The organism is Rhodospirillales bacterium (assembly GCA_028824295.1).
GTDB lineage: Bacteria > Pseudomonadota > Alphaproteobacteria > TMED109 > TMED109 > VXPW01.
This window is the reverse complement of sequence record JAPPED010000003.1, coordinates 1-57,671: the sequence shown is the minus strand read 5'-3', so window position 1 is coordinate 57,671 and position 57,671 is coordinate 1. Positions and strand designations below refer to the sequence as shown.

Genomic DNA, 57,671 nt, shown 5'->3' with positions numbered 1-57,671 from the left:
TTTCTACGGGGTGATGGCCGTAGTCATCGACGACGACCACACCGCGCGCTTCGCCTACCCGGGTATACCGCCGACGCACCCCGCCAAAATTGCGGATGCCGTTGCGGATGCCATCGGGAGCGACACCAATTGTGCGCCCCACTGCAACCGCCCCCAAGGCATTCTGAACGCTGTGTCGACCCGGCATGGAGAGCCACATTCCCTCGATGCGACTGGGGCCACTGCCGCGGTTTCCGAAAGCCTCTGATCGCAGCAGCACGTCAAACTGCATGCCGCCAACGTCGGCGCGGACATTGGTAGCCCGCACATCTGCATGTTCGGAGAAACCGTAGGTCACGATCCGGCGATCCGTCACCGCCGCGGCGAGTCTGCGGACCTCCGGATGATCCACGCAAAGCACGGCCACCCCGTAGAACGGCACCTGTTTGACGAAGTCTCGGAAGGCGTCTCGAAGCGCTTCAAACGTTCCGTAATGGTCGAGATGTTCACGGTCGATGTTGGTGACCACGGCCACGGTCGCCGGCAAGCGGGCAATCGAGCCGTCCGACTCGTCGGCCTCCACGACTGTCCAGGCACCGGTGCCCAACCGGGCGTTCGTTCCGTGGGCGTTGACGACTCCCCCGTTGACAAATGTCGGGTCCAGTCCAGCCTCATGAAGAACTGCCGCCACAAGCGAGGTGGTCGTCGTCTTGCCGTGCGTGCCGCCGATGGCCACGGAGGGCCGAAAGCGCATGAGTTCGGCAAGCATCTCGGCGCGGCCGACAACCGGGATGCGGGCCGACCTCGCCGCCTGCACTTCAGGGTTGTCATCCGGCAGCGCGGACGACACCACCACGACCGACGCGTCACCCAGATTGCGGGCGTGATGCCCAACGTTGATTTCGATGCCGAGCTCGCGCAGCCGGCTGACGTTGCTGTTTTCCGCCAGATCGCTGCCGCGCACCCGGTGGCCCAGATTGTGCATCACCTCCGCGATACCGCTCATGCCGATGCCGCCGATTCCGACAAAATGCACCGCGCCGAGAGGTAGTGGAAAGCCGCTCACCGGTTCGCTCCCGGCGCGGCGCCCTCAACGAGATCGGCGAGCCTTTCCGCGGCCCCAGAGGGCACGACGCACTGCGTGCTGGCGGCTGCCCCTGCCAAACGAGCGGGGTCGGCCAGCAAGCGTGTCACCAGGCCTGCCAGGGCAGGGGCGCCGTCAGCCTCGTCCACGATCCACGCTGCCCCGGTCGCGGCAGCGGCTCGCGCATTGGCTTCCTGGTGCCCGTCGATCGATGACGGCAGGGGGATGTAGATGGCGGGGCGACCCGCCACCGAATTTTCGGTCACCGTGGCCGCCCCTGCGCGTCCAACGACCAGGTGCGCCTGACGCAGGGCCCCTGCCATGTCGTCGATAAACGGCACCACCGTCGCCTGGATGCCGGCATCGCGGTAGGCGGTGCTGACCGCGTCAACCGTCTCCCTCCGCGCCTGCTGCAGGACTCGGAAACGGCCGCGGGTCGCGGCGGCGGCGGCCGCCAACGCCGCCGGCACGACAACACCCATGGCACGCGCGCCCTGACTCCCACCGGTCACCACGAGCCGCACCTCGCTGCCCTGACCAGGAGGCTCATAGTCGGTCGCACCGAGGCGTTCGAACTCGGGACGCACCGGCAAACCAACTTGCTTCGGCTGCAACCCGCGCGGAATCCGCGCAACGCTGCGAAACGTCGTCGCGAGGGTATGCGCCGTTGACGCCAGGAGTCGATTGGCCCGGCCCAGCACCGCATTGGCTTCATGCAGGATCAACGGGACCTGCCGGACCCGCGCCGCCAAGCCAGCCGGGACCGACGCGTAGCCGCCAAATCCCACGACGACGGCTGGCCGCCGGCGACGGAAGAGGCTGACGGCGCGAACGGCACCTAGCCCCAGGACTGGCACGGCGACGACCTGCGGCCAAAGCCCCCGCCCCGCAATGCCGGCGGCAGGCAGCACCGTGCACGGAACATCTTCGGTGTGCCTGATGTGATGAGCGCCGCGCCGGTCGGTCACCAGATGGGCCAGCCAGCCCCGTTCCAGCAGCACCTCAGCCAATGCGGTGGCCGGAAACAGATGACCTCCGGTACCGCCGGCAGCGAGCATGGCCACGCGACTCATCGGTGCCAGCCCATGGGCACGACCCGCCGCCGCGTCAGCGCCAGCATCAGACCCATCGAAATCCCGACCGCAAGCAGCGACGAGCCGCCCGTGGAGATGAAGGGCATGGTCACGCCGGTGGTCGGAGCCAGGTTCAGGGTCACCGCCACGTGGATCAGCGCCTGGAGGACGAACTGCAGCAGGAGACCACCGGCGGCCAGCATCGCGAACAGGTCCTGACTCCCGCGAAGCCGGCTGAACCCCCGGAACGTGATTCCAGCGACCAGGGCCAGTACAGCGAAGCAGGCCGCTACGCCAAACTCCTCGGCGATGACCGGAAAGATGAAATCGGTGTGTGCGTCCGGAATGCTCGCCTTGATCGTTCCTTCGCCCGGTCCCTGCCCGAGAAAGCCGCCTCGACCGTAGGCTTCCAGTCCCTTGGCGACCTGGTACCCGGCTTCCCCTTCCGGATTCAGGAATTGGTCGATGCGCATTTCCACGTGCGGCAGGGTCGTGTAGGCAATTCGGATGAAGCCAGCCCCCACGACGGCCACCAGCAGCATCAGCCGAAGGCGCAGACCTGCAAGGAACAGCTGGCCGCACCAGGCGATTCCGAAAATGATCGTCATGCCAAAGTCCGGCTGGGCGACCAGCAGCGCCCACAGGGCAAACAGCAGGCCGAGCGGTAGGAGCAGGTAGGACGGTCGCGAGCGAACCAACACCCCGAACGACGCATTGCGCCCCCGCGCCAGCAACCATCCCGTCACGACGGCGAAGAAGGGTTTGGCCAGTTCGGAGGCTTGCAGGGACAGGCCGCCGACTTGGAGCCATCGCTTGGCCCCATTGACAGGCTCGCCGAAGATGAGCGTCAGCACCATCAGCACCATCACGACGGCCAGCCCGCCGGCGGCAAAGCGAAACACCCCCACGGGCGACAGAAACGACAGGGCTACCATGACCGCAAGGGTCGGAACCAGCACACGCACGTGCCAGCTGAAGAAATGGAGTTCGTCCAGACCCCGGTGGATGGCGACCAGGTGGGTTGCCGTCATCACGGCCAAAACCCCGACACAAGCCAGCCCCACGAGCAACGCGAGGTTGATGCGATCAACGCTGCCCGCCCAACGGACGAACCAACCGCGCACTATCTCGCTCCCGGAAATCATGGCTCGGACCTTGCAAGCGCCTCGACCACATCGCGGAAAGCTTCCCCGCGCGCCTCGAAATCAACAAACTGGTCGTAGCTTGCACACGCCGGTGACAGGAGCACCGGCTGCGGCGGCATCCCACACCGAGCCTTCGCGAAGGCGGATGTCACGGCCGCGTCCAAGTGCTCGAACCGAAAGACCGGGACCCGGGCGGCAAATGCGGCTTCGAAGACCGGCCCGTCTTCGCCAAAGAAAAATCCGGCATCGACCCGGTGTGCCAGCTGAAGCAGCGGGTCGAGCTCTTCATTTTTCCCCCGGCCCCCGGCCACCCAGCAGACCTGCTCGAAGCAGGCCAGCGCCGCTGCCGCCGCCGCTACATTGGTCGCCTTGCTGTCATTGATGAAGGAGACGCCGGCGACCGACGCCAGCTGCTCCATTCGGTGCGGCAGGCCCCGAAAATTCGCCAAGGCGGGCATCAGGTCGTCAGGCCCGGCTCCGACCGACCTCGCGGCCGCCCACGCGGCAACCGCGTTCTGCCAGTTGTGCTTGCCGGCGACCCGGAGCAGCGATTCCATGGATCCGATGGCGCGGTGGCCACCGTCGAGATCCTCGTGCAACACGCCATCCTCAACCCAGACACCGCCTTTGCAGCGCTGGTGCGCAGAAACAGCGACGACCCGTGGCGCATCGGGACGGTCGGCCAGCCGGTTTCGTATGCGCAGGCCATCCGCATCGTCAATGCAGACGACAGCGATGTCGTCAGGACGCTGCGTTTGAAAGATCTTTTCCTTTGCCGCCACGTAGGCGTGCCGGGTCCCGTGCCAGTCCAGGTGATCGGTCCCGAGGTTCAACAGCAGCGCGACGTCCGGCCGAAATTCTCGACAGCGGGCCAATTGGAACGAGGACAGCTCGAGGACATACACTCCGTCGGCCAGGCGCGGCAGATCGAGCACGGGTGTCCCGAGGTTGCCACCCGCGGCACAGGTACGACCGGCTGCGCGCAGCAGGTGGTCGATCATGCCCACCACGCTGGATTTCCCGTTGGTACCCGTGACCCCGATTGTCAGCGTCGGTGCGTCCGGATCCCGTGCCAGTCGAATCGAAAACTCATCGATGTCACCGCACACCGGAATCCCCGCAGCCGCCGCCGCTCTCAGTTGCGGGTGCGTGGGCATGACACCTGGACTGGCCACGATTCGGGCGAGGGGTGGCGCCAGTTCCCTTACGGCAAATCCCGATGCGGCGGCGGCGGAACGGCCGGCCGCGCGGTCGTCCCACACCACGACTGCCTGGCCCGAGGCCATGAGGGCGCGCGCCGTGCTGGCCCCCGTGCGGCCGAATCCCAGAATGCCGGTGGGCGGTTCCGCCATTGCCATCACCGCAGCTTCAGCGTGGCCAGTCCGGCAAGCGCACAGATCGCAGCAATGATCCAGAAACGCACTACCACCGTGGCCTCCGGCCACCCTTTCTGCTCGAAGTGATGGTGGAGCGGGGCCATTCGGAAGATGCGCCGTCCGGTCAGCCGGAATGACAGCACCTGCAGAATGACCGAGACGGTCTCCGCCACGAACAGCCCGCCGATGACGGCGAGGACGATTTCGTGGCGGGTGATGAGCGCAATCGCGGCCAGCATCCCGCCGGTTGCCAGCGACCCGGTGTCGCCCATGAAAATGCGCGCCGGGTGCGCGTTGTACCAGAGGAAACCAAGGCCTGAGCCAATCAAGGCGCCGCAGAGTACTGCGAGTTCACCCGCGCCCGGCACGTAGTGGATCTGCAGATAGTCCGCAAAGAACGCGTTGCCGATCAGCCACGCAATCAGGCCGAAGGCACCGGCAGCGATCATGATGGGCACGATGGCCAATCCGTCCAGGCCGTCGGTCAGGTTTACGGCGTTGGACGTCCCCACCGAGACAAAGACGGCCAGCGCAATCCAAGCCAGTCCCAGGTTGGGAAGGAAGTCCTTGACGAACGGAACGGCCAAGCGGCCGGCGAGCCAGTCCGGGGCCAGCCAGAAGATGGCCAGGGCTGTCGGCAGGGCGACCGCGATCTGCAACAGGAACTTGACTGAAGACGAAATGCCTCCGGTCAGGCGGCGTCGAACCTTCCGGATATCGTCGAACAGGCCGATCAGGCCGAAACCCATACCGGAAAGGATCACCGTCCAGATGTACGGATTGGCGGGATCCGCCCAGATGATCGTTGCGCCGAGTCCTGCGATCAGGATGAGGAGGCCACCCATCGTGGGCGTTCCCTGCTTGGTCAACCAGTGCCGGTCGGGGCCGTCGTCGCGGATTGGCTGACCGCCCCCCTGCATGGCTCCGAGCCGTCGTATCAGCATCGGGCCGATGCAGAACGCGATCAGCATCGCGGTCACCATGGCGCCGCCTGTTCTAAAGGTGAGGTACCTGAACAGGTTGAGCGGGCCGAAGGACTCGGCGAGCGGAACCAGGAAATGGAACAGCATCAGTGCGCCTTCGACCCGGTGACCCGCGCCACCACGGTCTCGAGTGCGTTTGCCCGACTGCCCTTGACAAGCAGAACGTCCCCTGCGCGCAGTTCGGAAGCAGCCCGCTCGGCCGCCGTCTCGGCATCGACCAGCAGGTCGACGGCGGCATTGTCAGGAAGCTTTCGATGCAATGCCGCCATCTCGGGCCCGACGCACCACACCCGGTCCACGCCCTCGAGCGCAGGTGCGAGAGCCGCGTGGAGCTCTGCGGATGCCCGGCCCAACTCTTTCATTTCACCGAGGACGGCCAGCCGTCGGCCAGCCGCCGGCGTGCTGCGCAGTGCAGCCAGGGCGGCACACATAGAGGCAGGATTGGCGTTGTAGCTGTCGTCGATCACCCAGGCTTCCCCGTCCACGAGGCGGACGGCGTGCCGACGCCCGCGGCCGGCGAGCGGTTCGACCGTTTCCATGTGAGAACCGGACTCGGCAGGCGACACGCCCAGGAGCTTCGCCACGCAACCGGCGGCCACGGCATTCAACGCCCAATGGGCACCCGACAGCCGGAGCCGGCAGCGATGAACCTCCCCGGCAAACACCCAGCGGAACGTTGAGCCAGTGTCCGTCGGGGTCACTTCAAGCAGGCGCGCGTCGGCATCCTCACCTGTGCCGAAGGTGACAATGCGTGCCGCTCCGCTGGCCCGCGCCGCCCGAAGCAGCACTTCCGACCCCTGGGAGGCGGCAGGGATCAAGGCAATTCCACCTTGCTTGAGCCCCTCGAAGATCTCCGCCTTGGCCTCAGCAATCCGGTCCAGGCTTCCGAAGTGCTCGAGATGTGCGGGTGCGATGCGCGTCACCAGGGCGACATCCGGACGCACGAGGTCGACGAGCGAAGCGATTTCGCGCGCGCGGTTCATGCCGAGCTCGAATACAGCCGCCGAAGTGGCGGCCGGCATCCGCGCCAGACTCAACGGGACGCCGATCGCGTTGTTATGGCTCGATGCGCTGGCATGCACCGACCCCAACGGGGCCAGTGCGGCGCGGATCAGCTCCTTGGTACCGGTCTTGCCGACGCTCCCAGTGACCGCCACCACCTTTGATTCGGTCCGCTGGCGCGCCGCGCGACCCAAGGCCTGCAGCGCCTCCAGGGGATCGTCGACCTCAAGGTAACGGTCGTCGCGGACATCCTGCGGCCGCACGAGGGCGGCAGCCGCTCCGGCAGCAAACGCGGCATCAAGAAACGCGTGGCCATCGGTGTTGCGTCCCGGCAGGGCGACGAAGAGGTCGCCGACCGCCAGCTGACGGGTGTCGATCGACACGCCGTATGCACGCCATGATCCGTCGGTCCGGCCGCTGGTGGCGACGGCAGCTGCATCCGCTGCCCACAGCGCGGTCAAGCTCCACCTCGCCCGAGCAAACGCCGCACGACTGCGCGGTCGTCGAAGGGAGTCGCAACGCCACGCACGGTCTGAGTGGTCTCGTGCCCCTTCCCGGCAACCAAGAGTGCATCGCCGTCCCGAAGCGACCCGAGGACACCGCCGATGGCCTCGAACCGGTCGCCGACCTCGGCCGCGTCAGGCGCCCCCTGCAGCACCTCGGCACGAATCGTCGCTGGATCTTCGGATCGCGGGTTATCGTCCGTCACGGTTACGTGGTCCGCGTGCCGGGCAGCGACCTCGCCCATCAACCGGCGTTTACCCGAGTCGCGATCCCCGCCACAACCGAAGACGACGTGCAGCACGCCGCGCACGTGGGGCCGCAGGGCGTCGAGGGCAGCGGCCAGAGCGTCGGGGGTATGCGCGTAATCGACGAACACCGAGACTCCGCCCTTGGTCCCGATGCGTTCGAGCCGACCCGCTGGCGCGGTCATGGACGACAATCCGTTAACGGCATCATCCACGGGCACGTCAGACTCGACGGCTGCCACTACGGCAGCCAACGCGTTCTCGGCCTGGAACTGACCGAGCGGGCCAAACGGCACGATCCGTTCTCCACGCGGGGTCAGCAGTTGCAGGACCTGACCCTGGACGTCGGGTGTCACTGCCTTGAGTTGCCAGTCGGCTTCTTCCCCCCGCCCAAAGGTCACCACGTTGAGAGCACGACGCTCGGCGGCGGCGAGGGTGTCCTGGTCAACACTCGCCAAGTTGAAGATTGCGGTGCCGCCCGGAGTCACCAATTCGGCGAAGAGCCGCCGCTTCGCCGCCCGGTACGCGTGCTCGGTACCGTGGTAGTCGAGGTGGTCACGGCCGACAGTAGTCAGAATCCCCGTCGCAATGCGCACCCCGTCCAGTCGGTGCTGATCAAGGCCATGGGACGAGGCCTCGAGCACTGCGTGATTGAAGCCGGCCTCCGACAGTGATGCCAGTTCAGCGTGGAGCGTCACCGGGTCCGGGGTCGTCAGGTTCAATGCCGCCGAGGCGAGATCAGTGCCGGAACCCGCGCTGACGCCAAGCGTCCCGATCTCGGCAGCTTGCAATCCGGCCCCTCGCCACAGTTCCGCGAGGAAATGCGCCGTCGAAGTCTTCCCGTTCGTCCCGGTGACAGCGACCACCATTTCGGGTTGTGCGCCATAGAAAGCTGCAGCCATTCGGGCGAGACGGCGGCGCGGCACCACATCGGCGACTGCCGTGATTCCGAGCGCTTTGGCCCGGGAAGCTGCGGCCGGTGGGACCAGCGCGGCGGCAGCCCCACGATGCACAGCTTCCTCCAGAAATTCGATGCCGTCGATCTGGCCACCTGGAAGAGCGGCAAACAGGTACCCTGCGTGGAGTGACCGAGAATCTGAGCTGAGCCCGCGGATAACAGGGTCAGGCATACCCTCGGGAAGCGGCCGCCCCGTCCGAGCCGCAAGTTCGGCAAGCCGCATGCTCACCGCCTCTTAGCGTAAAGCCACCTGTGTGACCGCATCCCGCGCCGGCGGTTCCACCGGCACGGGCGGCACACCAAGAAGCGGCGCTACGCCGGCCACCACCGAACCCGCAAGCGGGGCCACGTTCCAGCCTGCGGTGGCAAAACCGTGGGTGCCCGGAGCTGCCTTGGGCTCGTCCAGCAGCACCACGACGACGTACCGCGGGGCACTCATGGGAAACGCCGCCACAAACGAGTTTGTCCGGGCGCCACGCCGGTACCTTCCGTCCACCACCTTCTGCGCGGTTCCGGTCTTGCCGCCGATTTCGTAGTTCCCGACGTCGGACAATCCGGCAGTTCCGTGCAACACGACCTGGCGCAGCAGCATGCGCATCTGCCGAACCGTCGACGGACGAAACGCCGCAGTGGAGGGTTCATGTGACCCTGACCGCAGCAGTCGAGGAACACGGTACTGTCCGTCTCCGACGACCGCCGCGACTGCGGCCGCCAGATGCATGGGTGACACCGCAATGCCGTGCCCGTACGACACAGTCGCGCGCTGGACCTTTCCCCAAGCATCGGGTAGGCGCGGATGCGAAGTCCGCAGCCCCGATCCATCAATGTCGCTCAGGAGCCCCAAGCGTCCCAGATAGTCCCAATGCTGCTCCTCGCCCAATGCTTCGGCAACCCGCACCATCCCGATGTTCGACGAATGCACGAATACTTCGGACAGCCGGAGCCAACGTTCCTCCGGGTGATAGTCGTTGATGGTGTAGCGGCCAATCTTGATCGGCTCGGTAGCATCAAAATTCGAGTTGACGCTTGCCTTGCCGGCATCCAGCGCCGCGGCAACCGTGAACGTCTTGAAAGTCGACCCCATCTCGAAGACGCCTTGCGTCCCGAGATCCAGCATTCCCGAATCGTCCACGTTTCGCACATCATTCGGGTCGAAATCCGGGAGCGAGACCTGGGCGAGGACATCGCCAGAATCAATTTCGAGCACCACTCCCGCCGCCGCCACCGCCTGGAATTTTTCCATCGCGGCCTGCAGGCGGTTTCGCAGGACATTCTGAACCCCGACGTCGAGCGTCAGTTGAAGCGGGCCTTTCCGAATGGATCGGTCACCGACGCGCTCGATGCCGGCCTGGGGATCACCGTCAATGTTGACATAGCCGACCACGTGGGATGTCAGCCGACCCTGCGGATAGACGCGACGCCTTTCCTCTTGGATGTACAGGCCGGGCGAACCGATGCGCATGGCAGCTTCGGCTCGCGAAGGAGGCGCGTGGCGCCGAATCCACAGGAACTGGCGGTTGCGACGCTTGTCAGCCGCCAACCGTCGCGCCAAGTCAGCCTGATCGAGTTCGGGAAACACCGCCGTTAGTTCCTCGGCAAGGGCAGCAGGGTCTCTGACGTCAGAAGGATTGACCCAGATCGACGGGACCAAGACCGTGGTGGCCAGCATCGTTCCGTGCCGGTCAAAGACCTCGCCCCGGAATGGAGCTTCCTCTGCTGGGTGCAGCGTCCCGGCATCGGTCTCGCCGGACAGCGCAACCTCACCGAGGCGGAGGCCAACGACGACGAAGGCAATCGCAATCATCGTCATGCCGGCGCGCAGCCGTTCTCCCGTTCGCTCCGAGCGGCTTCGTCCGCTCTGCCAGAGGCTGACGACGGGTTCGCGACGGTACTTTCGCCAGCGCCGGCTCACTGCCCTGTCCTCCCGGGCGATACGCCCTGCGACATCACCTCGACGAGTCGAGCCGGCGGGCTGATTGAAATCGGTCGGAGATCAAGATGACGTTGGGCCAAATCGGCCAGCTGCTCCGGCTGGTTCAGACGTGACCATTCCATGGCCAAACGATCCATCCCGGCACGGAGTTCTTCCTCTTTGGCATGTAGGGCTTCGAGCTGGGCCTCCCCGGCTCGAAGCTGATGGCGAAGCCAGATGGTGCTGCCGCCGAGCACCATGACCGAGACCATCGACAAGCACAGCCAGAAGCCCATCAGCCGGCCTACTCGGAGGGCCCACACCAGCATCAGGCAACTGCCGTGAGGACCGGAGCCGCGGTCCTGACCGCGGTCCGCAGCCGCGCCGACCTGGCCCGCGGATTGCGATGCAGTTCCGCCTGGCTTGGCCGAATCGCGCGCGTCCGCGACAACCGGAATGTCGGCTCGAACGGCGTACCGGCGGGAGGACTGTGACGGTGCGCTCGGGGAGCGCGGTTCGACCGTTCCACCATGAAGCGTTTGACCAGCCGATCCTCCAGCGAGTGAAATGCGACCACCGCCAAGATGGCGCCTTCGATCAGTAGCTGCTCCGCACTGTGCAGTGCCGCACGCAGTTCACCGAGTTCATCGTTGACGGCGATTCGGAGGGCCTGAAAGGTGCGCGTCGCAGGGTCGATCGTTTCCTGCCGGCCCGGAACCGCCGAGCGCACCACGTCCGCCAGCTCGACCGTGCGGGCAAACGGCCGGTCGGCCACGATCGCGCGCGCGATCCGGCGGGAGTGGCGTTCTTCGCCAAACGTCCGCAGAATCTCGGCAAGCGCCGGTTCGTCCATTGCGTTGACGATGTCGGCGGCCGTCTGCCCGCAACCGCCCATTCGCATGTCGAGCGGCCCGTCCCGTCGAAACGAGAACCCGCGCTCGGCATCGTCAAGCTGCGGAGACGATACGCCCAAGTCGAAGATGATCCCGCCGTTAACATGCTCCACGTCGAGCGAGGCCAGAACCTGATCCACGCCTCCGAAACACGCCTGCACAAACTGGAACCTGCTGGCGAACTGCTCCGCCAGCGAGGCGGCGGCCGGCTGCGCGGCCGGATCGCGGTCGATGGCGATCACGCGGCAGTCTGCCGTCTCAAGCAGCGCCCTCGCCACGCCGCCGCGGCCGAATGTGGCGTCAACGTAGAGCGCGTCGTCGACCGGTTGCAGCTGCGTGACGATCTCTGCAAGGAGAACCGGCACGTGGGCCATGGTTGGGATGCCATGTTGGAGGGAGGAAAGGCGAGTGCCCACGTGCCGGCGTTTCTAGAGCCCGGACCTGGAGTTGTGGTCGGCAGCTTCGGCTTCGGCCGACGCCTCGGCCAAGAACGGTCCGACCTGGTCCGGGTGGAGGATGTAGAACCGGTCGCCTGCGCCCATCAGGACGGCCGTCGGCGACCGCACGGTGTAGCTGCGTGTCTTGGTGCTGCCCTCGTCCGAATCGTCAAGGGCCAGATCGGCCGCAATCAGCGCTTCGGCGGGCAACTGAACACGGCCTTCGGGATCAATCAGCTGCGCGGTATATGCGTGGAAGTGGTGGAGTCCCAGCAATCCGCGCTGCCGCTGGGAAAGCTCGGTGCGGTCAGCCTGCTCGGAGTTGCGACGGCGCAGGTCCGACTGCATCACACATTCGATGGCGCAGGCCGCGTCACCGCTCGCCGTCGACGCGACGAACAGATGGGGAGACTCTTCCGACCGGAACTCCGAGCGCCAACGCGCCGGAATACTGATCCGCCCCTTCTTGTCAATCCGGTGCGTAAACGTGCCGGCGAAGAAGGCGCGGTTACCCACCTCCTGCATCGCTCGACCCTCCACACGACGACCCAGCAGCGCTGTCCACCCCATATGGGTGAACATGGGATTTTACGCCTATTCGTGGGCCACGTCAACGATAATCAACGATTCGACAAGTGCTTAGATGATCCTCTTTTGTTCTATGATAGCCCGCTGGAGCGTGGAATCGTGGCAGGTTCTCCCGAGGAACGAGTGGGGCCAGACAGCCTGTAAGCCGGGTTCTGTCAAGGATGACCATTCATCTGGGGCATGCGTTACCGCGCGCCTCACGCGACCGGCCCGGACGGAGGCGGAAACACCATCGGCCCGATCACGGGCCACGCCGTCCCTATTCGGTCTTGCTCCCGGTGGGGTTTACCGTGCCGTCTCCGTCGCCGAAGACGCGGTGCGCTCTTACCGCACCGTTTCACCCTTGCCGCCGCGAGTTCGCGCCGGCGGTTTGTTTTCTGCGGCACTATCCCTGGAGTCGCCTCCGCCGGGCGTTACCCGGCACCGTGTTTCCGTGGAGCCCGGACTTTCCTCCCCCGGAAACCCCGGGAGCAGTCATCCAGCCGTCTGGCCTCGGGATTCAATGGGATCGGGTGGGCCAGGTCAAGGCCCTCCGGCGCAGTTGGCCGGACAGTGGCTTCGCGACCGCGGCTGCGCGAACTGCGCTAGCGGGTTATCTGGGCGACCGCCTGAATCAGCGCACGCGTCTCGGAATCCGCGTATCCGTCCACCGTGCCGGGTCGGAACCGCCGCTGGAAGGCAGCCACGACAGCCTCCGTCTGAGCACCAAACACCCCGTTGGTTTCGATCCCGTATCCGATGGCCCGGAGATTCTCCTGGAGTTCCGAGACGCTCTCGCGCAGGCTAATGGAATCCAAGCCGAATTCGGTCCGACTTTCCTCGTCGCCGATGAAGTCCTCGGCGTCATCCATCACACCGAGCCCGCCGTCCGGATACTCCGACACCTCGTCCGGCCAGATGCTGAAGCCGGCTCGCGCCAGTCGTTCCCACGGAAACAACTCACCCGGGTCCTGCTTGCGTTCCGGCGCCACATCCGAATGTCCGATGAGGTCGCAGGGACGCAGTCCGTGGCATTTGAACGTGTCGGCCAGCAGGTCCTCCAACGCTTCGACCTGCAGGTCCGGGAACGGCCGATAGCCGTGATCGTGCCCAGGGTTCACCAGTTCGATCCCGATCGAGACCGCGTTCACATCGTGCCAGTGGTGCCAGGATCCCAGGCCGGCGTGCCAGGCGCGGCGCTCCTCGGGAACCAAGCGGTAGATGGTTCCGTCCTCGTCGATCATCCAGTGGGCGCTGACGCCGGAGCCCAACTGGGTGAGTTCGCGCAGGGCGGCATCGGCTGTTTCCATTCCCGTGAAATGAACCACCACGAGCTCAATGTCGGCGCTAGCCGGGCGGGCGTTGTAATTCGGAGACAGGACCTCTCGAATCGCGCGGTTCATTGGCGCGGCCGACTCTTCATGATCGCTTCGTAGGCGCTATTGATGGCGGCGAGTCGTTCGGTTGCGTGCTCAATCAGCTCGTCTGGCAATCCCTTGGACACCAGATGGTCGGGATGGAACTTTCGGACCAGGCTCCGGTGCGCTGTCTTGATCTCATCATCGGACGCCGTCGGCGCGATTCCCAGCACCTCGTAGTTCGAAGCATCGGTGGCAGCCTGCGTCCCGTTCCCGGCCGTCCCCTGATGCCGTGCCCGAACCGATGCCACCTCCGAATCGCTGAAGCCGAAGATGCGGCCGATTTCTCGAATGATCCGATCTTCGTTCGGATGAAACACGCCGTCGGCAGCAGCAATCGTGAACAGGCAGTCCAGAATCTGGGCGCACCGTTCGTCCCGTGACCCAAGGATCGCGGCCAACTGCTGGGCGTACTGCTCGAAACCGTCGGTCGACTGCCTAGCCTCGTTGTAAATCGCCGCCACTCTCGCTTCATCTTGCGACGGGAAATGAAAAACACGGCGAAACGCGCGTATTTCATCGGGCGTCACGCGTCCGTCGGCCTTGGCAACCTTCGCGGACAGCCCGATCAATCCGACGGAGAAGGCAACCTGAGCCTCCGCCTGGTTCCCCATCACCCCGGCGTCAGGACCTGCCAGCGTCCGCCGTTCGCTCTCCCGGAAGCGGTCGAACAAGTGCCCGCCGCCCGCTCCGATGAGAGCGCCGATCGGCCCCCCGATCGCGAAACCCAGAGTCCCGCCGAGCAACGTACCTAGAAATGCCATCGAATCATGTCGCGGGAGCCCTTTGGCGGCCACACCCTGAGGGCAGGAGTTGTCCGCTCCGGATGCGCTGGCATTCTATTGTCGGCGCATGTGTTGACAAACTAGGAGCCGTCGGCGCCTCGCCACAGACCCTATTGTTTGGCAGGTTGCGGGGCCATCAATGCGAACTTCGACACCGCCACCAACTGCAGGGACCGGTCGCGACCCGGATCTTGCCTCGGATCCGCGAATCGGGCGTCTCGTGCCGCCGTGGCTGTGCAGGGGCATCTCCGCCAGCCCCTAGCCGATATCATTAAAGGCAGGCCGTCGCTCGGCCGTCGATCTTGAGCTTCTAGGTCCGGTGTAGGGCGGCAAGGACCCGCGCACGTTCGGATATCTTCGACCTTTGTCTGCGGGCCCTGCCCGCACATGGCTTGCTGCATGACATGAGCACTTCCCACGGTTGGCAGTTCTGGATTGACCGTGGCGGCACGTTCACCGACGTGGTGGCACGCGCCCCGAACGGCGCACTGACGGCGAGGAAGCTGCTTTCCAACAATCCCGGACACTACCGGGACGCGGCCGTGGCTGGTATTCGCGCCGTGCTCAGCCTCGGTCCAGATGCGCCCATCCCCGGCCGCTCGGTCAGCTCCGTTCGCATGGGGACCACGGTAGCGACAAACGCGCTCCTAGAGCGCAAGGGTCAACCCGTAGTGTTGTGCGTCACGCGCGGCTTCGGCGACGCCCTGCAGATCGGCACCCAGGCGCGGCCCGACATCTTCGCCCGCCGCATCGAGCGACCAAAATTGCCCTATGCCAGGGTGATCGAAATCGACGAGCGCATCAGTGCGAGTGGAGAAGTACTGGTGCCGCTCGATGCCGTCTCAGCCGAACGGATGCTGCGGCGGGCCTCCGGTGACGGCTTCCAGTCGATCGCCATCGTTCTGATGCACGGGTATCGCTATACCGGGCACGAACGCATGCTCGCCGACATCGCCCACCGGGCCGGGTTCTCACAGGTGTCAGTTTCGCACGAAACCGTCCCGCTCATGAAGCTCGTGAGCCGAGGCGGGACAACCGTGGCAGACGCCTACCTATCGCCGGTCCTCGATCGCTACATCCGCGAACTCCAGCGTGAACTCGACGGAATTCCGCTGGCCTTCATGCAGTCCAACGGCGGACTGGCCTCGGCGGCACGTTTCCGGGGAAAGGACGCCATCCTTTCCGGTCCCGCAGGCGGCGTGGTCGGCGCGGCGCGGACAGCGCAGGCTGCAGACTTCACGCGGATCATCGGGTTCGACATGGGCGGCACGTCCACCGACGTCAGCTATTTCGGCGGCAGCCTCGAGCGGGTTGAAGAGGCGGAAGTCGCAGGCTTGCACTTGGCAACGCCGTCACTCCGGATTCAGACCGTTGCCGCCGGCGGCGGGTCGATCCTCCATTTCGACGGGGCGCGGTACACGGTTGGACCCGACAGCGCAGGCGCAGAGCCTGGCCCAGCCTGCTACCGGAACGGCGGTCCGCTCACCATCACGGATGCAAACCTGCTGCTGGGCCGGGTTCAAGCTGCTCACTTTCCGCACGTGTTTGGGCCCGATGCCGACCTGCCACTCGACGCCGCGGTCACCCGCCAGGCCTTCGAGGAACTGGCCATCAAGGTCGGAACCACGGCAGAAAGCGTGGCCGAAGGTTTCCTTGAGGTGGCGGTGGCAAACATGTCCGCCGCTATCAAGAAGATCTCCGTTCAGCGCGGCTACGACGTCACCACCTGCGCCCTGGCCGGTTTCGGTGCGGCCGCTGGACAGCTTGCCTGCCGCGTCGCCGAAAACCTCGGCATGGAAGCGATCCTATTGCACCCGCTCGCGGGCGTGCTGTCAGCATATGGCATGGGGCTGGCCAACCTGTCCGCAATTCGCCAGCAGCCGGTCGGGCGCCAGCTCGACGACGATGATCCGGAGCCGGCAGCGGCCGAGCTGAAGGCTGCCAGCAGCGCCGCCGCCAACGAGATTTCCTCAGACGACCCGGCGGCGGAGGTCGAATTGACCCGGCGCCTTCGGGTTCGGTACGAAGGAACGAATACGGCACTCCAAGTCCCTGCCGGCACGAGCGCTCGGGTTCGGCAGGACTTCGAAACGCACCATCGGCGACTGTTCGGCTTCCTGCACGAAGGCCGGGCCCTCCATATCGAAGCGGCCGAGGTTGAAGCTTCCACCCGGACCAGCCCCCTTCCGGTCTCACGACTGGCCGCCGAGGACACACCGCCAGAACCGATCGAGCGCGTTGTCCTGCATGACCGCGGCACTCGCCGGCGGGTACCGCTGTACCGCCGTTCCGACTTGGGCGCCGGTGGCTCGCTAAGCGGCCCGGCGATCATTGTCGAACCGACGGCCACGACCGTTGTCGACGCCGGCTGGCGGGCGCGGGTGCTGCCCGACGGGCAGCTGCTGCTGGAGCGTGGGTCACCCCAACAGCGGCGCCGTGGGGAAACGACCGACGTCGACCCCGTGCTGCTCGAAGTGTTCAACGGACTGTTCATGTCCGCCGCGGAGCAAATGGGGTCGGTTCTGCGCAATACCGCGCACTCGGTCAACATCAAGGAGCGGCTCGACTTCTCGTGCGCGGTCTTCGATCGATCCGGTGCACTGGTAGCGAACGCGCCGCACATCCCGGTGCATTTGGGTTCAATGGGCGAAGCGGTTGTCGCAGTCCGCGACGCCTGCGCCGGTGCACTGCGCCCTGGGGACGCCTTCCTGCACAACGCGCCGTACCGTGGCGGCACGCACCTGCCTGACTTGACAGTGGTAACGCCGGTCTTCGACCGCGCTGGCGACCACATCCTGTTCTTTGTCGCCAGCCGGGCGCACCACGCTGACATCGGCGGCATCACGCCAGGCTCCATGCCGGCGAACAGTACGAACGTTTGCGAAGAGGGCATCCTGTTCGATGCGCTGCCAATTCTCTCCCAAGGCCGTCTGTTGGAAGAAGGGCTGCGCCGGCACCTCGGGGCGGGACGCTGGCCGGCCCGCAATCCCGACCAGAATCTCGCCGACCTGTCCGCTCAGCTGGCTGCCAGCGAGCGCGGGATCCAGGAATTGCACGCCATGATCGAGGAGTTTGGCCTGGCGACGGTGCACGCCTACATGGGGCACGTCCAGCGGCACGCCGAGGAACAGGTCCGGCGCCTGTTGACTCGACTGCAGCCCGGGGCGGCCGAGGTACAGCTCGATGACGGGGCCGTCATTCGCGTTCAGATCACCGTGAATCGTGAACAGCGCACGGCGCTCATCGACTTTGCCGGGACGTCGCCGCAGCTTGCCAACAACTTCAATGCACCGAGCGCGGTTGCCCGCTCAGCCGTCCTGTACGTGCTGCGCGTCCTGATCGAGCGACAGATTCCGCTCAACCACGGCTGCCTTGTTCCCGTGGAAATCCGTATTCCGGATCGATCGCTGCTCGCTCCGTCCCATCCCGCCGCCGTCGCTGCCGGCAACGTGGAAACCAGTCAGGCCATTGTCGACGTCCTGTTTGCGGCGCTGGGCGTGCAGGCACACAGCTACGGCACTGTCAGCAACTTCACGTTCGGCACGCAGGCATTCGGGTACTATGAGACGATCTGCGGAGGCGGAGGCGCCGGGCCCGATCATCGCGGTGCCGACGCCGTTCATTGCCACATGACGAACACCCGCCTGACCGACCCCGAGGTGCTCGAGAACCGGTTCCCGGTGCAACTCGAATCGTTCGCGGTCCGGCGGGGCAGCGGTGGCAGCGGGTGCTACCGAGGCGGGGACGGCACTGTCCGACGAATTCGCTTTCTGGCCCCCATGACGGCCGGGATCCTGTCCAATCGACGGCGGGTGCCCCCGCGCGGTCTGGCCGGTGGCGGCGATGGTGCACTCGGTATCAATTCGCTGTTGCGGAGCGATGGTACGGTCGAACGACTGCCTGGCAGCGCTTCCCGCGAAGTACACCCGGGCGACGTCATGGTGATCGAGACCCCGGGCGGAGGCGGTTTCGGTCGTGCGTGAGACGCCGAGGCGCCGGCTGCGGTATGTGCGGATGGTGGGCGCCTTCCTGGTTGGCATCGGGAGTTCCTTTCCGGCGTCCGCCGGCGCGCCGGCGGACCCGCTCGAGCCGCTGAACCGGGCGATCTTCGAGGTCAACCGCGAACTTGACCACTACGTGCTCCGGCCGACGACCGTGGTCTACCGGTTCGCGGTCCCAAATGCGGCGCGACGAGGCATCGGCCAGTTCTTGGACAACCTGCTGGAACCTGTCTACGCGCTGAATGCGCTTCTCCAAGGGGACGCCGCCGGCCTCGAGGTTGCGATCTCGCGGTTTCTGCTCAACACCTTCGTTGGCCTCGGCGGGCTGATCGACGTCGCGGCGGAGGCCGGAATCCATGGCGACTCGCACGGCTTCGGCCAAACGCTGGCCCACTGGGGCGTCGAGCCCGGACCGTATCTCGTGCTACCCCTGTTGGGCCCATCGACGGTGCGGGAGCTGGCGGGCACGGGTCTCGACGCATTTTCGACGCCGCACTACTACCTGGTTCGGACCTCGGGGATGAGCGCCACGTTCCAGGCCGCGGAAACCGGCTTGCGGGCGGTGACGTTTCGCGACCGGCACTTCGAGCAGGTCGACGCCGGATTCGCGGGATCACTCGACGCCTATGCGTCCGCACGGAGTGTGTACCTGCAAGTGCTTCGTGCCCGCAGCGGCACGGACGAAGACTTGACGGGCGAGTCGGAGCTGGACTTCGACGCATTCGAGGAGTAGTGCGCGGCGACACGGCGCTACCGTCATGCCGTCGTGGCAATCGCTGTCGCCGCGACGGACGCGGAAGTGGCCAGCTGAACGGCGCGCCCGGCGCCTGACAACGTCTCACTGGGCACGGCGGTCCCGGCATCGGTGATCCAATGCCGGCTGAGCGGCGGCGCCTGTTCGGAAGCATTGCCAAGGCGATGCAAGGCGTCTCAGTAGACGGCGTTCGACACCAGCTATCGCTATTTCGGTGCGGGCATGAGGAGCACGCGAGAGCGGTGGTCGCCCTCGGTATGACTGCGGGCCGAAGGCATGGACACCGGGGGATCTTCTGGACGCTGGGCGGTCGCCCCGGCCGGCACCCCTGCGCCGGCCGCCCGAGTCTCAGCGTCCCTGGAAACGAGGCTCCCGCTTTTCCATGAAGGCCTGCCGACCCTCCACGTAGTCAGCACTTGCGAAGCATTCGGCGACGAGGCGTTCGCAGAGGGCCCGGTCGCGCTGGTCGGAGTCTTTGAGAACCTCTGTAACGATCTGCTTCGAGGCACGAACGGTCAGCGGCGCGTTTGCAGCGATCATGCGGGCGCAGTCGGCGACGGCCGGTTCCAGCTCTTCCGGAACCACCACGCGGTTCACGAGGCCAAGGGCGGCGGCCTCGGCAGCGCCAAAACGTCTGGCCGTGAACATGATGTCCTTCGCCGCAGCGGGCCCCACGATGCTTACCAGGACCTTGAGACTGCTGTAGTCGTAACCAAGTCCGAGTCGGGCTGCAGGAATACCGAAACTGGAATGATCAGCGGCGACGCGAAGGTCGCACGCGAGCGCCAGACCAAGCCCGCCGCCGACGCAATGGCCGCCGATCTCGGCAATCGTGGGCTTCGGACAGTTGCCAAGGGCGCTGTGCGCAGCGGCCGTGGCATGGTTGTAGCTGTCGGCCGTGTCCCGCTGCCGCTTGCGCTCGAATTCCGAGATGTCGGCACCGGCGGAAAACGCTTTGCCGCCCGCGCCACTGACGACGACCACCCGGACGGCCTCGTCCGCCGAAAAGGCCTGCATTACCGAAGCGATTCCGCGCCACATTTCATAGTCGATGACGTTGTGTTTCTCCGGCCGATTCAGGATGAGCCGGGCGACGCCTTCAGACGTCTGCGCGATCAGGGAAGCTGGCAGTGCAATAGGCATCGATCGGTTTCCTGCAAAAGAAAATTGTCGGTCTGAAACTACCCGCTAAGCGCAGGACGCCCGCGCGATCGCGCTGTAATTCGGCCGGTGCTCAGATAATCCCTTGGTCCTGAAGGGTGCGTAACTCGTCTTGGCCGATGCCAAGTTGGCCAAACACCTCAGCGTTGTGCTGCCCCCGCTCAGGAGCGGGCTGAAACGGCGAATCAGGGGCGCGACTAAGCTGGATCGGTTGGTTGACCAGGGCCAGATCACCCAACCGCGGATGCGAGACCGGACGGGCCATACCGAGATGTTCGACCTGCGGATCGGCGAACGTCTCGTCGATCCGGTAGATGGGGCCGCAAGGAACGCCGGCTTCATTGAGGACCCGGATCCAATGGCCGCTGGTTTCAATGCCAAGGCAAGCCTCGAGCTCGCGATGCAAGTCATCGCGGTTGTCGGAGCGCCCCTCCGCAGACGCGAAGCGCCGGTCTTCCACCAAATGCTCGGCGTCGAGCGCTTGGCACAGTCGCCGCCAGATGACCTCACCCGACGCTGCGATATTGATATGCCCGTCTGCCGTCCGGAACACACCGGTCGGCATGCTGGTCGGGTGATTGTTGCCGGCCTGCGGCGGTACTTCCTGATCCATAAGCCAGCGCGCCGCCTGGAAGTCGAGCATCGCGACCTGAGCCTGGAGGAGTGAGGTGCCCACCCACTGCCCCTCGCCGGTTTGCTCGCGCTCCAGCAGCGCCATCACAATCCCGAACGCGCAATAGATACCGGCGCTGAGGTCCGCGACCGGTATGCCGGCCCGCACCGGCCCCTGGCCAGGAAGACCCGTGACGGACATGAGGCCGCCCATGCCTTGCGCAATCTGATCAAACCCTGGCCGTCCGGCATACGGGCCATCCGCGCCGAAACCGGAGATGCTCGCGTAAATCAGCCCGGCGTTGATCCGGCTGAGCGTCGGGTAGTCAATGCCCAGGCGACCCTTCACATCCGGTCGGTAATTCTCCACCAGGACATCGGCCTTGGACACGAGCCCGTGAAACAGCGCCAGGCCACGCGCGTCTTTCAGGTTGAGCGTGATGGCGCGCTTGTTGCGCTGCAGGTTCTGAAAATCCGAACCATCCCGCCTGCCGCCCAGGCCAGCCGAGGTGTCGACAGGTTCGGGCGGCTCGATCTTGATCACGTCGGCGCCCCAGTCGGCCAGCTGGCGCACCGCGGTTGGGCCTGCCCGCACTCGCGTCAGATCCAGCACGGTGAATCGGGACAGTGGGCCTTCTCGGAGCGGCATCGCGGTTCCCGCCTGTAGTGTTGGGTAGTCCGGTCGCGCCGCATTGTGCCCGATTCTGGCGCTCGCGCGCCAACCCGACCGCTGCAGGACCCGGAAGCGCCAGCGCGATGCGCGCCGGGGGGGCCGGGCCGCCGTGCCCCCGGGCTGGAACGTCGGAAATTGACGCACCGAGTTCCACTCGCCGGAAGCACCCGGCAAACGTCGCGTGCCGCCCCGAACCTCGGCATAAACGATTGAATCGGCGTTGACGCAGCGATACATTCCACGGGTTGCTTGGCACGGTCGACGCTACCGGCCTACCCACTGGTCCGCGTTATCGTACGGATAAATTTGGCGGGGGCGCCGAAGCGCATGGCGCGATCATCATCCTGAGTTCCGCCACATTGCGCCTCGGCCTCATCGGGCTCGGAAGCCTTGTCGTGGCCACCGCATCGGCGTCAGCAGACACCGAAGCGGACCATCCGGCCGCAGTCCTGCTGACCAATTTGGCTCAGGATGTTGCGCCGCTGGTGTCATTCCCTGAGGAACGCCAGGAGGAGCGTGCCCGCGCGGTGCGGCGCATGCTTCACGATTACTTCAATCTTCCCCTGATCGGGCGGGCCGTCCTCGGGCGACATTGGCGCACGATCTCCGACGCACAGAAACAAGCGTACCAACACGCGTTCGAGGACCACACGGTGCAGCTGGTGGACACGCAGTTGGATCGCATCGCGGGCGGCTCTCTCACGATTCTGCGCACGATTCCCAGGAATGATCGTGAAACCTTCGTATACACGCTCTTTCGACGCGACGGCGAAGAGCCGCTGGAAGTGCGCTGGCGATTTCGGAATCGGAAACAGGACGGCCAGCCGCGCATCGTCGAGGTGGCGGTCGAAGGCGTAAGCCTGTTCGCCACCAAGCGACAAGATTTTGCCGCCATCGTGGAAGCCGAAGGCATTGATGGATTGGTCGAAGCGCTTCGATCGATGAACGAGGCTTCGCCCTGACCCCGCCCGCCCCTAGCGCCCACGCCGTCGGAAGCGAACCCGAGCGTGGGCGTTTCGCAAAGATTGGGTTCACGCTGGGCGTACTGGCGGTCCTGCTGACGCTAATCACGGAGCCGCCGGAAGGGCTCGCGGTTCCCGCCTGGCGGCTGGTGGGCGTTGCCGTGTTGATGGCCTGCTGGTGGATCACGGAAGCGATCCCGATTCCCGCAACCGCGATGGTCCCTCTCGCCCTGTTTCCGCTGCTGGACATCGCGTCGATCCGGGAGGCCGGCGAACCGTACGGTCACCGTGTGGTCTTCCTGCTGCTGGGCGGCTTCATGATTGCGCTGGCCATGCAGCGATGGGGCCTCCATCGCCGCATCGCGCTGAACGTGGTGTCGCGGGTCGGCGGCGGTCCACGACGCGTAATCGCGGGCTTCATGCTGCCTGCGGCCTTCCTCAGCATGTGGATCAGCAACACGGCCGCAGCCACGATGATGGTGCCGATCGGACTGTCCGTGTTGGCGCTGTTCCAGCAGGACGAGCACATGAGCGACCGGGGGAAGTCGGCCTTTGCCTGCGCACTCATGCTCAGCATTGCCTTCGCCGCCAACGTGGGCGGCATGTCCACTCTGATCGGCACTCCCCCGAACGCCGTGCTCGCTGGCGTTCTGCAGGAGACATTCGGATACGAGATCAGCTTCGCCGAATGGCTGGCGATCGGGCTGCCGATGACGATCGTGTTCCTGCCCCTGATCTGGATCGTCCTGACGCGGGTCTGCTTTGCGGTGCCGGCGGGCAGCGCCCCGCATCATCAGAAGCGCATTCTGGCCGACGTCCGCGCCCTTGGTCCGCTCTCGCGCGCCGAGATCACCGTCCTGCTGGTGTTGCTGGTCACGGCGTCGCTCTGGCTTGCCCGCCGCACGCTGAACGACCTCGCTCCGGGTCTCGCCATCAACGACACCAGCATCGCCGTGTGGGGGGCGCTCGCGCTGTTCCTCCTTCCGGTGGGTCGTGATCCGGAAGGCCACCGGGAGTTCGCCCTGGACTGGGCGACCGCGATGCGGCTGCCCTGGGGAGTGCTCGTGCTCCTGGGAGGTGGATTCTCGCTCGCGGCGGCCATCAAGGCGACCGGACTTGCAGCCTGGATCGGCGACAGCACGGCGGTGGTGGCCGTCCTGCCGATCCTCGGCCTCCTGTTCCTCGTCACGCTGTTGATCGTGCTGCTGACCGAGATCAATTCGAACACGGCAACGACGGCGACCTTCATTCCCGTTCTGGCGGCGGTGGCGGTAAGCATCGGCGAGAATCCGCTGCTGCTGTGCATACCGGCGACGTTCGCAGCGTCGGCCGCCTTTATGCTGCCGATCGCCACGGCACCCAACGCCGTCGTCTTCGCGTCGGGTCACGTGCCCAGTTCCGCGATGCTGCGGGCAGGGCTGGTGCTCAATCCGATCGCCGCCCTCGTCATCGTCGCGCTTACGTGGTTCCTGCTCGGACCGGCGCTTGGCGTGGTTCCCGGTGATTTTCCGGACTGGGCCGTCAATTCCGGTTGATGCTACGGTTCCGTTTACAGCCTATGTTTGGGACTTCTATCGAATAGTTGACAAGCTCACGTTGCCAGCTTCCGATCCGTTTCGCGGGTCACCGGAGTCAGCTGAACCGAACGTTCGCCGCGCAGCTGCGCCCGCCCCCGACGCCCGTCGTTCCGTGCAAATCGAACAACACAGGAACAATAAGAGGTCACCGTGGGTCTGTCAGCTATTCGACATAAGCCCCCATGTTTCCTGGCGACTGAGGTTGCCCTTGCTCGGGAGGAGTTGAGTTGATCGCATGCGCATAGCCGTCCTGAAAGAATTGCGAGCGGGCGAGGACCGCGTCGCCGCTACGCCGGATTCGGTGAAACGCTTCTGCGCCAAGGGCGCCACGGTGGCCATCGAGACGGAAGCCGGCCTCTCGTCGGGGCACGACGACAAGTCCTACGAAGCGGCAGGCGCCAGCCTGGCCCCGTCTCCAGCGGGCGCATTGGAAGGTGCGGACGTCGTTCTCAAGGTTCGGTGCCCCATGACAACCGCGGAAGGGACCGACGAGGTTGTGCAACTGCCGGCCGGCTCGATGCTCGTGGGCTTCCTCAATCCGCACGGCAATCCCGACAACGTGCAAGCGCTCGCCGAGCAACAGGTCACGTCATTCGCAGTGGAATTCCTGCCCCGCATCAGCCGGGCGCAGTCCATGGACGCGCTGTCGTCGCAGTCCAACCTCGCAGGTTACAAGGCCGTGATCGACGCGGCGGCCATGCTGCCGAAGGCAATGCCGATGATGATGACGGCCGCGGGTACCGTGGCTCCGGCAAAGGTTCTCGTGCTCGGCGCCGGTGTCGCGGGCCTGCAGGCGATTGCGACAGCGAAGCGGCTGGGGGCCGTCGTGTCCGCCTTCGACGTGCGGCCAGCCGTGCGCGAGCAGGTCGAGAGCCTGGGGGGGCGGTTCATCGAGGTCGACGCGGCGGGCGAGGACGCCGAGACCGAAGGCGGCTATGCCCGCGAAATGGGCGAGGACTACCGCCGCCGCCAGCAGGAACTCATCCACGACGCCGCCGCCGCCAGCGACGTCGTGATTACCACCGCCCTGATTCTCGGTCGACCGGCCCCGGTGTTGCTTCCGGAAGCCACGGTTGACGGCATGCGGCCGGGCTCGGTAATCGTCGATCTGGCAGTCGAAGCAGGCGGCAACTGTCCGCTGTCCCGAACCGGCGAGACGATCGTACGCAACGGCGTGCGGGTGGTGGGGCCCAGAAACCTTCCGGGCACGTTGAGCCACGATACCAGCGCACTCTATGCGCGGAATCTGTATGCATTCATGGAACCTCTGATCGCCGAAGGCGGCGAACTCCACGTCCCCTGGGACGACCCGATCATTGCCGCCAGCGTCGTGACCCGGGATGGCGCCGTCGTGCACGACGCACTGAAGGATCAAGCGAATGGCTGACCCAACCATCATCAACATCACGATTTTCGTGCTGGCCGTGTTCGTCGGTTACTACGTCGTGTGGTCCGTGACGCCGGCACTGCACACCCCGTTGATGTCGGTCACCAATGCCATTTCCGGGATCATCGTGGTGGGCGCCCTCATCGCGCTGGGAATCGCCCCGCAGGATGCGAGCGGCGGCGGGTCGCTGTCGACCGCGCAATGGCTCGGTGTCGCGGCCACGGGACTGGCGGCCGTCAACATCTTCGGCGGCTTCATCGTCACCCAGCGCATGCTGGGCATGTTCCGGCGCAAGGAACCGCGGGGTCGCTCGTGAGCGCCGATCTCGCTGCGCTGCTCTATCTGGGCGCTGCCGTCTGCTTCATTCTCGCCCTGAAGGGCCTGTCCTCGCCGGACAGCGCCCGGCGCGGAAACCTCTTCGGCATGGCCGGCATGGCCGTCGCCATCGTCACCACCCTCCTGCAGCCCGGCATGGGCCAGTTGGGATGGACCGTGGTGGCCGGGGGATGTGGAGCCGTGGTAGGCGCGGTCATCGCCCTCCGGATCGAAATGAAGGCGATGCCGCAGCTGGTTGCGGCGTTCCACAGTCTCGTCGGCATCGCCGCGGTACTGGTCGCCTGGGCGGCCCTCCTTGCGCCTGACGCGTACGGGATCGGCAGCGCGGGCGCGATCCACCTTGCCAGCCGTGTCGAAATGGCGCTGGGAGTCGTCATCGGGGCCATCACGTTCACCGGTTCCGTGGTCGCTTTCCTGAAGCTGCAAGGCCTGGTCAGCGGCTCACCCACCGTGTTCCCGCTGCAGCATCCGCTCAATCTGCTGATCGGAATCGTGATCGTCGCGTTGATCGCACTGTTCGTCGGCGACGAGAACGTGGTCTGGTTCGCCGTCATGACCGCGCTGGCGCTGGCGATCGGGGTGCTGCTGATCATCCCCATCGGCGGTGCGGACATGCCCGTCGTCGTCTCCATGCTGAACTCGTATTCCGGCTGGGCGGCAGCAGGCATCGGCTTCACCCTGCAGAACACCGCGTTGATCATCGTCGGGGCGCTGGTCGGCAGTTCCGGTGCCATCCTGTCCTACATCATGTGCCGAGCCATGAACCGGCCGTTCCTGTCGGTCATCCTGGGCGGGTTCGGCCAGGAAGGCGACGCCGCCGCGGCCGACCAAGGCGACCGCTCGGCGAAGGGGGGAAATGCGGACGACGCCGCCTTCATCATGGGCAATGCCTCGGGCGTGATCATCGTGCCCGGGTACGGCATGGCCGTGGCGCAGGCCCAGCACGCGCTCCGCGAGATGGCGGATCTCCTGAAGGACAAGGGTGTGACCATCCGGTATGCGATCCACCCGGTGGCCGGCCGCATGCCGGGTCACATGAACGTCCTGCTGGCCGAGGCCACCGTTCCCTACGAGGACGTGTTCGAGCTCGAGGAGATCAACAGCGATTTCTCGGCGACCGACGTCGCCTTCGTAATCGGCGCCAACGACATCACCAATCCGGCCGCAAGGACCGACCCGAGCAGCCCGATCGCCGGCATGCCTATCCTCGACGTCGAGCAGGCGAAGACCGTGTTGTTCGTGAAGCGGAGCCTGGCACCCGGCTACGCCGGCATCGATAACGCCGTCTTCTATGGAGAGAACACGCTGATGCTGTTCGGGGACGCCAAGAAAATGGTGGAGGATATCGTCCGGGCACTCCGTTAGGAGCGATTGTGCTGCCGGTGGGCGGTAGCCCAAGGCGCTATGAGCATCGCTTGGCGCTGATCCCGTGTCGACGGACGATCCGCCAGATCAAGACCCTGCTCGGCGCCGCTCCGGGCCGCATACTCGACCCCGCGGTCCGTTCCATCGCGGGGATCGGGGGAGCAGAGGCTTCGCCGTCGAAACACCGGGCGTCGGGCGCAGCTCAAGTCAGTGGCGATCCTGACCGTCCCGTAGCAATCAACAGGTGACAAGTTGTGGCAAGTGGTCGAAGTGGCGATCGGAGGTGCACAGAACCAGGTCGTGCTGCACCGTGAGGGAGGCGATCCAGAGATCGTTCGTCGGAATGGCAGCACCCTTGGTCCGGAGTTGAAGGTGGAGCTGCGCATAGTGGTGGGCGGTCTGCTCGTCCGGCAAGAGGACTGACACCCGCGAGCTCGCCAGAAACCGCTGCAGGTTGGCCGCGTTGGCCGACTCACGGTCGGCGGCGGCGAAGCCCGCGCGAAGCTCGCCGAGCACGATGAGGGGCAGCGCAATCGAACGCGCCGCGCGGACGACCCGGACCCGTTCATCCTTGCCGCGCATGAAGTCGCTGTACGCGTTGGTGTCGAGTGCGACGTTCACTTCCAGGCGTCGCCGTCGACGCGCTCGAAGTCGGCGATGGCGTGATCGAACGCCGGGTCTTCCTGCCAAGTGCCGACTAGATGATCAAGGTCCGTGTACTCGGTGGCGCCGGAGTCAAGCTGCAGGCCGCGAGCGAGCGCCTCGACAACCACAGCGTTGATGCTCTTGTCTTCGCGTCTGGCGCGGTGGCGCACGGCGCGGTCGACCGCCTCGGGGACGGAACGGATCGTGTACTGCATTCCCATGATGCAGGCAATGTACTCAAGAATTGCAGGCAGTCAACGTCTCGCCCTCGACCGCGTCGCCTGGGTCGACGGGTGATGCACCGGGGTTCATTCAGGTGGTGCCGGCAAGCTCGGTGGCGAGCGCCGTGATGTCGGTTCACTGCGCAACCGCCGGCACGCGCCTCATCCGTCGAGACAACCCAATGCGGCCTGGAGCTTGCCTGGCTGCGAAAAAGCTTCCGAGCCGGCCTCAAGGTGCGCAAGCAGCCGCGTCACGACACTCGGCTCGATGCGCTTGAAACTTGCGCCAGCGGGGCGGAACTCGGGCCGGGAGAACGGAAAGGGCCAATGAGGGCCACTAGGCTGACCGCCAACCTGCGCACTCTCGACAGCACGCTACCCCGGAAGGCGTGGACTCGAGCCCGAAGAGCCGGACGCCCGGCCCATTCGTCACCAGGAGTTGCGCAAGTCGCGCAGCGCAAGGAACACTGCTTCTTCATCGAGGCCGGTCGCCGAGCCGGCTTCTCCGTCGAGCAATCGGGCCATCACTTCCGGCTGGTCGAGGCGCAGGAAGACGTTGATCTCTCGTTCGAGACCGAGGCTGGTGGGAACTGCCTGGTGGGGATCCCGTCCACGTACTTCCTCAAGCAAGGACTGCGCCCGCACATTGCTGGGTTCGCGGTCGAGCGTGAAACCGAGGTTGTGTTCCAGGTAGTCGTGTCCCGGATACACGGTCACGTCGTCGGATAGCTTCGCGATGATCCTGCGAAAAGTTTGATACAGCTCCTTGGGGTGACCGCCGTTGTGGCAATTGCCGGCGCCAGCGTTGAACAGGGTATCGCCAGAGAACAGCGACGGTTGGTCCGCATGTGCGAGCAGGCAGACATGGCTCATCGTATGGCCGGGCGTATCCAGAGCTTCCAATTCCACCGTTCGGCCGACCCGGATGGAATCCCCCGCCTTAAGCGCCACATCGATGCCTTCGATGGAAGCTCCGGCACCCGCATGGGCATACAGCGTGGCCCCGGTGGCCTCCCGCATGCGTGCGTTGCCCCCGGTATGGTCCAAGTGCTCATGCGTGTTGACGAATTTCGTAATGGTCCAACCGCGGCGTTTGGCCTCGGCCAGGCAGAGGTCTGCGGCCAGCGGGTCCACCGCGAGCGCCTCGCCGGTTTCCTCACAGGCGATCAGGTAGTTGAAATTGCGGTAGTCATTGTCGGTGTAGATTTGCGCAACCTGCATGTCAGCTCCGAACGACAGACGCGGGTACCACCCCAAATTATACGGCACTCTGCCGCGCGCGGCCGGGGAAGACCACGCGCCACCGGACACCCGTTCCTGCGGTTGCCGCCCCGGACTTTGGCCGGTACGTTCCTCCCTCCGATCCACGCGGAAGCAGACCATGCGCATCAAGGGAAACGAAGCCAGCCCCGGCATGGTGATTGAACACTTGGGCAGCATCTGGCGCGTGGTACGGAAGCAGGCGGTCCGGACAGGCAAGGGTGGCGCCTATGCCCAGCTGGAACTGCGCAACCTCGAAAACGGCAGCAAGTTGAACGAGCGGTTTCGCGCCGCGGAAAACCTGGAACGGCTGTACATTGAAGGCCGCGCATATCAGTACCTTTTCGGCGACGGGAGCACCGTCACGCTCATGGACACGACGACCTATGACCAGACGGAGTTTCCAGCAGCCATGGTCGGCGATGCCCTGCCTTTCCTGCAGGACGGCATGGATGTCACGGTCGAGTACGCGGGGGACAAGCCGGTCGCGATCCGGCTCCCGGACACTGCGGTTGCGGTCGTCACGGAGACCGAAGCCGTTGTCAAGGGCCAGACCGCCTCGAGCTCATTCAAACCTGCCGTGCTTGACAACGGTGTTCGGACCATGGTGCCGCCGCACGTGGAAACCGGCACCCGCGTCGTGGTCAACACGCTCGACGGGGCATACGTAGAACGAGCCAAGTCGTAGGACGCGTGGCCGCCAGCCGTGCCCTATCCGACTGCCATCATCAACGTCATGTCAGGCGCTGCCGAGAAGGCGGCCCGCCCGCTCCGCCGTGATTTCGGCGAAATCGAAAACCTCCAGGTCTCTCTCAAGGGGCCCGACAACTTCGTTACATCCGCAGACATACGAACCCAGGAAATCTTGCACCGCGAACTTTCGCGCGCGCGGCCCGGCTACGGTTTTCTCATGGAGGAAGGCCTGGAGGAGGCGGGCGACGGCGAACACCGGTGGATCGTCGACCCGGTTGACGGAACCCTGAATTTCCTGCGGGGGATACCGCACTTCGCAATTTCGATCGCCCTGGAACGAGCGGGCACAATCGTCGGTGCATTCGTACTCGATCCCATCAAGCACGAAGCCTACTGGGCAGAAAAAGGCCGCGGCGCCTACGTGAACGACCGCCGTCTCCGCATCACGCCGCGCTCCACCCTTGACGGAGCGGTGATCGCACTTGGTCTGCCGCACAGGAGTCGCGGGGCACACGACCTGCATCTTTCCCGCCAGCGTCAGATCATGCAGCGAGTGGCCGGACTTCGCCGGTTCGGTGCCGCTGCGCTCGACCTGTGCTACGTAGCGTCCGGCCGGATCGACGGGTACTGGGAGACTGGCCTGAACCCTTGGGACATCGCAGGGGGCATGCTGTGTGTGACCGAAGCAGGCGGTTCAGTCGTCGGGCTGCGCAGGAATTCCTGTCCGCTGATCACGGGAGATGTGGTGGCCGGTACTCCCGACATCGCGATTGCTCTTCAAGACTGCTTGGCGGAGGCTGACCGACAAGTCTGACGATGACACCAAGCGCGCAGGGGTTCAGTCCGATCGTGTTCGCCCCAGGACACCGGGTCGATGGACGTCAGACGGAGGCCTGCGGCGGCGATCCAGGGAGAGTTGCCGCGCCGCCCCCTCGGCACCTGCCACCAGCGGCGTATCCGTCGGGCAAATCATACCGCCGACGGACCCCGCTCAGCTTGATCTTTCCAAATTTTTCTGCCATTTCGTCAGGTACTGTTCGCGTTGGACATGCTGGGCCGATCGCGGCCGCGCGCGCTATCTGGCAGCGAGACTGTTGTCCGCCAGATGTGTCCCGCCTCATTCGCGGGTCGACCACTGTCGGGTCGGCCTCAGCCCAACTAGCGGGAATCAACCGTGCATAGCCCCCACCGATTCCTGATTCGCATGGTCGTGTTCGTCGTGGTGTCCGGCGGCCTGGCATCGCTGCTGCTGCCTACGCTCAGGGAGGCGTTTAACGCCAATCCGGCGCTCAACGGGCTTATCGCAGGCGTGCTGGTAATCGGAATTGCGTACTCGTTTCGCCAGGTCCTGGCGCTGGTTCCCGAAATCCGCTGGCTGGAGCGCTACGCGTCTGGCATGAGTGTCAGTATCGCCAACGCGCGGCCGCCAAATCTGCTTGCCCCGATTGCGCGCACGTTCACCGAACAGACCAAGACGTCGCGACCGCTGATCTCCGCGCTCTCCATGCGCTCGCTGCTCGACCAGGTGAACTTTCGGCTGGACGAGACCCGCGACATTTCCCGCTACATGATCGGGCTACTGATCTTCCTGGGGTTGTTGGGGACGTTCTGGGGGCTGCTCCAGACGGTTAGCTCGTTCGGCGCCGTCATCGGCAATCTCTCGATCAGTGAAGGCGGGGACGTCGCGTCGATCTTCGGATCATTGAAGGCGGGGCTGACCGAGCCTCTGGCTGGCATGGGTACTGCGTTCAGCTCGTCGCTGTTCGGACTTGCGGGCTCGCTGGTCCTTGGTTTCCTCGACCTGCAGGTTGCCCAGGCACAGAATCGCTTCTACCTAGATCTTGAAGAGTGGCTTGCTCGCCGGGCACACGTTTCTGCAGGGAGCGGCAGCGAGTTGGAGCTGGGACACACTCCGGTTCCGGTCTACGTGCAGGCGCTGCTTGAGCAGACTGCGGAAAGCATCGATGAACTCCAGAAAGCGCTGGTCAGGGGAGAGAATGAACGTCGCAACGTCAGCGAGTCGATGTCCTCGATCGCCACCCAGATTGCGGCCCTCGGAGATCAGCTGCGAAGCGATCAGTCGTCCATTGTTCGGCAGATTGAACGCATCGCCGACACTGGCGGCAATCTTGACGAACACTCCTTGGCGCATCTGCGCAGCATGGATTCCAACCTCAAGCGCTTGGTCGAAGCGAACGCCGCCGGTCAGGAGGCTTTTCTCCAAGGCGTGCGCGGCGAAATCAAGCTGCTCGCACGCACCCTGAGTACTTCCGTGCCGGAGTCCAAACCGACCAGGGTTACTTCGAAAACGACGCGACGCACTTCCTCGGCAGCAGCCAAGCCCGAGGCAAAGTCGCGCAGTACCGATCAGGCGCGGTCCAAGCGCTGAGCCTGCGGCGTGCCCACGCGACGCCAATCTCCCAACATCTGGCCGGGCTTTGTCGACGGTATCTCAACATTACTGCTCGTCCTCGTTTTTCTGCTTGCGATCTATGTCCTGTCCGAGTTTGTGCTGGGGTTGCTGCTAAAGGGGCGGGATGCGGAACTGCAGTCACTGACCTCACAGATGGATGCGCTGACAGCGCAACTTGCCCGGGAGGAAACCCAGAACGCCGAATTGTCCGAGAATGTCCTCGATCTCACCCAATCGCTCAATGACTCCAAGGCTCAAGTCAGCAACCTGCGTGGAGCCAACGTTCGCCTCAGCGATGAAGTCCGACTCCTCACCGAGTCGCTTCAGGCTGCTGAAGCCCTCGGGCAAGACCTGGAGACGAGAAACGAGCAGCTGACTCTCCAGGTCCGCGAGCTCACACAGTCGCTCGCGGCAGCCGAAACCGTTGCTGCAAATCGACAAGCCCAGAATGACGCGCTTGCGGCAGATGTCCGACGACTCACACAGCTGGTACAGGAAACCGAGACGCTCGCTGCAGACCTGAAGAACCAAAACGATTCTCTTTCCGAAGATGTGACGCAGCTCACGCAGAAACTGGCGACAGCACAGACCCGCGGCGATGACCTCCAGGCCCGGAATCAGGCCCTCGACACCGACGTTCAACGGCTGACACGAGACTTGGCGACGGCACAGACCCGCGGCGATGATCTCCAAGCCCGGAATCAGGCCTTGGATGCCGACGTTCAGCGATTGACGCAAGACCTCGCGACGGCCCGCACCAGGGGCGATGACCTTCAGACCCGGGGCGAGGCTCTCGATACGCAGGTCGAACAGCTCACACAGGAACTGGCGGCGGCGCGGATGCGCGGCGACGAGCTGCAGACGGAAAGCGAATCCCTCGATGCCGAGGTCCAACGGTTGGCACAAGCGCTGATGAGCGCCGAGACCCGTGGTGACGACCTTCTGGTCCAGAACGAAACCCTTGTTGTGGACGTTCGTCAGCTCTCACAGTCACTCGGGGAGGCCGAAGCTCGCGGCAATGAACTTCGAAACGAGAACGAGGGCCTCAACGCCAACATCCGGCAGTTGACCGCTGCGCTGGAAGCAGCACAGCGCCACGGCAACGAGTTACAGAACACAAACGAGCTACTGGCTCGCGACATCCTGCAGCTTCGGCGCGCCCTGGAAACGGCCAACACGCACGGCGAGGACCTGCAAGCGCGGAATCAATCGCTTGAGGACAACGTCAGGCAGCTTACCGAGGCTTTCGCCGCCGCCGAAACTCGCGGCAACGACCTCCAAGCAGAAAACGAAGACCTCCACGCCAGCATCCAGCGACTGGCGCAGGCTCTGGCTGCGGCCGAAACTCGTGGCGACGACCTCCAGACGGAAAACGAAGGCCTCAATGCCGACGTCACGCGCCTGTCGCAGTCTCTCGCCGCCGCGGAAACCCGTGGCGACGACCTGCAGGCCGCCAATGAAGCTCTCGACGTCGACATCCAGCGGCTCTCGCGCGCTCTGGCCGAAACCCGGAGTCGCGGAGACGAGCTCCGGACCCAGAACGAATCGCTGTCCGCCGAACTTCTGGAACTCACGCGGGCACTTGAGATTGCTGAGGCGCGCAGCAGTGAACTAAGGGGCGAGAACGATGTGCTGAGTGCAGATTTTCAGGAGCTCACGCTCTCGCTCGAGGCCGCTGAAGCGCTGGGATTGAACCTCCAGACGACGAATGAGCAATTGACCACCGACCTCCAGCAACTTACCCGGGAACTTGAAGAAGCGGGCACCCTGGAAACCGGCCTGCAGACACGCAACCGGGACCTGTCATCCGAGGTCAGGACGCTGCGGCGGTCGCTCGGTGAGGCGCAGGCACAGGAAACAGAACTACGGGACGAGATCGAACGGCTGCGTGGCAGCGAGCAGGCACTGCGTGCGAACCTCAGCCGCGTTCGGTCTTCGGAGCAAGGCCTGTCTGACCAGGCCAGAAACCTGGAGCTCGACAAGGAACGGCTGGAAGAACGACTGGCCGAACTCGCGGCGGCGGCAGCAGCAGCCCGAACGGACCTATTGCAGACGGAAGCAGACCTGGAACAGGAGCGCGCGCTTTCGGTCGCAGCAAGGGAGCAGGCGACCTTGCTGAACCGCCAGTTGGCCGACGTACGCGCCAGGCTGGATGAACTCGGACGGCTTCTGGACGCGGCCGAGGCCGACCGTGAAGCCAAGGGAATCCAGATTGTCGAGCTCGGCAAGCGCCTCAATGCGGCCTTGGCCACCAGGGTCAGTGAGCTGGCGCGTTATCGGTCCGAATTCTTCGGACGACTCCGCGACATCCTTGGCGACCGCTCGGATGTAAGGATCGTGGGCGATCGCTTCATCTTTCAGTCCGAAGTGCTGTTCGCCAGCGGTTCCGCGGAAATTGGGCCGAACGGTCGGCGCGAAATCACCCAGGTCTCTGACGCTTTGAAGGTCCTCGCTGGGGAAATTCCCGACGACGTACCATGGGTTCTTCAAATCGAGGGACATACCGACACTGACCCGATTGCTACCGACCAGTTTCCCTCCAATTGGGAGTTGTCGGTCGCACGGGCCACTGCGGTCGCCCGTATCCTCCTTGACAATGGGATGCCTCCCGAGAGGCTTTCGATTGCGGGTTTCGCGGAGTTCCAACCGATAGACCCGGAAACCAATCCGGCGGCACTCCGTCGTAACCGGCGGATCGAACTAAAACTTACCCGGCCATGACCGCATTGGCGGCCGAAGACATCGATGGACATCTGTTAGCATGGCGGCAGCAGCGAACAGGTAGTCTGTTCCGTCGGTTTGGCACCGTCTGCCCAAGCATCGATCACGGGGGCAATCGTTGCGAACCTGATTTCGCCTGATTGCCGCTAGCCTCCACCCCGGCGACATCCCTCGCTAGATTGCCATGCAAGACGTTCTACGAACTCTCCAGAAGAAACGCCGTGACGCCCATTTGGGCGGCGGCAAGGCGCGCATAAAGAAGCAGCACGCCAAGGGAAAGCTGACCGCACGGGAACGTCTCTCCGCGCTCTTGGATCCAGGATCATTCGAGGAGTTCGACATGTTTGTCGAGCACCGGAGCGGCGATTTCGGCATGCAGCGGCAAACCATCCCCGGCGACGGAGTCGTCACCGGCTGGGGCGAAATCGGAGCTCGCCCGGTGTTTGTGTTCAGCCAGGACTTCACCGTGTTTGGTGGATCACTGTCGGAGGCCCATGCAGAGAAGATCTGCAAAGTCATGGATCAGGCCATGAAGGTAGGGGCGCCGGTAATCGGCCTGAATGATTCCGGAGGTGCGCGGATCCAGGAAGGCGTCGCATCGCTCGGCGGCTACGCCGAGGTGTTTCAACGCAACGTGCTGGCCTCGGGTGTCATCCCGCAGATCTCGGTAATCATGGGCCCGTGCGCGGGCGGTGCCGTCTATTCGCCGGCGATGACCGACTTCATCTGCATGGTGCGCGACACAAGCTACATGTTCGTTACCGGGCCAGACGTCGTGAAGACTGTGATTCAAGAAGAGGTCTCGCACGAGGAGCTCGGTGGCGCACGAACCCACACCGCGACGTCAGGTGTCGCGGATCTCGCCTTCGACAATGATCTCGAAACCCTCACGCAAATACGGCGCCTGTTCCATTTCCTGCCGCTTTCAAATCGTGACCAGGTGCCGATCCGCGAGACCGCAGATCCTGCTGGTCGCATGGAGCCCTCGCTGGACTCGCTGGTCCCTGCACATCCCAACAAGCCGTACGACATGCGAGAGGTTCTCGAGAAAGTCCTGGATGAGGGCGATTTCTTCGAAATCCAGCCCGACTTCGCCGGCAACATCTTGATCGGCTTCGGCCGAGTCGAGGGACGGACGGTAGGAGTGGTAGCCAACCAGCCAATGGAGCTCGCTGGCTGTCTGGACATCAACTCGAGCCGGAAAGCTGCTCGATTTGTGCGTTTCTGCGACTGCTTCCACATTCCCATCGTGACCTTCGTCGATGTCCCCGGCTTCTTGCCCGGAACCGACCAGGAGTACGGCGGCCTGATCAAGCATGGGGCCAAGCTCCTGTTTGCCTACGCGGAAACCACTTCTCCAAAGATTACCGTGATCACGCGTAAGGCGTACGGGGGAGCCTATGACGTGATGGCGTCAAAGCATCTTCGAGGCGATATCAACCTGGCCTGGCCGACTGCAGAAATTGCCGTCATGGGACCAAAGGGCGCCGTGGAAATTATCTTCCGGGGGGACATCGGCGACCCCGAGAAAATCCAGCAGCGCACCGACGACTATCGCCGCAAGTTTGCGAACCCGTTCGTGGCGGCCAGTCGAGGTTACATCGACGACATTATTCTCCCGCGTGAAACCCGGACCCGGATTGCCCGTTCGCTGAAAATGCTTCGCAACAAGCAGCTGACGAATCCATCGAAGAAGCACGGAAACATCCCGCTGTGAAGCCTCGACGGCGGACCCGGCCGTTCCGGAAGGTCCTGATCGCCAATCGGGGCGAAATCGCTTGTCGCATCATCCGCACATGTCGGCGGATGCGAATCAAGACCGTCGCCGTATTTTCTGAGGCCGACGAGGGCGCGCTCCACGCGGAGGCTGCCGATGAAGCGGTCGCGATCGGCCCAGCGCCGGCAAGCCAGAGCTATCTTCGAATCGCAACACTGCTGGAAGCAGCCCGCGCGACCAAGGCCGACGCCATCCATCCTGGCTACGGGTTCCTGTCGGAGAACGCGGCATTTGCCCGCGCGGTTGAAGAAGCCGGCATTACCTTTGTGGGTCCGCCGGCGGATGCCATCGACATCATGGGCGACAAGCTGGCCGCAAAGGAATTGGCCACCAAGGCTGGTGTCAATGTCGTTCCCGGCAACACCAGACCGGCGGGAACCGCCGTCGAGGCAGCTTCCATGGCCGACGGCATCGGCTATCCCGTCATGCTGAAGGCTGCTGCAGGCGGCGGTGGCAAGGGAATGCGCATCGCGGGTAGCAATGCGGCTGTCCGAGAACTGTTTCCACTGGCATCCGGCGAGGCCAAGTCAAGTTTCGGTGACGCGCGGGTATTCGTCGAACGCTATTTCCCAAGTCCCCGCCACATTGAAGTGCAAATTCTCGCTGACGCACACGGGCAGTGTATTTCGCTCGGTGAGCGCGAGTGTTCCATCCAGCGCCGCCATCAGAAGGTTTTCGAGGAGGCCCCGGCGCCTCGGTTCGAGCCCGAAGTTCGTCGACGGATGGAGAAGCAAGCTGTCGCGCTGGCCAAAGCGGTGGGGTACCGCTCAGCCGGCACCGTCGAGTTCATTGTCGATTCGGAAGGGGAGTTCCACTTCCTTGAAATGAACACGCGCCTGCAGGTCGAACACCCGGTAACGGAGCAGGTCACGGACGTTGACCTTGTGGAGGAAATGCTGCGGGTCGCGGCGGGCGAACCGCTTCGCCTGCGCCAGCAGGACGTGCCACGCAATGCTGGATGGGCCATCGAAGCCAGGGTCTACGCAGAGGATGCCGAACGTGGCTTTGTGCCATCGGTTGGCCGAATTCGACGATTGACGACACCGCCGACGCTGGCCGGAAACGGCGTCCGCATCGATACAGGGGTAGTCGAGGGTTCGGAAATCACCCCGCACTACGACCCGATGATCGCCAAGGTGATCACCTACGGCAAGGACCGGCAGACTGCGGTACGTTCGATGCAAGCAGCGTTGGACGGATTCTACATTCGAGGTCCACGAACAAACGTCGCCTTTCTCGCCGGCGTGGCCCGAACCAGGAGATTCGAGCAAGGGGACCTCGATACAGGCTTTCTCGATGCCGAGTACCCTGACGGCTACCGACCGCCCCTTCCCGAAGGAGAGACCAGGGATGCGCTGATCGCAGTGGCTGCATTCGTCCAGCAGACCGAGGAATCTCGGGTAGGGCCGCCAGCGGAGCGGCAGGCATGGCAAGCCGTGGTCATGCTGGGTGAAGAAGCTGTCCCCTGCACGGTCCGTGCTGCCGATGGCGGATGCGACGTGGAAGTCGGCGATCGGCAATTGGCAGTAAGGAGTACGTGGTGTCCCGGCCAAGTCGTGTTCCACGGCCGAGTGAACGCGAAGTCGGTGGTCATCCAGATCGACCCGGCGGTGGAGGGATGGACGTTCACTCATGCTGGCGTGACGACCAGGACCTTGGTCCGGACTCCCGAAATTGCCGCACTCGCCGTCCACATGCCAAAGAAGACTCTGCCGGACCACTCAAATCGGTTATGCAGCCCCATGCCTGGCTTGGTGATTTCGATTGCAGTGGCAGAGGGCGATGAGGTACGGGCAGGCCAGGTGATCGCAGTGGTGGAGGCAATGAAGGCGGAGAATCAACTTCGGGCAGAGCGCGACGGCGTTATCCGGAAAATCGGCGTAAGGGCGGGCGACAATATCGCCGCTGAAGAGGTGATCGCGGAATTCGCTTGACGGGCGCCGCTACACGACCCGGCATTCCAACAAACTTCCGCCTGACCGCCTGGCGTGATTCGATTGGTCGCAGGTTGCTCGCAGCGCGCCTGTCTCCCCTTCAGCGCGCCGCCGAACTTGGCCCGAGCATGCGGAGACAGTCATCGTCCAGGGGCCCGACGGCGGACCAGTCGCGGGTGCAGAGATGCTCCGGGCGGTCGAACTTGGTGGGCGGATTGTCGACTGCGGCGACATTCAGGTAAAAGATGCGCCTCGGCCAGGGGGTGATGTTGCCGGCCGACCCGTGAACCATGTTGGCATGGGTGATCAACACGGAACCGGGTGGTCCGACGAACAACTCGATGCCACCAGTCCGGACAATCTGCGCGAGACGCTCCTCGCCGATCTCGAACACCGTGTAGCTGGACGACTCCTGGTTGTCCACGGCATCGGCAATCAGTCCGCAACGGTGAGAACCCGGCACCAGCATGAGCGGTCCGTTGCTGGTACTGGCCTGGTCCAGCAGGATCGCGACCATAAAGGCGCGCGGTTCCAGGAGCCCGTCGCGGTTCGACCAGGTGGCATAGTCCTGATGCCACGTCCAGGGGCCGCCGTGAAATGCGGCTTTGGTGTTGAGGCGCGACTGGTGGATGTAGACCGGACCGCCCATCAGAGCCTGGACCGGTTCCAGCCAGCGGGGGTGCCTCGCGAGACGACCGAAGGCCTCGTTGAAGCGGTGTGCGCCGTAAACCATTCTGACGACGTCTGAATCCGGTTCGTGGATCACCTCGGGGCCTTTCCGTGCCGCGACCGCCGCGACCGCGGAACGCACGTGAGCGATCTCATCCTCCGAAAAGAGGCTGGGCAGCAAGAGGAACCCGCGGTGCTGGAACTGCCGCCGCATGGATTCATTGAGTACCGTCATGGCCCAGCCTCCCCGATGGCGTCTGGTTGCCGTAGCGCAGTCAATCCGCGCTCATTGCTCTTGAGTCTACGCCGGGCACCCGCGTCAGCACCTGGCCCACGAAGTCGCTTCTGTACCAACAGTCCCAACGCCCGCAATATGGGACCCGAGATCTCAAGCGACCACTCCGTATTCGCCGAACTGGATCGATCGTCAGCGACCCCATCAGGCTCCATCAAGCGGCTCGAGGAACAGGATCCACCGACCGAAACGAAGCCGCCACAACGAGCGTCGGGGCGAGGTTGCGGTACGGCACGCTTCACGACCGCCGTTCGCTGCCGGAATACTGTTCCCATCGTTGTGGACACCCTACTTTTCTTTTATCGTACTGAATGCTCAGTCGAGTCCCTCGAACCGGCGGCTGATTTTGTACGCCTGTTCGTCCGTACTCTCGGCGGCTGCCTCATCTGTTATCTGGAACACAGTAATGCATCGGCCTATCCACATTCTTGCGGCCCTCGGCATCGCGCTGGCACTTTCGGCCTGCGGCAGCCCCCCCGAACAAGATCCCACCGCCGAACCGGCGGAGGTCGTGGAGGGAACTGGACTCGCCGATATCACTGACGGCGGCATCGACGTCGAAACCGATGAGACCGCGGGGGTGACGCAATTGACTCCCGCCGAGCAAGCCGAAGTCGACCTGATCGAAGCCGGCGACCGAGTCTATTTTGACTACGACAAGAGTTCCTTTGGTGCTGAGGGTGAGGCAATTCTCCGTGCGCAGAGCGAACTCTTGCTGGGTGCGCCGGCTGTGACCGTCACGATCGAGGGGCATTGTGATGAACGCGGTACCCGGGAATACAACATTGCGCTTGGCGAACGTCGGGCCGAAGCCGTCAAGACCTACCTCGTATCACTCGGAGTAGAGGCGACCCGAATTTCGACGATCTCCTATGGCAAGGAGCGACCGGAAGTCGAGGGCCACAACGAACAGGCTTGGCGCCAAAACCGGGTGGCAATCACCGTAATCAATCCGTGATCGGGCGTGCTGCAGCATTTGTAACCGCGGCCCTGTGCGGCAGCATTGTTGCGATTCCTGCCGTTGCACAGGAGGCCGGTGACGAACGGCTTGGCGCACTGGAAACCAGGCTCGAGGCCCTCTCACGGCAGACCGAGGCGATCGCGCGCCAAGAGCGGCGACTCCAGGAGCTTGAAGACTCTTTGCGCACCGTGACCGGCAGGATGGAAGAAAACCGGCACTTGCTCGATCAGCTTCACCGGCAGCTTCGACAATTGGAGGAGACACAGGCGGCATCCAGTGACGTGCTGCCCCCGCCGGTGTCGGCACCGACGGCCGACACCGTACCTCCAGTGCCAGTTGTCGGCGCGGGGCCCGAAACCGAGAACACGGTGGCGCAGGAGCCACCGTCAGGATCGCCTACGGCAGGGGCCGGACCTGTGACGGCCACGCAGTTTGATGACGAGGAAATCAGTTACAGGCAGGCCTACGAATTGCTGGTCAGGGCGGATTATCCGGCCGCAGAGACAGCCTTCCGGGACTTCATTCGCAGATACCCAAACGGCACCTTGACCGACAACGCGTATTACTGGCTTGGCGAGAGCCACTATGTTCGTGAACAGTACGCGGAGGCTGCCGCCGAGTTCGCGCGCGGGTTTCGAAGTGCCCCAGACAAGCAGAAGGCACCTGACATCCTTCTCAAGCTGGGGCTTTCGTTAATCGCTCTGGGCAAGAACGACGACGCGTGCGAAGCGTTCCGCCGCCTTGGTTTGGACTTTCCAGACGCGTCAAAGCGAATCCTCGACCGAGCGGCCATTGGCAGTGAGCGCGCTGGCTGCACCTGATGTGCCGGCGGCTTCCGAGCCGGTAACTCCAGCAGAATTTCGGCTCCTCGCCGCAGAGGCCGACCTCTCGCCCGACCAGTGCTGTTCCCTCGCCATCGGCGTTTCCGGTGGTACCGACAGCATGGCGCTTGCCAACTTGGTGGCGGAATGGGCAGGTGGAGGACGGGCATCCGTCACCGCACTGACCGTGGACCACCGGCTTCGCCATGAGTCCGCGTCCGAGGCCGCCACGGTTTCACGGTGGATCCGAGAACTCGGAATGCAGCACGAAACCCTGGTCTGGCATCACGGGAATGTTACGCGCGGAATACAAGCAAGCGCGCGCGCAGCACGTTTTCGATTGATGGGCGCGTGGTGCATGCGTGCTGGCGTCGCCGATCTATTGCTGGCGCATCATCTCGAGGACCAGGCTGAAACGTTTCTCATGCGTCTGGCAGCAGGAAGCGGCATCCCGGGGCTCGGGTGCATGCACGTGCGCACCCCGATGGCGACGGTGGAACTCGTACGGCCGCTTCTCGGAATTCCGAAGTCCCGCCTCCGCGCAACTGTGGTGCAGAGCGGCGGCAACTTCGTGGAGGACCCGTCGAATCAGGATCTCCGGTATACGCGGACTCGGCTTCGCAGGCTCCTGCGTCATCCTGCCTCCAACCTCCCTAAGACCGCCACGCTGGCCCGTGCGACCCGAACGTTCAGACGATTGGACGCGCTTGCTGAACGCGCGACCGCAGCCCGACTGCACGATTCGATGCACGTATCACCTCTGGGCTTCGTGACGGTCGACCTGGGGCCTTTCGCGGCCCTTCCCGAACTGCTGGCGCTTCGATGCATTGCCGCAGTCGTGCAGGCAGTAGCGGGCCGAGATTATCCGCCACGCACCCGGTCGCTTTGGCGGGTCCTGGAGCGCATTCGCAACCAAGAGCTTCACACATCCACGCTTGGGGGGGCTGTCCTCACGGTGACCGCGAAACGGCTCGCATTCACCCGTGAAGCCCGGGCCGTCTCCGACCCTGCCCGTCTCCGGTCTCCGAAGTTGCTATGGGACAATCGCTTCCAGATTGAAACCGACTTCCCGGCCGACGATCTAGTCGTCGGCGCACTTGGAACGCGGGATCTCCGCAAGCTTCCCGTCGCGCCGCCCGGTCCCGGCGTGCGCCGTGATCATCTTGCTACACTGCCGGCATTCCGTGATCTTGACGGATTGGTCGCAGTGCCCCACCTAAATTGGTGGCGAGACGACCGTCTCCGCACGAGAATACGGGTCGTTTTCGAACCCCGGTCCGGCCTGTTGGCCGGCGTATCGTCGTCACCGGGAAACAGGAACGGGACCGGTCGGAACACCGGCTGCCGAGGACACGCATGAACGGTTTTGCCCGCAACCTCGCCCTTTGGATTGTGATCGGGTTGGTCGTGGTGACCGCGTACAACCTGTTCAATAGCAACACGCAGCAGAATGCTGCCGAGATCGACTACTCGACGTTCGTCGAGAACGTGGAAACGGGTCAGGTCAAGTCCATCACCGTGAGCGGCCGCGTGATCGACGGTCTCTACCGGAATGGCCAGCGTTTCACGACATACGGCCTTGACGACGCGAGCCTGCTTCCTCTGTTGCGCGAACACGACGTTGCCGTGCGGGCAGCGCCGGAAGAGAGCAGCGTCTCGCCGGTAGTCGGGCTGCTGCTCAACTGGTTGCCGATGCTGCTGTTCATCGGCATCTGGATCTTCTTCATGCGCCAGATGCAATCCGGCAATGGCAAGGCATTCGGATTTGGCAAATCCAGGGCGCGCCTCCTTACCGAGAATCAGCAGCGCGTCACCTTCGAGAACGTCGCGGGGGTCGACGAGGCGAAGGAAGAACTGCAAGAAATTGTGGAGTTCCTGAAGAGCCCTCAAAAGTTCCAGCGACTGGGGGGTTCCATTCCGAAGGGCGTGCTGCTGGTGGGCCCGCCAGGAACGGGGAAAACGCTGCTCGCCCGCGCCGTCGCTGGTGAGGCGAACGTGCCCTTCTTCACGATCTCAGGCTCGGATTTCGTCGAGATGTTCGTCGGCGTCGGGGCCAGCCGGGTCCGTGACATGTTCGGACAGGCGAAGAAAAACGCTCCATGCATCGTGTTTGTGGACGAAATCGATGCCGTCGGAAGGCAGCGCGGTGCCGGTCTTGGCGGCGGCAACGACGAACGGGAGCAGACCCTCAACCAGCTGTTGGTGGAGATGGACGGCTTCGAGGCCAACGAAGGCGTGATCATGATCGCCGCGACCAACCGGCCCGACGTCCTCGACCCGGCGCTGCTGCGTCCCGGCCGCTTCGACCGCCAGGTGGTGGTCTCCAATCCGGACATCGTCGGGCGCGAAAAGATCCTCCGCGTACACATGCGCAAGGTTCCAGTCGGAAACGACGTCAACATCCGGACCATCGCGCGCGGGACCCCCGGTTTCTCGGGCGCGGATCTCGCAAATCTCGTTAATGAAGCCGCGCTGCTTGCCGCCCGAAAGGGCCGCCGATCCGTCGGCATGGCCGAATTCGAACAGGCGAAAGACAAGGTCATGATGGGCGCCGAGCGACGCTCGATGGTGATGACGGAAGACGAGCGCAAGATGACCGCGTATCACGAATCCGGACACGCGATCGTGATGCTGAACGTCGAAGGCCACGAGCCCCTCCACAAGGTCACGATCATCCCGCGCGGCCGTGCACTCGGAGTCACGATGTGGCTGCCGGAGCGCGACAAGTACGCGCACACGCAAATTGAACTGGAAGCACAGATCGCTGGCCTGTTTGGCGGTCGCATTGCCGAGGAGCTCATCTACGGCAAGCGCCACATCACCACCGGTGCCGGCAACGATATCCAGCAGGCCACCAATTTGGCCCGCCGTATGGTGATGGAGTTCGGATTCAGCGATCGACTCGGCCCGATCCGTCTGCAAAGCAATCAGGAAGAAGTGTTCCTCGGGCACTCCGTAGCCGAACAGCGCAACATGTCGGATCAGACCGCTCGCATGATCGACGAAGAAATTCGGAGAATCGTCGAGGACGGAGAAAGCACGGCACGGACGATTCTTGAAGCTCGCGTCGACCAGCTTCATGCCCTGGCCGGCAGCCTTCTCGAGTACGAAACGTTGACGGCAGATGAGGTGGATGCCGTGTTGGGCGGGCGGTCCATCCATCGCGACGACGATGACGAAGCGGCACCGGAGACGGGCCGACGTTCATCGGTCCCGCAAAGCGGTGCGTCCCAAGAACAAGGCGACGGCTCGGCGCAGCCGGAGAACGCTTGATGCACCCGGTGGGCGGCTGACCGCAGGAGCCAACCCCGTCCTGCTGCGGCCACGAAAGCTCTCGCGCTTCGCTCATCCTGCCGCCGACCGTCTGCCCCTGGCAGGCGGCCCCATGGGCTTTGCCGCCGTGGACGAAATCGTCCTTGGTCACCCTGCACCCGAGGTGCGCCCCCTGCCACTGACGTCACTGGTGGATGACCGCCATCAGGTGGCACGCCATGCCCTTACCGCTGCTCGGGCTCCGTTTGCCGGAATGGCGCTCGACCGCACCCGCATCGTGGGCGTGATCAATGTGACGCCGGACAGCTTCTCGGATGGCGGCCGCTACCTCACGCCCGAAAAGGCGATCGCGCTGGGTTTCTCCATGGTCAAGGCGGGAGCCGATGTCCTCGATGTAGGAGGGGAATCCACGCGCCCCGGGGCCACGACGGTGGCGCCGGCCGAAGAAATCCGGCGCGTCGTCCCCGTCATCGAAGCGTTGCGGCCAACTGGCGCTGTGATATCTGTCGACACCCGCAATCCCGAGACCATGCTTGCGGCGGCGGCGGCCGGTGCCTCCATCGTCAATGACGTCACTGCACTGTCGCATTCGCCGAACAGCGCCCGCGTCGTTGCTGAAGCGGGGTTAGCCGTCGTGCTCATGCACATGCGCGGGAACCCGCAAACGATGCAGGTGCGGCCCTACTACGATCACGCCCCCAGCGAGGTCTATGCGGATCTTGCCGTCGCAGTGGAGCGGGCTCGCGCCGCTGGCATTCCGCCTCACCAGATCATCGTCGACCCGGGTCTCGGATTCGGAAAGAACCGGAAGCACAATCTGCAGCTCCTCGCATGGCTGCCCATGTTCCACTGCCTCGGGCACGGCCTGATGGTAGGCGCGTCCCGCAAATCCCTCATCGGGCATCTGGACGGCGATGCTCCTGTTTCCGACCGAATCGGAGGTTCGCTGGCGATTGCGCTGCACGCCGTGAGTCAGGGCGCAAACCTCGTCCGGGTGCACGACGTCGCCGAGACGCGGCAGGCGCTGCGAGTGTGGGCGGCTCTTGGCCGGTCGATGGCCGATTCGGTCCCGGACTCAAGCAGGTATCCAAGCTGACGTTGGCGATAACCCGACCGACGCGGTAGCTGTACGCAGGCAGCGGGGGTGCCGGCCGAGCGCCGGTTCAACCCTCCTGCAACCGGGTCAACCGGTCGTGCCGTCGGCGTCGGTCCTGCGAGTCCGGCAGTCAGGATCCTCGAGAAAGTCGGGCCGGAGGCGTAGCCCGAGCCCCGGCCCTTCCAGCGGACGGAGAAAACCGTTCTCGAGTGGCGGCAACTCGGTCACGATTTCTTGGAACCAGCCGTAGTAGAAAGCGCGAACCACCTCCTGCACCAGTGCGTTCGTCGCATTCATCACGTGGTGAACCGAAACGGCAAAGATGACGGGTCCGGTGCAATCGTGCGGAGCAACCGGGCGGTGCCAGGCTTCGGCCATTGCGGCGATCTTGCGGGCTTCCGAAAGCCCTCCAACCCAGCCGATATCGTACATAACGTAGTCGCAGGCTCCGAGCTCAAGGAGTTCCCGAAACTGCCCCCGGCTTCCCAGGGTTTCGCTTGCCGTCGTCGGGACCCGTGTGGAATCCCGAAAGTCCTTGAGGCTGCGAAGGCTGTCCATGCGGATCGGATCTTCGAACCAGAATGGGCTGCAGGGCTCCAGCGCCGCCGCGATGCGTTTCGCCTGAGGTAGATCCCACATAGCGTGAAGCTCGACCATCACATCCATGGTGTCACCCACGGCGTCACGGATCTTCTGGAACGGTTCCACTGCGCGCGCTAGGTCGGAAGGCGAGATGTAATGTCCCCCGGAAGCTTCCGCCGCATAGTCGAAGGGCCAGATCTTCATCCCCGTGATGCCCATTTCCCGCAAGCTCTTGGCCAGCGCTCCAGCGTCCGTCAGGAACGCCTGAAGATCTTCGTACGGCCCCTCTGGCTGGTCGCCCGGCAGGTTGAAGCTGTCGGTGGACTGCTTGGAGTGCGTTCGGACGTACTGGTAGCCGGCGCAGGTGTTGTACACGCGGATAGAGTCCCGACTCCGTCCGCCGAGGAGCTGGTAGATCGGCTGCCCGGTCACCTGCCCCCAGATATCCCAAAGCGCCACATCCAGCGCCGAGTTGCCCCGCACCTCTGCGCCCGTCCCCGAGTGGCCGATGTAGGTCGTCAACCGCTTGCTGTGCCGGTCAATCTGGAGCGGATCCTCCTCCAAGAGGAGCTTGGCTGCGTACGAGTGGATGTGCCCCTCCGAAGACCCGGTCCCGTAAAAGGTCTCTCCCAATCCGGTGATTCCCTCGTCGGTGTGCACGTGAACCCAGAGGAGGTTGGGAAAACGCGCGTGCGAGACGGTCTCGATCGCAGTAATTTTCATTCCTGATCTCCTGGGTCCCGTTTACGGGTAACGGTACCGGTTGTAGAAAGGCGCCACAGTAGCGTTTCGGAAGGGACGATGGGACACATATTCGGCACCGATGGCATTCGTGGCCGCGCCAACGAGGCGCCGCTCACGCCAGAATTCGTCCAGCGAATCGGTGTTGCCGCTGGCGCGGAATTTACCCGCGGTGACCATCGCCATCACGTGGTTATCGGCAAGGACACGCGGCTGTCGGGCTACATGATGGAAACAGCCCTGACGAGCGGCTTCTTATCGATCGGCATGAACGTGTTCCTCGTCGGGCCGATCCCGACTGCCGCCATCCCCATGCTGGTTCGCTCCATGCGATGTGACCTGGGGGTCATGATCTCCGGTTCGCACAATGCCTGGCAGGACAACGGCATCAAGCTGTTTGGCCAGGATGGCCGCAAACTCTCTGAAGAAGTCGAGCGTTCGCTGGAGGAGCGCCTGCAAGCGCATCCGATGTCCCACACCCTGGCAGACGCCCCAGACGTCGGACGCGCCAAACGAATCGACGATGCCGTCGGTCGCTACAACGAGTGGGTCAAGGCCACCGTCCCCGCTCACCTCAGACTTGATGGCCTAAAGATCGTGGTCGATTGCGCCAACGGCGCGGCCTGGCGAGTCACGCCACAAGTACTGTGGGAACTTGGCGCCGACGTCGTGGCCATGGGCGTCGCACCCGATGGCACGAACATCAACCGAGACTGCGGTTCGACAGCGCCCCACGCGATGGCAGCGCGGGTCCGGGAGTCCGGGGCAGATCTCGGTATCGCACTGGACGGAGACGCCGACCGGTGCGTACTCGCCGACGAGCAGGGCCAGGTCGTGGACGGCGATCGGCTGATCGCGCTGATCGCGCGCGAATGGCTCGAGAGCGGAAAGCTTACCGGCAGCGCAGTGGTCGGCACGCCGTTCTCGAACTACGGCTTCGAACGCTACCTGGGCACCCTTCAACTGGGCCTTCTACGCGCTCCCGTCGGCGACCGTCACGTCTCGCAGTGGATGCGGTTGCATGGATGCAACGTTGGCGGCGAACCGTCCGGTCACATCATTTTGGCGAACCACAGCGAGACGGGGGACGGACTGGCCTCGGCGTTACAGGCGCTGGCTGTCATGGCCCGTACGGGCAATCCCCTGTCAGAATTGCTGCCCCGCTACGAAGCAGTTCCGCAGCATCAATCCAATGTTCGTCTTCCGAACGGCCGTGACGTCGACCCCCTCCTCGACCAGTCCGTCCGGGCGGTTGTCAAGGAGGCAGAACAACGCCTCTGGGGAAAAGGCCGACTCATCGTCCGACCTTCGGGTACCGAGCCGCTGCTGCGCGTTCTGGTCGAGACTTCGGACGAACCGGCTGCCCGAGAAATCATCGAATCGATTGCAACCGCAGTGGCTACAGCCAGCCGGGACGCGGCTTGACGGAAATTGAGTCCGCTCGTCGACGCGGCCACTCGAGTGGTCGGTTGCTGATTGTTGCCGGTTCGGATTCGGGCGGCGGTGCCGGTCTTCAGGCAGACCTCAAGACCGCCATGGCAATGGGCGTGTACGCCATGTCGGCGGTGACAGCGGTCACGGCGCAAGACACGCATCGGGTCCATCGCGTGTTGCACACGCCCGCGGACCTCGTGGCCTTGCAGATGCAAACGGCCTTACGAGATATCGGGGCGGACGCAATCAAGACGGGAATGCTCTGTTCGAACGAGACGATCGACGCCATACTCGACACCTTGGCCACCTGCGCCGCCGGATTGCCGCTCATCGTCGACCCGGTGTTGACGGCAACGTCGGGCGAGCCTCTGTTGGAGCCGGCAGCGGAAGTGGCACTCCGTGATCGATTGATGCGACGCGCATACCTGGTAACGCCCAACACCCCCGAAGCAGAGAGGCTGACAGGACTTCCTGTCACCAATCGGGATGAAATGCTCCGCGCCGGTCAACACCTGATCGCAATGGGGGCGCGCGCAGCGTTGATTACCGGCGGGCACCTTGGGGGCACTGAGGTGACCGATCTACTCGTTTCCGATGCCGGAGTACGGGAGTTCGTTGCGATTCGGGTTGACACGCCCCACACCCACGGTACTGGCTGTACGCTGGCGAGTGCCATAGCCGCCGGGATTGCCAAGGGGGCCACACTGACCGACGCGACGGCGCGCGCGCACGCCTATGTTCAGCGTGCGATTCGGACTGCTTCGGGACTGGGCGGCGGTCGCGGGCCGCTAAATCACCTTGCCTGAGTGGAACACTGTCGAGGTTGGCTGACAAACTAACTGCCCGGCCTCATCCCATTGGGACGCAGGTCCGGACAACGGTGACAGATGCTTGTTTCGGCTGTTTCGCGTGGCAACCGTAGAACTAGGTCAAATGTAGAGGCGACCCTGCTCGCCACCGGCCAGCACCAGCAGGATGACCTCAACCTTTCGGTCTGGAACCTCTCAAGCGCCCGCTATGAAAGCGACGCCAATCCGTCGCTCCGCGCTTCATGGATCTGAAAGATCGCGTTAAAGCCACTCACCTCGAATACTTCCTTCAAATAGTCTCGCATTGAGCACAGCTCGATCCGTCCAGATCGGGCCTTGACTTCCTTCGCAACCATTAGCAACACGCGCAAACCGGCGCTGGAAATAAAGTCGACTTCAGAGAAGTCGACGAGGATGACCAGTTCGCCGCCTCTCACCTTGTCGAGAAACGCAGTCTCAACGTCTCGGGCATTGGTTCCATCGATGCGGCCTTCAGGCTCGAAGATGAGCACGTCTCCTTCTTTAGTACTCTTCATTTCCACGGTGACTACTCCTTCTGGAGGCGCTCCGGCCCGACAGTGTCGGGCCACGCCACATCGTTGTCTTGAGTACCATGCTAGTCAAATTGCGTCAACGATCGATAGCGCAATCAAGCCCTTTGCATGTCCGGGCCGGTTGTCATGCCGGCTACCCGTTCACGTGGAAAGCGCGGCACAATGCGGCTTGGCCTAGCTCGCTCAGGATGGACCCGCGGGACCGAAGTGCAAGGCTCAGGCAGTCGCCGCCACTGCCCCGGTCGATGGCCGAGTGAACGCGTACTGGCACCGACCGCTACGCGGAGTGCGCATCTAATCCTGCAATGACAGGGGGCGCGTGAGCCCGCGCCCCCTGTCCTCGAAACGAACCCGCTAGATCGAGTTGGTCCGCATGGCTTCTGCCATGAGCTCGGCCTGCCGGATTGCCAACGCAACAATCGTCAGCGTCGGGTTTTCCGCCGCGCCGGTCGTGAACTGGCTACCGTCGGAAATGAACAGGTTCGGGATATCGTGCGTTGCTCCGGAGGGACCACACACGCCTTCATCCGCGTTCGCGCTCATCCGGCACGTACCGAGATTGTGCGTGCCCGGGAACGGCGGGAGCTCGTAGCTCTTGCTCCCCCCAGCTGCCTCGTAGACCGCACTTCCCATCCGGTAGGCGTGGTTCCGCATGGCCAGGTCATTCGGGTGCTCGTCGAAGTGCACCACCGGTACTGGCAGCCCGTACTGGTCCTTCTCCGTGTCGTGGAGAGTGACCCGGTTGTCCGCTTGCGGCATGTCTTCTCCGACCAGCCACATGCCTGCCATGTTGCGGTAGTTCTCGATCACCTCGCGGGTGTAGTCCCGTCCCCATGTTCCTGGGGTGTCGATCGACATGCCGCCGACGTTGCCGGCAATCGCGGCCACACCGAAGCCCGGCAGCGTCTCCATCAGGTAGCCGCCGGCAAATCCGCGACTGTCGTCATGCCGCACCTCGTCCATGACGATGCCGGCCATCTGGGTGCCGCGGTCGAAGTGGACGGGTCCGGGCATCACGGCGTACACGGTGGCGGTCAGGTGCCGCATGTAGTTGCGCCCGACCTGGCCGGAAGAGTTCGCCATACCGTCCGGGAACATGCTGCTGGCGGAGTTCAGCAGGAGCCGCGGTGTTTCGACCGAGTTTCCTGCTACGGCCACGATCCGCGCCTTCTGCATCTGCAGATTGCCGTCCGCATCCAGGTACTCGACGCCCGTAGCCTTGCCCGAGTCGTCGTGCACGATCCGCACCACCATCGAGTCGGGACGCAGCTCGAAGTGACCGGTGGCTTCCGCCTTCGGCACTTCCGAATACAGAATCGACCACTTGGCCCCGATTGCACATCCCGCCATGCAGAAGCCGAGTTGCAGGCAGCCTGGCCGCCCGTCGCGAGTCTCCGGGTTGATCGACATGTTGCCGGTGTGCACGGTCTGGTAGCCCAGCTTCTTCGCGCCGTACTCCATGACCTTGTAGTTGTTGTTGCCCGGGAGCCGCGGAATTCCGTGGGTACCCGTGGTTCCCATCTTGTCCTCGGCGCGGGAATAGTACGGATCCATCTCTGCGGCATCGATCGGCCAGTCCAGCAGGGTGGCACCCGCAATATCTCCGTAGGTCGTGCGGGCCTTCCATTCATGCTCCTGGAAGCGCAGGCTCGCGCCCGCCCAGTGCACCGTGGTGCCACCGACGGTCTTGCAAACCCACAGCGGGTATCCGGGGTTGAGCACCCCTGAGCCGATCCGCTTGTCGTTCCAACTGAGCTTGGCGCCCATCTCGCCCCAGTCGTTCACGATGTCGCCGAGGTCCAGTCGAGGACCAGCCTCCAGGCAGACGACATCAATGCCTTTTTCCGAAAGTTCGTGTCCCAGCGTGCCGCCGCCGGCTCCAGAACCGATGATGACGACGACGCTGTCGTCGCTCAGGTCGTATGTACGAGCCATTGTTTATCCCCCCTCTGCAGTCAGGAAGACTGCGGCAGCCAGTCGATGTCATCGAAGCCGCGGTCCAGGTAGCCACCGTGTTCGACCGCGGATCCCTCGAAGCCCAACGCCGCTGCGACTTCAGGATTGCCGTAGAGACCACCCAATGTCGCGCCGCGCACCGCCTCGAAGAACGCGTTGTTCGCTGCCTCTTCGCGCTTCAACGCCCTTAGTTGCAGCCCGCCGCTCTGCTCGTGGAAGGCCACAGGGGTAGAGGCGTCGCCAGACACCACTACGCCCAAGGCGCGCACCCCGTCGGTCAGCTGCGCCTGCAGGTCCGCGTCCTCGGCTGCGCTGGCATCCAGGCCGGCAACCACTTGCACGTACGGCCCGTCATCCAGAAAGTCGTGCGGATAGAGCTGGCGCGCCATCGCGATGAGGCCACGGATCGTAGTTTCGTCCAAGGCCTTCGGTTCGAAGGCCCAAGACGCGTCTTCTGCGATCGCGATGCCACCCGCACCGAGAGTACCCGTGATCGCGACGCCAGCCGCGGTGGTACCCGTACCTTGCAGGAACTTACGCCTGCTCAGGTGACTGAAGTCCATGTGTCTCCTCCGTTGCCAGCTCCGGAAGCCCCGGAGCCGCTGAGTTGCCGCGCCGGGAGGAGCCGGACCGAAACATCATACCAGCCATGCACAAAACGCACGCGCAGTGCCGCCGCTTGGACCCAGCGTTACCTCACGCAACCTGAGGCAGGTTCGAGCGTTGACTCGGGAACGGCACGATCTTCCCCGGATTCATGATGTTGTGGGGATCCAAGGACTGCTTGAGCGCCTGCATGACGCCGACTCCCTCCCCTCGCTCAATCTCCAGGTACTCCATCTTGCCGTAGCCGATCCCGTGTTCACCCGTGCAGGTTCCGCCCATGTCCAATGCCCGGCGGACCAGACGATCGTGCAGCACTGCGGCTTCCCGAATTTCCTCAGGGCTGTCAGGATCCACCATGAAGGCGATATGGAAGTTGCCATCGCCTACATGCCCGGCAACCGGAGCCGGGATCGACGAGTTTGCCGCGATGTCGGCATTCGTCTCCGAAATGCACGCTGCCAGTCGCGAAATCGGGACGCATACGTCGGTCGTCAGCGACTTGCGGCCCGGCCATCGGGCCATCAGCGCATACAGCAAATCATGACGCGCGCGCCAAAGCTGATTTCGCTCTTCCTGGTTGGCGCTCCAGGCAAAGTCACGGCCACCGAATTCCTGCGCCAGTTGTGAGACGGTTTCCGCCTGTTCCGCCGTGGTCGCCGGCGTGCCGTGAAACTCCAGAAACAGCGCAGGTGTCTCGGCGTAGCTCGTCTTGCCCCAACGGTTGAAGCATTCCATTGACAAGGCGTCCATCAGTTCCACGCGAGCCACCGGCACACCCGAGTGCGTGGTGGCGATCACAGTCCGGACCGCCGCGTCGACCGTCGGGAATGAGCAAACCGCGGAAACGATGGATTCCGGGTGCCCGAACAGCCTGAGCGTTACCTCAGTCGCGATGCCCAACGTTCCTTCGGATCCGACGAACAGACGGGTGAGATCGTAGCCGGCCGACGATTTGCGACTCCGTGTCCCTGTCTGAATGACGCGGCCGTCCGCGAGGACGATCTTTAGATCGAGTACCAGTTCGCGCATGGTCCCGTAGCGAACCGCATTGGTACCGGACGCCCGGGTAGCGGCCATTCCTCCCAGGCTCGCATCTGCTCCAGGATCGACGGGGAAAAACAGGCCCGTGTCGCGCAGGTGCTCGTTCAGCCGGCGCCGCGTTACACCGGCCTCCACCGTGCAGTCGAGGTCTTCCGGATTGACGGCAAGTACCCGATCCATTCTGCTCAGGTCGATGCATACCCCTCCTTCAAGAGCCGCAACGTGTCCCTCGAGGGATGTACCGGTCCCGAACGGGATCACGGGAATATGGTCGCGCGCGCAGAGAGCCACGGTACGTGACACTTCCTCGGTGGTTTCGCAAAACACGACCACGTCCGGGCGATGTCCCGCGTGGTACGATTCATCCCGGCCGTGCTGATCCAGGATCGCCGGCGCCGTCGAGACACGGTCACCAAGAAACTCCTTGAGTTCTCCGACCACGCTCGACTTCGGCGGGAACCGCCGCCGGGAGGCAACTGCGCTGGTTGGCATCGATGACGTTCTCACATTGCTGCTGTACCCAATCCTAGCGGAGATGAACGTGCCCGACCGTGAGGCGCGTGCATTGGATTGGCCAACGGAGCGAAGAATTGCTGGCCAACGATCGCGACTTTGGAATTTCCTGACCAATTGCGCAGAATGGGCGTGTCGCGGCAGCTGCCAGGAGATCGCCATGCCTGCGGACCCGCCCGTAGTGCTAGGACCTGAGCAGCCGTGGAAACGGCTGCTTGCCATGATCGCGTTCGGCGCAATTGGCTATGTCCTGCTTCCTCTATTGCTGCTGCTCGCCGTGGTCCAATTCGGATTTCATCTGTGGGCTGACCGCAGCAATGAGCGCATCACGCAGCTCGCGGATGCAATGAAGGCGCTGCTGGGCGCGATCCTCGACTTCCTGCTCTATCGGAGCGATCACCTGCCGTTCCCATTCAATCCCTTTCCGGAATCGTCGGTGCCGGGAGAGCGGTTCGCATTCTCTCCGGATATCGGCGCAGCCGACGCCGCCACGGAAGTACCGTCCGCCTGGCAGGCATGTCTTCGCCACCTCGGCGGGTGTCGAGCCGGCGAACACACTGAATTGCGCGTCGCCGATGCCGTCCGGGCGGATGACACAGAGGCGCTGGTTGCGATCGGAATTCGCCCCTGGGTGCTGGAAGGCGAGGCACACATCGCGTTCGCGGCCCGCCACGCCGAATTGAACGGACTGTTTGTAGGCACCCGGTGGCAGGGGCGTGCGTGGCTCTCCGCCCTGAAGGGCGCGCCGGGTGCCGTCAACCGTCGGATTCGAATCCAGGCCCACGCCAATCCCCGGCATGCAGTCTTGATTCCGCTGCGCGTGGTCGTCGCCGCCTTCGACAGCTGAGGCCACATGGCGCCACGCCCTCGCGCGTACCGGATGCGTTGCGGAGAACGGCACATCTGCTTACGATGGAAGGGTTTGCTGGCCGGAGCGGTTGACCCCGTCCGGCCAGCCGCCATCCTTGGGAGGAAATAGATGACCCTTTCCCGCATCGGCTCGGCCCTTGGGGCCGCTGCCACTGTGGCAATGGTCTCCGCGTTGTTTGCATCGTCGGGTTCGGCGATGGATCACGGGAACGAGATCGCCAGTTGCGCTGATGAAAACTGGTGCGCCTATCACCGCACCATCGACAAGGCCTATCGCCACTCGCCACTTACCGAGATCAACAAAGACAACCTTGGTGACCTCAACGTGGCTTGGCTCTTCCAGCCCGGTGGCGCGGAGCAATCGGCCGGTGGACTTCACAGTACACAGCTCGTGCTCGACGGCGCCATGTACGTTGCCTACAACCCATCTTCGGTGATGAAGCTCGACGCGGCTACCGGTCAGCGTCTGTGGGCCTACGTCCCTGAGATGAACCAGGCGGTGGTTGCCCGCTCGGCATTCGCACACACTCGCGGCACGGCCGTGGGCGGTGGACGTGTTTACATGGGTCTGGCAGACGGCCGGATCGTGGCGCTCAGCCAGGATGACGGATCTGTCCTTTGGGACCAGCAGATCGTCGATTCCGCCAAGATCACGGCGGGCTTCAGCGGCGCGGCCACCTACGTCAGCGAAAACATGATGGTGATCGGGCAGAACGGTGGTGAGTACCCGGTCGAAGGCCGGATTTTCGGCATCAACCCGCAGGACGGATCGGTTGTTTGGACCTTCTACACGACCGGCCGCGGCGACGACGCAGCGCTAGCGACCTGGGGTGGTGACTCATGGCTGTACGGCGGCGGCGGCTCTTGGCAGCCCGGTACCGTCGACTTCGACAACAACCAGATCATCATGGGTACGGGTAACCCGAACCCCGACTACGACTACTGTGGCGCCGACTGCCGCGACCCGAACGTGGATGCGCACCGGCCTGGCGACAACCTCTACACGTCGTCCACCGTAGCGCTTGACCTCGACACCGGCGCGCTCAACTGGTACTTCCAGGAAGCGCCCAGTGACCCGTACGACTACGACGCCTCACCCGGCGAGTACGTGATCTTCGAGAAGGACGGTCGCCGGATGGTCCTCCACCCGGGCAAGAGCGGGTTCAACCACGTTCACGATGCTGCGACCGGTCAGCCGCTGGCGGTCTACTCAGCGATGAACCACCAGAACTGGACGTCCGGGTTCAACCTGGAAACCGGCGAGTTCGAGAACATGCTCTGGCCGGTTGCCGGCGAGAAGACCCTGGTCTGCCCGGCCATCGACGGCGGCCACAGCTGGAACGCGGGTTCCTACAACCCGAACAACGGTATCTCCTACCGCACGGTCCAGGAATGGTGCATGTGGCTGACCATCGCCCACAAGGACGGTTCCGGCCCGATCAGCTTCGGTGAAGCCACGCGGATCACCGAACCGTACGCGCAGGTGTACATGGCCGCAGAGTGGATCCAGGCTGACCCGGAGGCCGACAAGGCCCACGGCCGTCTGGTCGCGCGTGAGCCGGTTTCCGGTGAGATCCTTTGGGAGAAGCGTTACGACATCATCCCGCACTCGGCCCTCTTGACGACGGGCAGCGGGCTGCTGTTCAACGCGGACTACACCGGCAACCTCGAAGCCATCGACGGGGACACGGGTGACATCCTCTGGACGTTCAACCTTGGTTCCGGCACGAACGGCGGGATCATTTCCTACGCCGTTGACGGCAAGCAGTACATTTCCGTGGCCACCGGTCACGGGACGTACGTCGGCATGGGTATGCTCGCTGGCGCCTTCGCCGGGGAGACCCTGGACTACCAGCGCAGCGCGCTCGTAGTCACCTTTGCCTTGAAGTAAAGGTTCGCACGTAGATTGGCGGGTGGCGGACACGGGTCCGCCACCCGCTTTTCTCTGATGTTGCACCGTTGGAAGGCCGGGTATTCCCGGCCTTGAACTTATATGAAACCGTTACTCTTCCGTTCCGTAGTGCTGGCAACAGCGCTCATCGCCGGCTCAATTACTCCCGCGGTTGCCGAGAGTGACGAAGTGCCCGACCCCATTGACATCGAATCCGCCAACCCCATGTCGGGAGATCCTGAAGCCATCGAGGCCGGAGCGTTCCTCTACGGTCGGTGGTGCGTGCAGTGCCACGGAGTCAAGGCCGACGGCGTGTCACCCCGATGGGGAAAGTGGGGATTCGACCTCCGTATGTGGTTCAGGGGCTACGAGAAGTTCATTGAGGTAGTTGCAGTGGGGAAACTGCCGAAGATGCCGCCATTCGGAGAGTACCTGGATTTCGATCAGATCAGCCAGATCGGAGCGTTTCTCGAAACGGTTTCGATCGAAGGAGCGAACTGGCAATGACCCTACTTCGGATGCTGGGATGCCTCGTCCTGCTGGGCGCGGCGTCCCCGGCTGTCGCGCAGAACACGTTCACCGATTACTTCACGTTCGGCAAACCGACCTGGATCTGTCGGACCGCCGACGCTTTCCGGAGCCTTGAAACCCGGCTCGCCGAGACCGACACGCCGGGCGACCTCCCCTGTGCCTTGATCACCCTCGA

At 64.1% G+C, this 57,671-nt stretch carries 47 protein-coding genes, 1 other RNA gene and 2 pseudogenes (1 of these 50 running past the window's edge); 24 read left to right on the top strand and 26 right to left on the bottom strand.

Translation table 11 applies throughout. The features are described from left to right. From murC to OXH60_01565, 15 genes and pseudogenes are all read right to left on the bottom strand, one after another. Positions 1-1,045, bottom strand: partial view of a UDP-N-acetylmuramate--L-alanine ligase gene (gene murC, locus OXH60_01635; protein MDE0710819.1) — the 5' portion only. The gene continues 398 nt to the left of window position 1, outside the view; only the first 1,045 of its 1,443 coding nucleotides appear in the window; it begins with the start codon at positions 1,043-1,045; its stop codon lies off the left edge, out of view. Further along, a complete protein-coding gene (locus tag OXH60_01630) occupies positions 1,042-2,136 on the bottom strand; it encodes a UDP-N-acetylglucosamine--N-acetylmuramyl-(pentapeptide) pyrophosphoryl-undecaprenol N-acetylglucosamine transferase (GenBank protein ID MDE0710818.1) in 1,095 nt (364 codons plus the stop codon). The genes murC and OXH60_01630 overlap by 4 nt, the downstream gene beginning before the upstream one ends. After that, on the bottom strand, positions 2,133-3,260 hold the full coding sequence (locus OXH60_01625; GenBank protein ID MDE0710817.1) for a putative peptidoglycan glycosyltransferase FtsW: 1,128 nt from the start codon (positions 3,258-3,260) through the stop codon (positions 2,133-2,135). Before OXH60_01625 ends, OXH60_01630 begins: the two co-directional genes overlap by 4 nt. A 17-nt stretch (positions 3,261-3,277) precedes the next feature. After that, complete coding sequence (gene murD, locus OXH60_01620) at positions 3,278-4,633, bottom strand: UDP-N-acetylmuramoyl-L-alanine--D-glutamate ligase (GenBank protein ID MDE0710816.1); 1,356 nt, start codon at positions 4,631-4,633, stop codon at positions 3,278-3,280. Positions 4,634-4,638: 5 nt separating this feature from the next. Next, complete coding sequence (gene mraY, locus OXH60_01615; protein MDE0710815.1) at positions 4,639-5,727, bottom strand: phospho-N-acetylmuramoyl-pentapeptide-transferase; 1,089 nt, start codon at positions 5,725-5,727, stop codon at positions 4,639-4,641. Next, on the bottom strand, positions 5,727-7,103 hold the full coding sequence (locus tag OXH60_01610) for a UDP-N-acetylmuramoyl-tripeptide--D-alanyl-D-alanine ligase (protein MDE0710814.1): 1,377 nt from the start codon (positions 7,101-7,103) through the stop codon (positions 5,727-5,729). The genes mraY and OXH60_01610 overlap by 1 nt, the downstream gene beginning before the upstream one ends. Beyond that, the gene (locus tag OXH60_01605; protein MDE0710813.1) at positions 7,100-8,521 is read right to left on the bottom strand and encodes a UDP-N-acetylmuramoyl-L-alanyl-D-glutamate--2,6-diaminopimelate ligase; all 1,422 of its coding nucleotides are present in this window, start codon (positions 8,519-8,521) and stop codon (positions 7,100-7,102) included. The genes OXH60_01610 and OXH60_01605 overlap by 4 nt, the downstream gene beginning before the upstream one ends. Before the next feature lie 63 nt (positions 8,522-8,584). After that, entirely contained in the window at positions 8,585-10,261 is a 1,677-nt protein-coding gene (locus tag OXH60_01600; GenBank protein MDE0710812.1) for a penicillin-binding protein 2, read from the bottom strand. After that, a complete protein-coding gene (locus tag OXH60_01595) occupies positions 10,258-10,590 on the bottom strand; it encodes a cell division protein FtsL (protein ID MDE0710811.1) in 333 nt (110 codons plus the stop codon). The genes OXH60_01600 and OXH60_01595 overlap by 4 nt, the downstream gene beginning before the upstream one ends. Further along, positions 10,590-11,528, bottom strand: a complete 939-nt coding sequence (gene rsmH, locus OXH60_01590; GenBank protein ID MDE0710810.1) for a 16S rRNA (cytosine(1402)-N(4))-methyltransferase RsmH — start codon at positions 11,526-11,528, stop codon at positions 10,590-10,592. The genes OXH60_01595 and rsmH overlap by 1 nt, the downstream gene beginning before the upstream one ends. 54 nt (positions 11,529-11,582) lie before the next feature. After that, positions 11,583-12,173 carry a hypothetical protein gene (locus OXH60_01585; protein MDE0710809.1) on the bottom strand — a complete coding sequence of 197 codons (591 nt, stop codon included), beginning with the start codon at positions 12,171-12,173 and terminating at the stop codon, positions 11,583-11,585. Positions 12,174-12,304: 131 nt separating this feature from the next. Continuing rightward, positions 12,305-12,669, bottom strand: an RNA gene (gene rnpB, locus OXH60_01580) — RNase P RNA component class A. A 94-nt stretch (positions 12,670-12,763) separates the two neighbouring features. Then, entirely contained in the window at positions 12,764-13,561 is a 798-nt protein-coding gene (locus OXH60_01575; GenBank protein ID MDE0710808.1) for an N-acetylmuramoyl-L-alanine amidase, read from the bottom strand. Next, positions 13,558-13,749: a DnaJ domain-containing protein gene (locus OXH60_01570; protein MDE0710807.1), complete on the bottom strand. Its 192-nt coding sequence runs from the start codon at positions 13,747-13,749 to the stop codon at positions 13,558-13,560. The genes OXH60_01575 and OXH60_01570 overlap by 4 nt, the downstream gene beginning before the upstream one ends. Before the next feature lie 72 nt (positions 13,750-13,821). Beyond that, positions 13,822-14,190: pseudogene (locus OXH60_01565) on the bottom strand (TerB family tellurite resistance protein). A 575-nt stretch (positions 14,191-14,765) separates the two neighbouring features. Here OXH60_01565 and OXH60_01560 point away from each other — a divergent pair. Continuing rightward, entirely contained in the window at positions 14,766-18,344 is a 3,579-nt protein-coding gene (locus tag OXH60_01560; GenBank protein ID MDE0710806.1) for a hydantoinase B/oxoprolinase family protein, read from the top strand. Next, positions 18,337-19,095: a VacJ family lipoprotein gene (locus tag OXH60_01555; GenBank protein ID MDE0710805.1), complete on the top strand. Its 759-nt coding sequence runs from the start codon at positions 18,337-18,339 to the stop codon at positions 19,093-19,095. The genes OXH60_01560 and OXH60_01555 overlap by 8 nt, the downstream gene beginning before the upstream one ends. A gap of 369 nt (positions 19,096-19,464) precedes the next feature. Here the strand turns inward: OXH60_01555 and OXH60_01550 are convergent, their stop codons facing one another. Together OXH60_01550 and OXH60_01545 are read right to left on the bottom strand one after the other, a co-directional pair. Further along, positions 19,465-20,259, bottom strand: a complete 795-nt coding sequence (locus OXH60_01550; GenBank protein ID MDE0710804.1) for an enoyl-CoA hydratase — start codon at positions 20,257-20,259, stop codon at positions 19,465-19,467. A gap of 91 nt (positions 20,260-20,350) precedes the next feature. Further along, positions 20,351-21,538: a CoA transferase gene (locus OXH60_01545; GenBank protein ID MDE0710803.1), complete on the bottom strand. Its 1,188-nt coding sequence runs from the start codon at positions 21,536-21,538 to the stop codon at positions 20,351-20,353. A gap of 419 nt (positions 21,539-21,957) precedes the next feature. Here OXH60_01545 and OXH60_01540 point away from each other — a divergent pair, with 419 nt between their 5' ends. The 5 genes and pseudogenes from OXH60_01540 to OXH60_01520 all read left to right on the top strand — a co-directional run bounded on the left by OXH60_01540 (position 21,958) and on the right by OXH60_01520 (position 27,189). Beyond that, positions 21,958-22,524 (top strand): ABC transporter substrate-binding protein, encoded by a 567-nt coding sequence (locus tag OXH60_01540; protein ID MDE0710802.1) that lies wholly within the window; start codon positions 21,958-21,960, stop codon positions 22,522-22,524. Between the two features lie 95 nt (positions 22,525-22,619). Next, entirely contained in the window at positions 22,620-24,059 is a 1,440-nt protein-coding gene (locus OXH60_01535) for an SLC13 family permease (protein MDE0710801.1), read from the top strand. Between the two features lie 277 nt (positions 24,060-24,336). Further along, on the top strand, positions 24,337-25,488 hold the full coding sequence (locus tag OXH60_01530; protein ID MDE0710800.1) for a Re/Si-specific NAD(P)(+) transhydrogenase subunit alpha: 1,152 nt from the start codon (positions 24,337-24,339) through the stop codon (positions 25,486-25,488). A 7-nt stretch (positions 25,489-25,495) separates the two neighbouring features. Beyond that, positions 25,496-25,804: pseudogene (locus OXH60_01525) on the top strand (NAD(P) transhydrogenase subunit alpha). Continuing rightward, entirely contained in the window at positions 25,801-27,189 is a 1,389-nt protein-coding gene (locus OXH60_01520) for an NAD(P)(+) transhydrogenase (Re/Si-specific) subunit beta (protein ID MDE0710799.1), read from the top strand. The pseudogene OXH60_01525 and the gene OXH60_01520 overlap by 4 nt, the downstream one beginning before the upstream one ends. Before the next feature lie 237 nt (positions 27,190-27,426). Here OXH60_01520 and OXH60_01515 read toward each other — a convergent pair whose 3' ends face one another. From OXH60_01515 to OXH60_01505, 3 genes are all read right to left on the bottom strand, one after another. Then, the gene (locus OXH60_01515) at positions 27,427-27,810 is read right to left on the bottom strand and encodes a type II toxin-antitoxin system VapC family toxin (protein ID MDE0710798.1); all 384 of its coding nucleotides are present in this window, start codon (positions 27,808-27,810) and stop codon (positions 27,427-27,429) included. Then, positions 27,807-28,049 carry a hypothetical protein gene (locus OXH60_01510; protein MDE0710797.1) on the bottom strand — a complete coding sequence of 81 codons (243 nt, stop codon included), beginning with the start codon at positions 28,047-28,049 and terminating at the stop codon, positions 27,807-27,809. Before OXH60_01510 ends, OXH60_01515 begins: the two co-directional genes overlap by 4 nt. A 435-nt stretch (positions 28,050-28,484) precedes the next feature. Further along, positions 28,485-29,276 (bottom strand): MBL fold metallo-hydrolase, encoded by a 792-nt coding sequence (locus OXH60_01505; GenBank protein MDE0710796.1) that lies wholly within the window; start codon positions 29,274-29,276, stop codon positions 28,485-28,487. A 160-nt stretch (positions 29,277-29,436) separates the two neighbouring features. Here OXH60_01505 and efp point away from each other — a divergent pair, with 160 nt between their 5' ends. From efp to OXH60_01475, 6 genes are all read left to right on the top strand, one after another. Further along, the gene (gene efp / locus OXH60_01500; protein ID MDE0710795.1) at positions 29,437-30,003 is read left to right on the top strand and encodes an elongation factor P; all 567 of its coding nucleotides are present in this window, start codon (positions 29,437-29,439) and stop codon (positions 30,001-30,003) included. An 18-nt stretch (positions 30,004-30,021) separates the two neighbouring features. After that, entirely contained in the window at positions 30,022-30,822 is an 801-nt protein-coding gene (locus OXH60_01495) for an inositol monophosphatase family protein (protein ID MDE0710794.1), read from the top strand. Positions 30,823-31,182: 360 nt separating this feature from the next. Further along, a complete protein-coding gene (locus tag OXH60_01490) occupies positions 31,183-32,397 on the top strand; it encodes a flagellar motor protein MotA (GenBank protein MDE0710793.1) in 1,215 nt (404 codons plus the stop codon). A 9-nt stretch (positions 32,398-32,406) separates the two neighbouring features. Next, positions 32,407-35,142, top strand: a complete 2,736-nt coding sequence (locus OXH60_01485) for a peptidoglycan -binding protein (GenBank protein ID MDE0710792.1) — start codon at positions 32,407-32,409, stop codon at positions 35,140-35,142. 184 nt (positions 35,143-35,326) lie between these two features. Then, positions 35,327-36,859, top strand: coding sequence for an acyl-CoA carboxylase subunit beta (locus OXH60_01480; GenBank protein ID MDE0710791.1), 1,533 nt, complete (start codon positions 35,327-35,329; stop codon positions 36,857-36,859). Then, entirely contained in the window at positions 36,856-38,853 is a 1,998-nt protein-coding gene (locus tag OXH60_01475) for a biotin/lipoyl-binding protein (GenBank protein MDE0710790.1), read from the top strand. The genes OXH60_01480 and OXH60_01475 overlap by 4 nt, the downstream gene beginning before the upstream one ends. A gap of 100 nt (positions 38,854-38,953) precedes the next feature. Here OXH60_01475 and OXH60_01470 read toward each other — a convergent pair whose 3' ends face one another. Then, positions 38,954-39,757, bottom strand: coding sequence for a phytanoyl-CoA dioxygenase family protein (locus OXH60_01470; protein ID MDE0710789.1), 804 nt, complete (start codon positions 39,755-39,757; stop codon positions 38,954-38,956). A gap of 466 nt (positions 39,758-40,223) precedes the next feature. Here OXH60_01470 and pal point away from each other — a divergent pair, with 466 nt between their 5' ends. The 5 genes from pal to folP all read left to right on the top strand — a co-directional run bounded on the left by pal (position 40,224) and on the right by folP (position 45,968). Next, entirely contained in the window at positions 40,224-40,775 is a 552-nt protein-coding gene (gene pal / locus OXH60_01465) for a peptidoglycan-associated lipoprotein Pal (GenBank protein MDE0710788.1), read from the top strand. Next, positions 40,772-41,599, top strand: a complete 828-nt coding sequence (gene ybgF / locus OXH60_01460; GenBank protein MDE0710787.1) for a tol-pal system protein YbgF — start codon at positions 40,772-40,774, stop codon at positions 41,597-41,599. The genes pal and ybgF overlap by 4 nt, the downstream gene beginning before the upstream one ends. Then, on the top strand, positions 41,577-42,959 hold the full coding sequence (gene tilS, locus OXH60_01455) for a tRNA lysidine(34) synthetase TilS (protein ID MDE0710786.1): 1,383 nt from the start codon (positions 41,577-41,579) through the stop codon (positions 42,957-42,959). The genes ybgF and tilS overlap by 23 nt, the downstream gene beginning before the upstream one ends. Continuing rightward, positions 42,956-44,872, top strand: a complete 1,917-nt coding sequence (gene ftsH / locus OXH60_01450; GenBank protein ID MDE0710785.1) for an ATP-dependent zinc metalloprotease FtsH — start codon at positions 42,956-42,958, stop codon at positions 44,870-44,872. The genes tilS and ftsH overlap by 4 nt, the downstream gene beginning before the upstream one ends. Before the next feature lie 112 nt (positions 44,873-44,984). Then, positions 44,985-45,968, top strand: coding sequence for a dihydropteroate synthase (folP, locus tag OXH60_01445; GenBank protein ID MDE0710784.1), 984 nt, complete (start codon positions 44,985-44,987; stop codon positions 45,966-45,968). Between the two features lie 87 nt (positions 45,969-46,055). Here the strand turns inward: folP and OXH60_01440 are convergent, their stop codons facing one another. Beyond that, on the bottom strand, positions 46,056-47,273 hold the full coding sequence (locus OXH60_01440; GenBank protein ID MDE0710783.1) for a mandelate racemase/muconate lactonizing enzyme family protein: 1,218 nt from the start codon (positions 47,271-47,273) through the stop codon (positions 46,056-46,058). A gap of 78 nt (positions 47,274-47,351) precedes the next feature. On the opposite strand from OXH60_01440, the gene glmM reads away from it, so the two are divergent. Continuing rightward, complete coding sequence (glmM, locus tag OXH60_01435; GenBank protein MDE0710782.1) at positions 47,352-48,716, top strand: phosphoglucosamine mutase; 1,365 nt, start codon at positions 47,352-47,354, stop codon at positions 48,714-48,716. A 44-nt stretch (positions 48,717-48,760) separates the two neighbouring features. Continuing rightward, a complete protein-coding gene (gene thiD / locus OXH60_01430; GenBank protein ID MDE0710781.1) occupies positions 48,761-49,531 on the top strand; it encodes a bifunctional hydroxymethylpyrimidine kinase/phosphomethylpyrimidine kinase in 771 nt (256 codons plus the stop codon). A 209-nt stretch (positions 49,532-49,740) separates the two neighbouring features. Here thiD and OXH60_01425 read toward each other — a convergent pair whose 3' ends face one another. The 4 genes from OXH60_01425 to OXH60_01410 form a co-directional block, all read right to left on the bottom strand. After that, positions 49,741-50,070 carry an STAS domain-containing protein gene (locus tag OXH60_01425; GenBank protein MDE0710780.1) on the bottom strand — a complete coding sequence of 110 codons (330 nt, stop codon included), beginning with the start codon at positions 50,068-50,070 and terminating at the stop codon, positions 49,741-49,743. 372 nt (positions 50,071-50,442) lie between these two features. Then, a complete protein-coding gene (locus tag OXH60_01420) occupies positions 50,443-52,023 on the bottom strand; it encodes a GMC family oxidoreductase (GenBank protein ID MDE0710779.1) in 1,581 nt (526 codons plus the stop codon). Between the two features lie 20 nt (positions 52,024-52,043). After that, on the bottom strand, positions 52,044-52,607 hold the full coding sequence (locus OXH60_01415) for a twin-arginine translocation signal domain-containing protein (GenBank protein MDE0710778.1): 564 nt from the start codon (positions 52,605-52,607) through the stop codon (positions 52,044-52,046). A gap of 133 nt (positions 52,608-52,740) precedes the next feature. Next, positions 52,741-54,183, bottom strand: coding sequence for an FAD-binding protein (locus OXH60_01410; GenBank protein ID MDE0710777.1), 1,443 nt, complete (start codon positions 54,181-54,183; stop codon positions 52,741-52,743). A gap of 181 nt (positions 54,184-54,364) precedes the next feature. Here OXH60_01410 and OXH60_01405 point away from each other — a divergent pair, with 181 nt between their 5' ends. The 4 genes from OXH60_01405 to OXH60_01390 all read left to right on the top strand — a co-directional run. Continuing rightward, positions 54,365-55,051, top strand: coding sequence for a DUF4389 domain-containing protein (locus tag OXH60_01405; protein ID MDE0710776.1), 687 nt, complete (start codon positions 54,365-54,367; stop codon positions 55,049-55,051). A gap of 132 nt (positions 55,052-55,183) precedes the next feature. After that, complete coding sequence (locus tag OXH60_01400) at positions 55,184-56,965, top strand: PQQ-binding-like beta-propeller repeat protein (GenBank protein MDE0710775.1); 1,782 nt, start codon at positions 55,184-55,186, stop codon at positions 56,963-56,965. A 102-nt stretch (positions 56,966-57,067) separates the two neighbouring features. Further along, a complete protein-coding gene (locus OXH60_01395; GenBank protein MDE0710774.1) occupies positions 57,068-57,472 on the top strand; it encodes a c-type cytochrome in 405 nt (134 codons plus the stop codon). After that, the coding region (locus OXH60_01390; GenBank protein MDE0710773.1) for a hypothetical protein at positions 57,469-57,671 on the top strand (203 nt) is incomplete at its 3' end. The genes OXH60_01395 and OXH60_01390, both read left to right, overlap by 4 nt.

Bases quoted from the DNA above. Each gene is read 5' to 3' on its own strand.
- OXH60_01420 (MDE0710779.1), bottom strand. From the start codon at position 52,023: ATGGCTCGTACATACGACCTGAGCGACGACAGCGTCGTCGTCATCATC.
- rsmH (MDE0710810.1), bottom strand. From the start codon at position 11,528: ATGGCCCACGTGCCGGTTCTCCTTGCAGAGATCGTCACGCAGCTGCAA.
- OXH60_01550 (MDE0710804.1), bottom strand. From the start codon at position 20,259: ATGCCTATTGCACTGCCAGCTTCCCTGATCGCGCAGACGTCTGAAGGC.
- OXH60_01605 (MDE0710813.1), bottom strand. From the start codon at position 8,521: ATGCCTGACCCTGTTATCCGCGGGCTCAGCTCAGATTCTCGGTCACTC.
- OXH60_01395 (MDE0710774.1), top strand. From the start codon at position 57,068: ATGAAACCGTTACTCTTCCGTTCCGTAGTGCTGGCAACAGCGCTCATC.
- OXH60_01425 (MDE0710780.1), bottom strand. From the start codon at position 50,070: ATGAAGAGTACTAAAGAAGGAGACGTGCTCATCTTCGAGCCTGAAGGC.
- OXH60_01505 (MDE0710796.1), bottom strand. From the start codon at position 29,276: ATGCAGGTTGCGCAAATCTACACCGACAATGACTACCGCAATTTCAAC.
- efp (MDE0710795.1), top strand. From the start codon at position 29,437: ATGCGCATCAAGGGAAACGAAGCCAGCCCCGGCATGGTGATTGAACAC.
- OXH60_01530 (MDE0710800.1), top strand. From the start codon at position 24,337: ATGCGCATAGCCGTCCTGAAAGAATTGCGAGCGGGCGAGGACCGCGTC.
- OXH60_01630 (MDE0710818.1), bottom strand. From the start codon at position 2,136: ATGAGTCGCGTGGCCATGCTCGCTGCCGGCGGTACCGGAGGTCATCTG.
- OXH60_01415 (MDE0710778.1), bottom strand. From the start codon at position 52,607: ATGGACTTCAGTCACCTGAGCAGGCGTAAGTTCCTGCAAGGTACGGGT.
- OXH60_01405 (MDE0710776.1), top strand. From the start codon at position 54,365: ATGCCTGCGGACCCGCCCGTAGTGCTAGGACCTGAGCAGCCGTGGAAA.
- OXH60_01400 (MDE0710775.1), top strand. From the start codon at position 55,184: ATGACCCTTTCCCGCATCGGCTCGGCCCTTGGGGCCGCTGCCACTGTG.
- mraY (MDE0710815.1), bottom strand. From the start codon at position 5,727: ATGCTGTTCCATTTCCTGGTTCCGCTCGCCGAGTCCTTCGGCCCGCTC.
- OXH60_01510 (MDE0710797.1), bottom strand. From the start codon at position 28,049: ATGCAGTACACGATCCGTTCCGTCCCCGAGGCGGTCGACCGCGCCGTG.
- murD (MDE0710816.1), bottom strand. From the start codon at position 4,633: ATGGCGGAACCGCCCACCGGCATTCTGGGATTCGGCCGCACGGGGGCC.
- OXH60_01410 (MDE0710777.1), bottom strand. From the start codon at position 54,183: ATGCCAACCAGCGCAGTTGCCTCCCGGCGGCGGTTCCCGCCGAAGTCG.
- pal (MDE0710788.1), top strand. From the start codon at position 40,224: ATGCATCGGCCTATCCACATTCTTGCGGCCCTCGGCATCGCGCTGGCA.
- ftsH (MDE0710785.1), top strand. From the start codon at position 42,956: ATGAACGGTTTTGCCCGCAACCTCGCCCTTTGGATTGTGATCGGGTTG.
- OXH60_01560 (MDE0710806.1), top strand. From the start codon at position 14,766: ATGAGCACTTCCCACGGTTGGCAGTTCTGGATTGACCGTGGCGGCACG.
- OXH60_01585 (MDE0710809.1), bottom strand. From the start codon at position 12,173: ATGTTCACCCATATGGGGTGGACAGCGCTGCTGGGTCGTCGTGTGGAG.
- OXH60_01480 (MDE0710791.1), top strand. From the start codon at position 35,327: ATGCAAGACGTTCTACGAACTCTCCAGAAGAAACGCCGTGACGCCCAT.
- OXH60_01575 (MDE0710808.1), bottom strand. From the start codon at position 13,561: ATGAACCGCGCGATTCGAGAGGTCCTGTCTCCGAATTACAACGCCCGC.
- OXH60_01440 (MDE0710783.1), bottom strand. From the start codon at position 47,273: ATGAAAATTACTGCGATCGAGACCGTCTCGCACGCGCGTTTTCCCAAC.
- OXH60_01470 (MDE0710789.1), bottom strand. From the start codon at position 39,757: ATGACGGTACTCAATGAATCCATGCGGCGGCAGTTCCAGCACCGCGGG.
- folP (MDE0710784.1), top strand. From the start codon at position 44,985: ATGGGCTTTGCCGCCGTGGACGAAATCGTCCTTGGTCACCCTGCACCC.
- OXH60_01545 (MDE0710803.1), bottom strand. From the start codon at position 21,538: ATGCCGCTCCGAGAAGGCCCACTGTCCCGATTCACCGTGCTGGATCTG.
- glmM (MDE0710782.1), top strand. From the start codon at position 47,352: ATGGGACACATATTCGGCACCGATGGCATTCGTGGCCGCGCCAACGAG.
- OXH60_01595 (MDE0710811.1), bottom strand. From the start codon at position 10,590: ATGCTGGTGTGGGCCCTCCGAGTAGGCCGGCTGATGGGCTTCTGGCTG.